This window comes from Streptomyces sp. NPDC031554 (assembly GCF_055580685.1).
Genome location: NZ_JBVIKX010000017.1, coordinates 57,672 through 115,342, shown reverse-complemented (window position 1 = coordinate 115,342; position 57,671 = coordinate 57,672). Strand labels below are relative to the sequence as shown.

Below are 57,671 nucleotides of genomic sequence, written 5' to 3'. Positions count from 1 at the left end.
CGGCCCACGACTCCACCGGGGCGGCCGGCGCGTCCACCGTGTACATCCAGGAGATCTTGTGGCGCAGCTGGGTGAGCGTCGAGGTGAGGGCGTGGCTGCCGGAGGCCTGCGCGAGGGTCTCGTGGAACCAGCCCCCCAGGGAGCGCAGGTCCTCGCTGCTGCCGCGCCTGGCGCGCTCCTGCCCCAGCCGGACGAGGCCGCGCAGCACCTTGAGGTGCGCCTCGGTGCGCCGTTGGGCGGCCCGGGCGGCGCCGAGCGGCTCCAGGAGCATGCGCATCTCCAGCAGGTCGGCGGCCTCCTGCTCGGTCGGTTCGGCGACGCACGCGCCCGCGTGCCGCCGCGTCACGACGAAGCCCTCCGCCTCCAGCGTGCGCAGCGCCTCCCGGACGGGGACGCGCGAGACGCCGTAGCGGCGCGCGAGGAGTTCCTCGGTGAGGCGGCCGCCGCGCTCGTAGACACCCGCGACGATGTCGTCCCGGATGGCCGTGCACACCGAGTGCGCCGGAATACGCATGACCGACCTCCGCCTTAATCCCCGTGAAACGTCGACGATTGACGTGTGCTCCGTGACTCTATTGCAATCAGCGGGAATTTCCGATGGCGGGCCGGAATCCAGGGATATTTTTTGGACGGCGGGGGATCGGAAACGACGAAAGCCCCGGCCGTGCGGGCCGGGGCCGTACGATCTGTCGCCGTACGTCGTCAGATGTTCACGCCGTGCTTGCGGAGGTAGGCGGCCGGATCGATGTCCGAGCCGTACTCCACGCCGGTGCGGACCTCGAAGTGCAGGTGCGGGCCGGTGACGTTGCCGGTGGCGCCGGACAGGGCGATGCGCTGTCCCGGGACCACCTTCTGGCCCACCGAGACGGCGATGGACGACAGGTGGGCGTACTGGGTGTACGTGCCGTCGTGCATCCGGATCACGACCTGGTTGCCGTAGGCGCCGCCCCAGCCGGCCTCGACGACGGTGCCGAGGCCCACCGCGTGCACGGGGGTGCCACTGGCGGCGTGGAAGTCGATGCCGGTGTGGCTGCCGGAGGACCACAGCGAACCGCCGGACCGGTAGCCGGTGGAGACGTGGGAGGCGCTGATCGGCGGGACGAAGGCGTTCAGGCGCTCGCGCTCGGCCGCGCGGGCGGCGCGGACCCGGGCCTCGCGCTCCGCCTCGGCCTTCGCCGCGGCCCGGGCGGCGGCCTCCTTGCGCGCGGCCTCCGCCACGGCGGCCTGCTTCTGCGCGGCGGCCTGGTCGTCGATCCGCTCGGCGAGCGCGTCGCCGATGGTGACGACCGGGACGAGGCCGGTCTGCTCGACCGCCTTCTCCGCGGCGAGGGCGGGGCCGGAGGCGACGGTGCCGATGACACCGGTGGTGGTGAGCGCCGCGATGCCCGCCGCGCGGGCGGTGGTGCGCTTCATCCTGCTGGGACGACGGTGCTTCCCGGTGGCGCAAGTGGACGCCATGAAGTTGAGCGGTCCTTTCCTTCCCTCTCGCCTACCGGGTTAGCTGACGGGTTCGGAGCAGGAAGGTCTCCTACGGACCCCCTCGCGGCTCGCGCGGGCGTCCGATTCACCCCAGGGACTGTGTGGTTGGGTCCCCGGCTCCCCTGGCTCGCGCCGTACGGGGACTCGGCGATGACTGTCCGGTGCCGCGGACGCGGCGCACTGCCTGACGAACAGCCCGGTCGAAGCTAGACGCGGCGGCCGTCGATCCCCAAACAGGAAGCGGCTTTTGTAGCGCATGCCACAGGGCAGACGGGAAGCCTTCCCCCAATTCGGACATCGAGGAGCCCTGGTGACACACCCGTGCACCAGGGCTCCCGCGCGACCTCACCGGCCGCGGTTCCGCGTTCCTACTCCGCGGGGACGACCTTCACCTCACCGATGCCGAGGGCCTCGACCGGAGCCTTGATCGCGGCCGCGTCGCCGACGAGGACCGTCACCAGGCGGTCCACCGGGAAGGCGCTCACGACCGCCGCGGTGGCCTCCACGGTGCCGGTCGCGGCGAGCTGCCGGTACAGGGTGGCCTGGTAGTCGTCCGGCAGGTGCTGTTCGACCTGGTCGGCCAGCGTGCCCGCCACGGCGGCGGCCGTCTCGTACTTCAGGGGCGCCACTCCGACGAGGTTCTGCACGGCGACGTCGCGCTCGGCGTCGGTCAGACCGCCCTCGGCGAGCGTGCGCAGCACCTTCCACAGGTCCTCCAGCGCGGGACCGGTGTTGGGGGTGTCGACCGAGCCGCTGATGGCGAGCATCGCGGCACCCGAGCCGTCCGGCGCGGACCTGAGGACCTGCCCGAAGGAGCGCACGCCGTAGGTGTAGCCCTTCTCCTCGCGCAGGACGCGGTCCAGCCGGGAGGTGAGGGTGCCGCCCAGGCAGTACGTGCCGAGCACCTGCGCGGGCCACACGCGCGCGTGCCGGTCGGCACCGACGCGGCCGATCAGCAGCTGCGTCTGGACGGCGCCGGGGCGGTCCACGATGACGACCCGCCCGGTGTCGTCGGCGGTCACCGGCGGCACCGGACGCGGCTGGGCCGGGGAGCCCGTCCAGGCGCCCAGGGTGTCGCCCAGGAGCGCGTCGAGGTCGATCCCGGTGAGATCGCCGACGACCACGGCGGTGGCCGTCGCGGGACGGACGTGCTTCTCGTAGAAGGCGCGCACGGCAGCGGAGTCGATCTTCTCGACGGTCTCCGCGGTGCCCTGGCGCGGGCGCGACATGCGCGCGGTCGCCGGGAACAGCTCCTTGGAGAGCTCCTTGGCGGCGCGCCGGGAGGGGTTGGCCAGCTCGTGCGGGATCTCGTCCAGGCGGTTGCGGACGAGGCGTTCGACCTCGCTGTCGGCGAACGCGGGCGCCCGCAGGGCGTCGGCCACGAGACCGAGGGCCTTGGCCAGGCGGGAGGCCGGGACCTCCAGGCTGAGGCGGACGCCGGGGTGGTCGGCGTGCGCGTCGAGGGTGGCGCCGCAGCGCTCCAGCTCGGCGGCGAACTCCTCGGCGGAGTGCTTGTCGGTGCCCTCGGACAAGGCCCGCGCCATGATCGTGGCGACGCCGTCGAGGCCGGCCGGTTCGGCGTCCAGGGGCGCGTCGAGGATGACCTCGACCGCGACGACCTGCTGTCCGGGGCGGTGGCAGTGCAGGACGGTCAGGCCGTTGTCGAGCGTCCCGCGCTCGGGGGCGGGGAACGCCCAGGGCCTGGCCTCGCCCTCGCGGGGCTGGGGGTGGAAGTCCATCGCGGCGAGCTCGGTCACTGGGCCGCCTCCTCGTTCTCGTCCTCGTCGGCGGTGTTCTCGGCGGGCTCGGTGGGCTCGTAGACCAGTACGGCGCGGTTGTCCGGGCGCAGGCGGGCCCGGGCGATGTCCCGGACCTCTTCCGCCGTGACGTCCAGCACGCGCTGGACGCCGGTCAGGGCGAGCTGCGGGTCACCGAACAGCACCGCGTAACGGCACAGTTCGTCGGCGCGGCCGGCGACCGTGCCGAGACGGTCCAGCCACTCGCGCTCCAACTGGGCCTGGGCGCGCTCCATCTCCTCGTCCGTGGGGCCTTCCTCGGCGAACCGGGCGAGCTCCTCGTCGATGGCCGTCTCGATGACGGGCACCTCGACGTCACCGGACGTCTTGACGTCCAGCCAGCCCAGGGAGGGCGCCCCGGCCAGGCGCAGCAGGCCGAAGCCGGCGGCCACGGCCGTGCGGTCGCGGCGGACCAGACGGTTGTAGAGGCGGGAGGACTCGCCGCCGCCGAGCACGGTGAGCGCCAGGTCGACCGCGTCGCACGCGCGTGTGCCGTCCTGCGGCAGACGGTAGGCGGCCATCAGGGCGCGGGCCGGGACCTCCTCCTCGACGACCTCGCGCAGCTGCTCGCCGATGACGTCCGGCAGCGCGCCGTCACGCGGGGCGGGCTTGCCGTCGTGGGCGGGGATCGAGCCGAAGTACTTCTCGATCCAGGCGAGCGTCCGCTCCGGGTCGATGTCGCCGACGACCGACAGGACGGCGTTGTTGGGCGCGTAGTACGTGCGGAAGAACGCGCGCGCGTCCTCCAGGGTCGCCGCGTCCAGGTCGGCCATCGAGCCGATCGGCGTGTGGTGGTAGGGGTGGCCCTCGGGGTAGGCGAGGGCGGTCAGCTTCTCGAACGCCGTGCCGTAGGGGACGTTGTCGTAGCGCTGGCGGCGTTCGTTCTTGACGACGTCGCGCTGGTTCTCCATGGACTCGTCGTCCAGCGCGGTCAGCAGCGAGCCCATGCGGTCCGCCTCCAGCCAGAGGGCGAGCTCCAGCTGGTGGGTGGGCATGGTCTCGAAGTAGTTGGTGCGCTCGAAGCTGGTCGTGCCGTTGAGCGAGCCGCCCGCGCCCTGGACCAGCTCGAAGTGGCCGTTGCCCTTGACCTGGGCGGAGCCCTGGAACATCAGGTGCTCGAAGAGGTGAGCAAGGCCGGTGCGCCCCTTGACTTCGTGGCGCGAACCCACGTCGTACCAGAGGCACACCGCCGCCACGGGGGTCAGGTGGTCCTCGGAGAGCACCACGCGCAGGCCGTTGGCCAGGCGGTGCTCGGTCGCTGTCAGGCCCCCGGAGCCTGCCTGGGCTGTGGCCGTGTGACCCATGGGCATGTACGTCCTTCCGATCGCGGACGCGGTCGTCGAAACCGCGTTTTTCCTGCCGGTCCTGCCGATTTTTCCTGTCGGTCCTGCCACTGTATGCAAGCGTGCGGAGCGGCGGTGGAGTTCCCGGGCGGCGTACGCCGAGAGCGAGATCGCGTAGCCTGCGGACAGCCGTGGACGAGGTGCCTCTCCGGCCGGTCCGGTCACCGACGCCCGGGCCCCGGGACGCGCTGTCGGTGCCACGGTCCACAATGGTCCGCGGAGATCCCGTCACACGCCTCAGCAAGCAAGAGTGAGCCGAAGGACGCCGCGTCGACACCGACGTGAGCGCCCCGCAGGCGAGCGACCAGGAAACAGGAGGAGCCGGCAGCGATGGCCCGCCGCAGCACGAAGACCCCGCCGCCCGACGACTCGTACGAGGAGCGGATCCTCGACATCGACGTCGTCGACGAGATGCAGGGCTCCTTCCTCGAGTACGCGTACTCGGTCATCTACTCCCGCGCCCTGCCGGACGCCCGCGACGGCCTCAAGCCCGTCCACCGCCGCATCGTCTACCAGATGAACGAGATGGGCCTGCGCCCCGACCGCGGCTACGTGAAGTGCGCGCGGGTCGTCGGCGAGGTCATGGGCAAGCTGCACCCGCACGGCGACGCGTCGATCTACGACGCCCTCGTGCGCATGGCCCAGCCGTTCTCCATGCGCGTGCCCCTGGTCGACGGCCACGGCAACTTCGGCTCGCTGGGCAACGACGACCCGCCGGCCGCCATGCGGTACACCGAGTGCCGTCAGACCGCGGCGACGAGCCTGATGACCGAGTCCATCGACGAGGACACGGTCGACTTCAACCCGAACTACGACGGTCAGGAGCGGGAGCCGGCGGCGCTGCCCGCCGCCTTCCCGAACCTCCTGGTCAACGGCTCCTCGGGCATCGCGGTCGGCATGGCCACGAACATGCCGCCGCACAACCTGGGCGAGGTCGTCGCGGCCGCCCGCCACCTGATCCGGTTCCCGAACGCGGACCTGGACACGCTGATGAAGCACGTCCCGGGCCCGGACCTGCCCACCGGTGGGCGGATCGTCGGCCTCTCGGGGATCCGGGACGCCTACGAGACGGGCCGCGGCACCTTCAAGATCCGCGCCACGGTGTCGGTGGAGACCGTGACGGCCCGCCGCAAGGGCCTGGTCGTCACCGAGCTGCCCTTCGCCGTCGGTCCCGAGAAGGTCATCGCCAAGATCAAGGACCTGGTCGGCTCGAAGAAGATCCAGGGCATCGCCGACGTCAAGGACCTCACCGACCGTGAGCACGGACTGCGCCTGGTCATCGAGATCAAGAACGGCTTCGTGCCGGAGGCGGTCCTGGAGCAGCTGTACAAGCTGACGCCCATGGAGGAGTCCTTCGGCATCAACAACGTGGCGCTGGTGGACGGCCAGCCGCTCACGCTGGGGCTGAAGGAGCTGCTCGAGGTCTATCTCGACCACCGCTTCGAGGTCGTCCGGCGGCGCAGCGAGTTCCGCCGGACCAAGCGCCTCGACCGCCTGCACCTGGTCGAGGGCCTGCTCACGGCACTCGTCGACATCGACGAGGTCATCCGGCTGATCCGCTCCAGCGACAACAGCGCGCAGGCCAAGGAGCGCCTGATCGAGCGTTTCTCCCTGTCGGAGATCCAGACGCAGTACATCCTCGACACGCCGCTGCGCCGGCTGACCCGGTTCGACCGCATCGAGCTGGAGGCGGAGCAGGAGAAGCTCAACGAGGAGATCGCCGAGCTGACCCGGATCCTGGAGTCGGACGCGGAGCTGCGCAAGCTGGTCTCGGCCGAACTGGCCGTGGTGTCCAAGAAGTTCGGCACCGAGCGCCGTACGGTCCTGCTGGAGTCGGCGGGCACGCCGGCCTCCGCCGTGCCGCTCCAGGTCGCCGACGACCCGTGCCGCGTGCTGCTCTCCTCGACGGGCCTGCTGGCCCGTACGGCGAACGCCGAGCCCTTCGGGCAGGACACCGACGCCCGGCGGACCAAGCACGACGTGATCGTGTCGGCCGTGCCGGCCACCGCGCGCGGGGAGATCGGCACGGTCACCTCGACGGGACGGCTGCTGCGCATCAACGTCGTCGACCTGCCGCAGCTGCCGGACACGGCGTCCGCGCCGAACCTCTCGGGTGGCGCGCCGCTGGCGGAGTTCGTCTCGCTGGAGGCCGACGAGACGGTGGTCTGCCTGACCACGCTCGACGAGTCCTCCCCCGGTATCGCGCTCGGCACGGAGCAGGGCGTCGTCAAGCGCGTGGTGCCCGACTACCCGGGCAACAAGGACGAGCTGGAGGTCATCACCCTCAAGGAGGGCGACCGGATCGTCGGTGCGGTGGAGCTGCGCACCGGGGAGGAGGACCTGGTCTTCATCACGGACGACGCCCAGTTGCTGCGCTACCAGGCCTCGCAGGTCCGCCCGCAGGGCCGGCCGGCCGGTGGGATGGCGGGCATCAAGCTCACGGACGGCGCGAAGGTGATCGCCTTCGCGGCCGTGGACCCGGCGGCCGACGCGATGGTCTTCACGGTCGCGGGTTCGCGCGGCACCCTGGACGACTCCGTCCAGACGACGGCCAAGCTGACCCCGTTCGACCAGTACCCGCGCAAGGGGCGGGCGACCGGAGGCGTCCGCTGCCAGCGGTTCCTGAAGGGCGAGGACTGCCTGTCCCTGGCCTGGGCGGGCACCGTCCCGGCACGGGCCGCCCAGAAGAACGGCACACCGGTCGACCTGCCGGAGATCGACCCGCGCCGGGACGGCTCGGGCGTGTCGCTGGGCAAGCCGGTGTCGGTCGTGGCGGGCCCCGTCTAGGGTCCTCCGTTCGGATCGTGCCGGTCCCCGGCACGATCCCTATGGGAGGCCCTGAGCCTCCTCGGCCGCTTCGTCGTCGGGGTCCCGGACGTAGCGGAGGACGCCCCACATGCCGCGTTCGTCGGCGTGCGGGGCGTCGTTCTCACAGGCCCGCAGTTCCTTGGCGAGGGTGGCGGCGTCGATGCCGGAACCGATGAGGACGAGCTGGGTGCGGCGTTCCTCGGCGGGGCCCCAGGGCTCCGGGTAGAAGCGCAGGAAGCGCCCGACGGCGTGTACGGCATAGCGGTTGGCGGGGTCGTGCGGCCCGAAGTCGACGTACCCCTTGATGCGGTACAGCCCTTCGGGACGGCTGTCGAGGAACGGCATCAGCCGGCGCGGGTCCAACGGGACCTCGGAGGCGAAGGACACGCTGTCGTAGGCGGCGTGCGGGTGGCCGGTGTGATCGCCGTGGCCTTCCGGCCCGTCGGAGCCGTCCTGCCGGTCGTGGGCGTCGCCGTCCCGCCGGGGCAGGTCGTCGAAGGAGAGCTGCCCCACCCGCTCCTCGTTCGGCCGGCAGTCGAAGAGGAACTCGGGGTCGACACGGCCGTAGGTCGCGGGGACGACGGCGGTCCGGCCGGCGAGGGAGCGGACGAGGTCCAGGACGCGGGCGGCGTCGGGCGCCCGGTCGAGCTTGTTGACCACGACGAGGTCGGCGAGGGCGAGGTGGCGGTCGATCTCCGGATGCCGGGTGCGGGTCTCGTCGAACTCGGCGGCGTCGACGACCTCGACGAGGCCGCCGTACACGATTCCCGGATGCTCGCTGGCGAGGACCATCCGGACCAGTTCCCCCGGCTCGGCGAGCCCGCTGGCCTCGATGACGATGACGTCGATGCCGGTCGAGGGGTGCGCGAGGCGTTCGAGGTAGCCGTCCAGCTCACCGGCGTCGACGGCACAGCACAGGCAGCCGTTGCCGAGGGAGACGGTCGAGTCGCCGAGGGCGCCCGCCACGGCCATGGCGTCGATCTCGATGGAACCGAAGTCGTTCACGATCGCGCCGATACGGCTGCCTCCGCCGCGGTGGAGGAGGTGGTTGAGCAGTGTCGTCTTGCCCGAACCCAGGAATCCGGCGAGTACGACGACCGGGATCTGCTGCGGAGTGCGGCTCTGCGTCAACGTGCGACCTCTCTGACACCTACGCGTGCACCGGCTCACGGCCCGGCGCACGGTCGGGGATGGAATGCGCAGCCAGGATACGAGCCGGAAGAATCACCGCGAAGTGAACGATGGTCGGCAGTGGCCGCGAGGCAGACGTTGGGCAAGGCGCCGGAGTGTGCGACCCTCGCTTCCCTCCGTGCGCCTCCTCTCCGCCTCCCCCGCCGGTCAGAGCCGCTCGGCACCCTGGAGATGGCAAGCGCCGCCCATCGCTCGCCGGTCCCCGTCAGCCGGCCCGCACCCGACGACCGGCGGGCGGCCGCCTGATTCGGGGGTTGACATGGTCACACGAAAGAAGATCGCGGGGAGGTTCGCCTCCGCGGCGACAGGGGTTGTGGTCGCCACGGCCGGGCTGACGTTGGCCGTACGCCGGCGGCGCGCGGAGAAGGCCCGTCTGCACACGCGCCGGCTGGAGCTGGAGGAACTGGCGATCCGGCGCGAGTCCCTGGCGCACCAGCAGCGCATGCACTGGGAGTTGCTGACCAGGGCGATCGACGACCCGTCCCTGGCCGAGGTCATCGACACGTACGACAAGGACATCCCGGCGGAGAGGCGCCGCCAGTTCTTCTACGCCAACGCCTGGTACGTCAACCTCTACCACGTCTACCGGGCGGGGCTGGTGGACCGCGACGAGCTCTACGCGGCCCTGCGGGAGTTCTTCCAGAGTCCGGTCTTCCGCGAGTACTGGGAGGCGGCGAGGCACATGCGCGCCTCCCTCAGCGAGACGTCGGAGGAGGCGCGCGTGGGCCGCATGGTCGACCGCCTCGTCCAAGACCTCGACGAAGCCGACACGGACGAATGGTGGGTCGTCGGCACCCCTCCCGCCGACTGACGTCGAGCGCCCTGCCGGTCAACGCAGGGGAACCGGTGACACGACAGGAGTGTTTTTCGGCCATGCGGCGCAGGAGCCTCTCCGGCACCAGTAGCGTGTGGCGTCCACCACTCCGTCGAGTTGATCGTTCATAAGGACCGGTAGCTTTGAAGATCGTGCGCCGCATCGGTGTGCCCCCCAGCGCCCGTGGCAGTTCCTCCGGATCGACCTGCCCCGACGTGTTCGAACTCAGTGACGGAAACTTCGCCGTCATCGGCACCGAGGCCACCGAGGCGCTGGACGGTGAACTGCCCGCGGACGCCGCACGCGCCGACTACGAACGCATCGTCGTCGTGAGCAGGGAGACCCTGATCCGCGCCAAGGCGGACATCCCCGACGCCTGACCCCACCGCCCGGGCACGCGTCCACCCGAAGACCCCTCCCGTCGCCCGCACCCCGGCCGCGCGCCACCGATCGGCGAGCCGGCGGTCACCCCACGAGCAGCCCGGCACCCCGTGCCTGCTCGATCACCACCGATGAGGCCTGGCGCCGGAACGGCACCAGGCCACACGCGTTCCCCGGCCGCCTCGAGGGCGGTCGCCCGCGGACCGGTCGCCCGCGGGGGCGGCCGCGCTCCGGCTCAGGCCGCCGACACCGGGACGGGCGCCCGAGGTCCCACGTACCGGGCGGCGGGCCGGATGATCTTCTTGTCCTCCGCCTGTTCCAGGATGTTGGCGCTCCAGCCCACGACACGGGCCGCCGCGAAGGTGGGGGTGAACATCTCGCGGGGCACGCCGCACAGCTCCATGACCACGCCCGCGTAGAACTCCACGTTCGTGTGCAGTTCCCGGCCCGGCTTCAGCTCGGCGAGGATCGCCTCGACCTGGCGCTCGACCCGCAGGGCGAAGTCCACGCGCGGCCCTCCGAAGCCCTGGGCGATCTCGCGGAGCATGCGCGACCGCGGGTCCTCGGTCCGGTAGACGGCGTGTCCGAAACCCATGATGCGATCACCGGCGAGAACCCGCTCGCGGATCCACGGGTCGATGCGGTCGGGAGTGCCGATCGCGTCCAGGGTGTCCAGCGCGCGGCTGGGGGCGCCGCCGTGCAGGGGGCCCGACAGCGCGCCCACGGCGGCGACCAGGCAGGCGGCCACGTCCGCGCCCGTCGAGGCGACGACCCGGGCGGTGAAGGTGGACGCGTTGAAACCGTGGTCGACGGTGGAGATCAAGTACTGCTCGACGGCACGCGTCCGTTCCGGCTCCGGCTCGGCACCCGTCAGCATGTACAGGTAGTTCGCCGCGTACGAGAGGTCGTCGCGCGGCTCGACGGGCTCGAGGCCCTTTCCCAGCCGGTGAAGCGCGGTGAGCAGGGTGGGCACGGCGGCCGCCGCGGCGAGGGTGTCCTCCCTGCGCAGGCCGGCGTCGATGTCGTACACCGGCCGGAAACCCTTCGCGGCGCCCAGCAGCGACAGGGCCGTCCGCAGGCCGGCGAGCGGGCCGCCGCCCACCGCCGCGACGGCCGGCAGGGCGGCCGCCACCCGGTCGGGGAGCCTGCGCAGAGCGGCGGTCCGCGCGGCGAAGGCCGCCGCGCCGTCCGCGTCCGGCAGGTGGCCGTGGACGAGGAGGTGCCAGACGTCCTCGAACGGGCGACTGCGGGCGAGGTCGACGGCCGAGTACTGCCGGTAGTGGTAGAAGCCCTCACGCCCTCGGACGTCACCGACCTCGGTGTCGGCGACGACGACCCCGGCGAGTCCCCGCGGCACCTCGACGGACGGGGCTGCGTACCTGTTGACGGACATGGTCTCCTCCTTGAACTTGATTCGACTGTCCATGATTGATTAGTAGAGTGTCAATATTGATTTAATCAACCTATGCTTCCTGTCGATACGGTGCTCTCATGCACGATCAGGAACCCGGCCCCGGCCGTCCGGAACGACGGCTGACCACCAAGGAGACCGCCGAGCTGCTCGGCGTGAAGCCCGAGACCGTGTACGCCTACGTCAGCCGCGGCCAGCTGGACAGCCGGCGCGCGCCCGGCGGCCGGGGCAGCACCTTCGACGCCCGGGAGGTCGAGGCGCTCGCGCGGCGCAACAGGCGGGAGAGCGACGGGAGTCCGGGCGCGGGCGCCGAACAGCCCGTACGCACCCACCTCACCCTCATCCGCGAGGACCGGTACTACTACCGAGGCGTCGACGCGACCGAGCTGGCCACCCGGCACTCGTACGAAGAGGTCGCCGAATGGCTCTGGACCGGCCGCATGCGGCACGGCGCCGCCTTCACCGCGTCCCGGGCCTCCGTTGAGGCCGCCCGCCGCGCGGTCGGCGCCCTGCCCGAACACGCCGGCCCCACCGACCGCCTGCGCGTCGCGGCGATCGCGGCCTCGGTGGCGGACCCGCTCCGCTTCGACCTGTCCGAGGACGCGGTGCTCGGCGCCGCCCGCGGTCTCATCCCGACCCTCGTGGCCGCCCTGCCGCCGAGAACGACCACTCACCGGGACGGCGGTCCGCTGGCCCAGCGGCTGTGGGGGCGGCTCAGCCGGCGGCCCGCGACGGAGGCGGCCCTGCACGTCCTGGACACCGCGCTCGCCCTGCTCGTCGACCACGACCTGGCCGCGTCGACGCTCGCGGTGCGGGTCGCGGCCGGCGCCCGCGCGCACGCGTACGCGGCCGTCACCGCGGGGCTCGGAGTGATCGAGGGCCCTCTGCACGGCGCGGCGAGCGGACTCGCGCACCGGCTGGTGCTCGATGTGCTCGACCGGGGAGCGGCGGGCCCCGTGATCGCGGAGGAGCTGCGGGCCGGCCGCCGCATCCCCGGCCTGGGACACCGGCTGTACGCACGGGAGGACCCCCGCGCGCGCGTCCTCTTCGGCCTGCTGGCAGAGATCCCCGAGGCGGCGCCGGCCCTGGCCGCCGCCCGCGACATCGTGGACACGACCGCCCGTCACACACCGCTGCACGCCAACGTCGACCTCGCGCTGGCGGTCCTGACGGCCTCCTGCGGCATGGAGGCGTCGGCCGGCGAGACCGTCTTCGCCGTCGCCCGGACGGCGGGCTGGATCGCGCACGCCCTGGAGGAGTACGGCGAACGCCCCCTGCGCATGCGTCCGAGCGGTCTCTACGTGGGCCCGGAGCCTCCCCGACCGCTCCCCGCGTAGGCCGGTCCGCGACGTCCCGTCGTCCGCCCGGAGGGCGGGCCCCGCTACGTCCGGTGCGTGCTCTGCGCGTGCCGGGCGAAGGCCCTCGTACGGGACACACCGGGGACTCCGCCCGGTGCGGCGGGAAGGCGCGCCAGGCGTCACGGGGCTGGGGTGGCCCCTCCGAGGAAGGGACTCCGCGGACACGGCCCGGGCCCGCCGCCGCGCCGAGCGGCCACGACGCGGCGGCGGAACCCGTGCGGCACGCGCGTGTCCGGTGCCGCGGCCCGTGCGCGCGTGCCGCGGCCCGTGCGCGCGTGCCGCGTCACCGGACACGCGCCCCACCGGAGGTCACCGGACACCAAGTCAGGTTAGGCTCACCTCTGTGAGTACGTGCACGACCGTCTCGCGGGACCTCGACGAGCCCATGCCGGGGACCGCGGCCACGGCGACGACCTGGCTGCTGCTGGAACAGCCCGGCCCCTGGGGTGCCGAGGCGCTCACGTCGAGCCACCTGGACCCCGCGCTGGGCCGTGCCCTGGAGGACGCCGCGCAGGGCACCGGCGTACGCGTCGCGCTCATCCGCCGCCCCGGACCCCACGCCGATCTCGGCACTCCTCCCCCGCGCCGGGTGTACGCGGCCCACACCGTGCCCGGCGGGGTGTGGCTGCACGGGGCCACCACCGACGACCCGGGCCGCCTGCTGGACCTCGACCTCGGCGCGCTCGGCCGGGGCGACCACCGGACCTTCGGCACCGCGCTCGGCGGCACCCCGCACACCGGCGCCCCCCTCGCCCTCGTCTGCACCAACGGCAAGCGCGACCGCTGCTGTGCCCTGCTCGGCCGCCCCCTCGCCGCCGAACTCGCCGCGTCGGGCGTGGACGGCGTCTGGGAGGTCACCCATCTGGGCGGTCACCGGTTCTCGCCGACCGTGCTCGTCCTGCCGTACGGCTACGCCTACGGTCGCGCTCGGGCCCACTCCGTCCAAGAGGTGCTGCGGGGCGTCCGGGAGGGCCGCGTCGTCACGGACGGCTGCCGCGGGAGCTCCGCCTGGGAACGGCCCGCCCAGGCGGCGGAGCTGGCCGTGCGGAGGGCGACCGGCGAGGACGCGTCCGAGGCCCTTACCGTCGTGCGCACGCAGGGCGAGGCACCGCGCTGGGAGGTGACCGTCGCCCACGTCGACGGGCGGCGCTGGCGGGTCGTCGTGGCCCAGGGCGCGTCCCTGCCGCCCCGTCCGGAGAGCTGCGGGGCGGCGGTCCTGGGGTCACCCGCGCGGATGGACGTGGTGGCGGTGCGCGAACTGAGGCCCGCGGCGCTGGTCGGCTGAGCGACCCGGTCCGGACCGGGTCGGCCGCTCACCGCGCGAGCCGACCGCCGAACCGTTTCCTCTTGAGTCGATCAAGAGATCCACACCACACACCCCTACGGCTCCGCGGGGCCGCCCGCGTACCGTCGTGGGCATGAGCTCCGCTCCTCCCGTCCGTCGCCTGCGCCTCGGCATGCCCCGGCGCGTCTTCTCGCAGATCCTGCTCATGCAACTGGCGATCGCCGCGGGAGTCGCCGTGCTCGCGACCGGCCTGTTCCTGGCACCGCTCGGCCAGCAGCTGGACGACCAGGCCATGCGCCGCGCGCTCGCCATCGCGCAGACCACCGCGGCCGCGCCCCGGATCGCCGAGGACCTGCGGCGCACACGGCCGTCGGCCGACGGCCCGGTGCAGCGTGAGGCGGAGCGGATCCGCGCGGCGAGCGGAGCCGAGTACGTGGTGGTGATGGACCCGCGGGGCGTCCGCTGGTCCCACCCCGAGCCACGGGAGGTCGGCGGCCACGTCTCGACGGACCCCGGCGAGGCCCTGGCCGGCCGGGAGGTCATGGAGATCGACGACGGCACCCTGGGCCGCTCGGCCCGCGGCAAGGTACCCCTGCGCGACAGCACGGGCCGGATCGTCGGGGCGGTCTCGGTCGGCATCGAGTACGACAGCGTGCGCGCCCGGCTGATCCACGCCATCCCGGGGCTGTTCGCCTACGCGGGAGGCGCGCTCGCCGTGGGGGCGCTGGCCGCCTGGCTGATCTCACGGCGGGTCCAGCGACAGACCCGGGACCTGGCGTTCTCCGACATCTCGGCGCTGCTCGCGGAACGCGAGGCGATGCTGCACGGCATCCGGGAGGGCGTCGTGGCGCTGGACCGGGCCGGCCGCGTCCGCCTGCTGAACGACGAGGCGCAGCGTCTCCTGGGCATCGGGGACGAGGCGGTGGGCCGGTCACCGGACGAAGCGCTGGGCGGGGGCCGTACGTCCGACGTGCTGGCCGGCCGGGTGACCGGCACGGATCTGATCGCCGTCCGCGGGCAGCGCGTGCTGGTCGTCAACCGGATGCCCACCGACGACGGCGGCGCCGTGGCCACCCTGCGCGACCGCACCGAGCTGGAGCAGCTGGGCCGGGAACTCGACTCCACGCACGGGCTGATCGACGCCCTGCGGGCCCAGGACCACGAGCACGCCAATCGCATGCACACGCTCCTGGGACTGCTCGAACTGGAGATGTACGACGACGCCGTGGACTTCGTCGGCGAAGTGGTGGGAGACCACCGGGCGACGGCCGAGCAGGTGACGGAGAGGATCGAGGACCCGCTGCTCGCCGCCCTGCTGGTCGGCAAGGCGGCCGTCGCGGCCGAACGCGGCGTGGCGCTGCGGCTCTCGGACGACACCCGGCTGCCCGACCGGCTGGTCGACCCGCGCGGGCTGGTGACGGTCATGGGCAATCTGGTGGACAACGCCCTGGACGCCGTGGCGGGCGCCCCTCACGCGCGCGTGGAGGTCGAGTTGCGCGCCGAGGGCCGCACCGCCGTTCTGCGCGTACGGGACACGGGACCGGGGGTACCGGCCGAACAACACGAGGTGATCTTCACGGAGGGCTGGTCCACGAAGGAGCCGCCGGCCCACGGCAAGCGCGGCATCGGTCTCCCCCTGGTGCGCAGGCTCGCCGAACGGCAGGGCGGGCGCGCGTCCGTGAGCGACGCGCACGGCGGGGGCGCCGAGTTCACCGTCGTGCTGCCCGAGGCGCTGACCGGGGCCGACCCGGAACCCACCCCGACCGCGTCCGCGCGGAGCACCGCCGAGAAGGAGGCACGATGATCGAGGTCCTGGTCGTGGACGACGACACCGGGGTCGCCCGGGTCAACGCGGCCTACGTCGAGAAGGTGCCGGGCTTCCGCGTCGCCGGCGTGGCGCACAGCGCGGCCGAAGCGCTCCGCCTGGTGGAACGGTTGCCGCGTCTCGACCTGATCCTGCTCGACCACCACCTCCCCGACGGGACGGGTCTGGAGGTCGTCCGGAACATACGCGGGCAGGGCCACCAGACCGACGTGATCATGGTCACGGCCGCTCGGGACGTCACGACGGTGCAGGCGGCGATGCGGCAAGGCGCCCTGCAGTACCTGGTCAAGCCGTTCAACTTCGCGGGTCTGCGCGGCAAGCTGGAGGCGTACGCGGAGCTGCGCCGCACGCTCGACAGCCGTGTCGAGGCCGAACAGGCCGACGTCGACCGCATCTTCGGCGCCCTGTCCGCGCCCTCGGAACCGGGGCTGCCGAAGGGACACTCCCCCACCACGGCGGAACTCGTGCGCCAGTCCCTGATGAACGCCGAGGGCCCCCTGTCCGCCCTGGAGATCGCCGAGCGCACCGGGGTGAGCCGCCAGACCGCCCAGCGTTACCTGAAGCTCCTGGAGCGCACCGGAAGGGCCCGGCTCACCCTGAAATACGGCGACGCGGGCCGTCCGGAACACCGTTACGTGTGGGCGACCCGCGCCTGAGGAAGCGGTCCGCGGAGCACGGACGAGTCCCTGAGGTTCCTCTCCTCCAGGACGGCGGCGGTCGGGACACGACCTCAGACGGCCCCCGCGCCCGTCAGCGACCGGACCTCGGTCTCCGCGTGCTTGGCCTCGTCCGGCGCCTCGGCCGAGGTGGCCGTGCCGAGCCAGCCGGCGAGGAAGCCCAGCGGGATCGAGACCAGCCCGGGGTTCTCCAGCGGGAAGACCTGGAAGTCGACGTCCGGGAAGAGCGCCTGGGGGCTGCCCGAGACCACGGGCGACAGCACGACTAGCACCAGGGACGGAACCAGCCCGCCGTAGACCGCCCAGACGGCACCGCGGGTGGTGAAGCCCCGCCAGAACAGCGAGTACAGCAGGACCGGCAGATTGGCCGACGCCGCGACGGCGAAGGCGAGTCCCACCAGGAACGCGACGTTGAGATCGCGGACCAGCAGACCGAGGCCGATCGCGATCGCACCGATGCCGACGGCGGCGATCCGGGCCACCGTCACCTCGCTGCGCGGTGCGACGTGCCTGCGTCGCAGGGAGGCGTACAGGTCGTGGGCCACCGACGCCGAGGAGGCGAGCGTGATCCCCGCGACCACGGCGAGGATCGTGGCGAAGGCGACGGCCGCCACGATCGCGAACAGCACCGTCCCGCCCGTGGAACCGGCTCCGCCGCCCAGGTCGAGGGCGAGGAGCGGTACCGCGGTGTTGCCGGAGGCGTGGGAGCCGCGTACGGCGTCCGGACCGACGATCGCCGCCGCGCCGAAGCCGAGGACGATCGTCATCAGGTAGAAGCCGCCGATGAGCCCGATCGACCAGACGACGGAACGCCGGGCGGCCCGCGCCGTCGGCACGGTGTAGAAGCGGGACAGGATGTGCGGCAGGCCCGCCGTCCCCAGTACCAGGGCGAGCCCGAGGCTCATGAAGTCGAAGCGTGCGATCCAGTCCCCGCCGTACTTCAGGCCGGGCGCCAGGAACGCGGCCCCGTGCCCGCTGCGCTCGGCCGCCGTGCGCAGCAGCCGGTCGAAATCGCCGTGGAAGCGCACCAGGACGAGCACGGTGAGCACGATCGTGCCGCCGAGCAGCAGGACCGCCTTCACGATCTGGATCCATGTGGTGGCCCGCATCCCTCCCAGCGACACGTAGATCACCATGAGCGCGCCGACCCCGATCACCGCCCACGCCCGGGCGGCCTCGCCCGTGCCGCCGAGCAGGAGCGCCACCAGGCTGCCCGCACCCACCATCTGCGCCACCAGGTAGAGGACCGACACGGTGACCGAGGCCGTCCCCGACGCGATCCGCACCGGGCGTTCGCTCATCCGCGCGGCGATGACGTCGGCGAGCGTGAAGCGCCCGCAGTTGCGCACCAGTTCGGCCACGAGGAACAGCACGACGAGCCAGGCCACGAGGAAGCCCACCGAGTACAGCAGTCCGTCGTAGCCGAAGAGGGAGATGAGCCCCGAGATGCCCAGGAAGGACGCCGCCGACATGTAGTCGCCCGCGATGGCAAAGCCGTTCTCCATGGGCGAGAACAGCCGCCCGCCCGCGTAGAACTCCTCCGCCGAGCCGTGCCGGCTGCGGCTCACCCACGTCGTGATGCCCAGGGTGATCGCGACGAAGACACTGAACAGCAGCAACGCCAGCGTCTGGTGGTCACCGGTCACGCCGCACCACCTCGCGCCTCACGCGTCAGTTGCTGGGTGTCCCAGCGCAGTTCGAGAGCCGCACGGTCCCTGCGCAGCCGCGCGTGCCGGGAGTAGGCCCAGGTGAGCAGGAACGTGCTGAGGAACTGTCCGAGGCCCGCCACCAGTGCCACGTTCACCGCGCCCCACACGGGACGGGCCATGATTTCGGGCACGGTCGTCGCCGCCACGACATAGGCGACGTACCAGAGGAAGAATCCGATGACCGCGGGGACCACGAACCGCCGGTACCGGCTGCGGACCTGCTGGAACGCGTCGCTGCGCTGCACCTCGACGTACACGAGCGCCGCCGCGGCGGCCCCGTCCGTACGCTGTCGACGGGCTGCCGGAATCTCGACCGCGGGCGGGCTCATGGTGCCCGACTCACCCCAGCCGGAGGCCAGCGCGTCGTACCAGGGGTCGCCGTACCGCACGTCCTCGGGTGCCTCGGCGGATGCCAGACCCGCGCCTTGCCATCGGTCGCCCGAACTCTCGGAACCCTGCTCGCCGCCGCGGGCACGGCCATCGCTTGACTGCATGCCCAAGGATGGACAGAACGGGAAGATCCCCGACTCTTCTTCCCTTCCCACTTCACCCCATCAGGTGACGAAAAGCCCCGTTTACCCCGTCGGTGGTCGCACCAGGCCCTTCCTGAACGCGTAACGCACCGCTTGCGCACGGTCCTTGAGCCCGGTCTTGGTGAACATGTTGTTGATGTGGGTCTTCACGGTCGCCGTGGACACGTGCAGCCGGCGGGCGATCTCCTGGTTGCTGAGCCCTTCCGCGATCAGGACGAGCACCTCGGTCTCCCGCGCGGTCAGCCCGTCGGGCGGTCCGACGGACGGCCTCGGTTCCGGCTCGGGTGCCGAGAGATGCTCCAGCAGCCGCAGTTGGACACTCGGCGACAGTCCCGCGTCCCCGGACAGTACGCTCCGCACGGCCCGCAGGATCTCGTCGCCGCCCGCGTCCTTGGTCAGGTAACCCCGTGCGCCCGCTCTGAGTGCGGGGAACAAGGACTCGTCGTCGCCGAAGGTCGTGAGCACCACGACCTGGGTGCCGGGATGCTCGGCACGGATGCGCCGGGTCGCCTCGGCTCCGTCGCAGCGGGGCATCCGCAGGTCCATGAGCACCACGTCCGGGGCGAGTTCGGCGACGAGCCGCACCGCCTCCTCGCCGTCCCGGGCGGCGCCCACGACCTCGATCCCCGGCAGCAGTCCGAGCAGCATCACGATGTCTTCCCGCACGACGGTCTGGTCGTCCGCCACCACGACCCGGGCGGGCTCCGTCCCCGACTCCCCGGTCATACCGGCACCTTCAGCGTCACCACGAACCCCTCCTCACCCGGCCCGGCCTCGAGCGAACCTCCCAACAGCTCGGCGCGCTCCCGCATCCCCGGCAGACCGTACCCGCCTCCCGCTCCGGCGAGTTCGCCCGGCGCGCCCCCCGAGTCCTGGACGTGCAGGGCCACGTGGTCCGGCCCGTAGTCGAGGCGCAGGCGCACTCCGGCCCCGGGCGCGTGCTTGAGCACGTTGGTCAGGGCCTCCTGGGCGACCCTACGCACGGCCTGTGACGCTTCGGCCGGCAGCGGTCTGCGCTCCCCCGCCACGGTGATCTCCGCACCGGCGGTCGCCCGCACCAGCCCGGTCAGGAACTCCTCCAGGGGAGTCAGCTCACCCCGCAAGGCGGAGAGCGCCTGCCGTGTCTCGTCGAGGCCGTCGCGGGCCATCCCGCGCGCCGCGACCACCCGCTCGAGGATCCGGTCGCGGTCCGCGCCGCGCTCGATCAGCAGACGGGCCGCCTCCAGGTGCACGAGTTGCGCCGAGAGGCTGTGCGCCAGGACGTCGTGGATCTCCCGGGCGATGCGGGCCCGTTCGGCCAGCGCGGCCGACTCCGCCTCCGCGGCCCGCGCGGCTCTCTCCTGGGCCAACAGCCGCTGGGCACCGCCCCGGGCCTCCGCGTCCAGGCGGAGGACGTACCCGGCGAGGGCCAGGCCCCCGGTCGTGGCGGCTGCGCTCCGCCATCCGCCGTCGCCGGCCAGGGCGAACGCGGTGAAGCCCGCACCCGCCGCCGGAAGGGCGGCCGCCAGGGGCAGCCGCTCCAGAGCCGCGACGGCGGACCCGCACCACACGACGGCGGCCGGCGTCTCGAAACCCAGGGCATGGGCGCAGGCGGCCAGTCCCAGCAGCAGAAGCAAGAGGCTCACGGACGGCCACAGCCGGTGCTCGACGGTCAGACGGCAGAACGCCCAAGCCAGCACGGCGGCCAGGAGGACCCCGCCGGCCCCGGCCACCACCGTCCAGCCATGGACACGATCATCGTGGAAAGCGCTCCAGAGCAGGACACCCGCCGCCAGAAGTCGTACGGCCCAGGCGAGCAGACGCCTCGGCCTCGGGATCCCCTCATGGCCGAGCGCCTCCCGGGAGGGCCAGCGCAGAAAGGCTTCCCGCATCACACGCGCTCCTTCGACCGGGGCCGGGACGCGATGTCGCCGTACGCCGGGGCCGGGACGGGGACCGGCTCCAGGGGCCGCGCCCACCACATCAGGACGGCTGAGCGAACGGGCGGGGTGGTGGAGCGGCCGGGCCGGGGGGCGGCGAGAGCGATCAGCGAAGCGTTGACGAGCCCGGGCATCTCAGCCTCCGTGAGCGGGAAGGGGCCGCCGACAGCGGATGCCGCCGACGCCTTCGACGCTACGGAAAGGCGCGGGTCCGCAGATCGGACTCCGGGTGGATCACGGGTGGATCTCTGCGAACCGTGCTCTCCACCCACGGGTGGAACCCCTGCCCCCTTGCGGCCGGGGGCGACCGGGGGCGACCGGAACGCCGGGCGGGGTCGGCCCCGCCCGGCGTTCCGCCCCGCCCGGCGTTCCGCCCGGCCCGGCGCCGGCCGCTACGCGTCGATCCGCGAGCGGTCCAGCGTCGCCGCCGAGCTGGAGATGAACTCCTTGCGGGGCGCCACGTCGTTCCCCATGAGCAGGTCGAACACCCGCTCGGCCGCTTCGAGGTCGGAGAGGTTGATCCGCCGCAGGGTGCGGTGACGCGGGTCCATCGTGGTCTCGGCCAGCTGGTCGGCGTCCATCTCGCCGAGGCCCTTGTAGCGCTGGATGGAGTCCTTGTACCGGACCCCCTTGCTCTGGAACTCCATGAGCTTGTCCCGCAGCTCGCGGTCCGAGTACGTGTACACGTACTTGTCCTGCCCCTTCTTGGGCTGGACGAGCTCGATACGGTGCAGCGGCGGCACCGCCGCGAAGACCCGGCCCGCTTCCACCATGGGCCGCATGTACCGCTGGAAGAGCGTCAGCAGCAGGCACCGGATGTGGGAGCCGTCCACATCGGCGTCGGTCATCATGATGATCTTGCCGTAGCGGGCCGCGTCGATGTCGAAGGTCCGCCCGGAGCCCGCTCCTATGACCTGGATGATCGCACCGCACTCGGCGTTCTTGAGCATGTCGGTCACGGACGACTTCTGGACGTTGAGGATCTTGCCCCGGATCGGCAGAAGCGCCTGGAACTCGGAGTTCCGCGCGAGCTTCGCCGTACCGAGCGCCGAGTCGCCCTCGACGATGAACAGCTCGCTGCGGTCGACGTCGTCGCTGCGGCAGTCCGCGAGCTTGGCGGGCAGGGAGGAGGACTCCAGAGCCGTCTTGCGGCGCTGGGCGTCCTTGTGCTGCCGGGCCGCGATGCGCGTGCGCGCGGCGGCGACCGCCTTCTCCATGACGACCCGCGCCTGGGCCGCCGCGTCCCGCTTGGTGGACGTCAGGAACGCCTTCAGTTCCCGGGAGACCACGGTGTTCACGATGCGGCGGGCCGCCGAGGTGCCGAGGACCTCCTTGGTCTGACCCTCGAACTGGGGCTCGGCGAGCCGGACCGTGACCACGGCGGTCAGGCCCTCCAGGGCGTCGTCCTTGACGATGTCGTCCTCGGCGACGCGCAGCAGCTTCTTGGCGCGCAGCACCTCGTTCATCGTCTTGGCGACGGCCTGCTCGAAGCCCGCCACGTGGGTGCCGCCCTTGGGGGTGGCGATGATGTTGACGAAGGACCGGAGGGTGGTGTCGTACCCGGTGCCCCAGCGCAGCGCGACATCGACGCCCAGCTCGCGGGTGACCTCGGTCGGCGTCATCTGACCGTGGTCGTCGAGGACGGGCACCGTCTCCTTGAAGGAGCCCTGCCCGGTGAAGCGCAGGACGTCGCAGACGGGCCGGTCGGCGGCGAGGTACTCGCAGAACTCGCTGATGCCGCCGTCGAAGCGGAAGGACTCCTCGCCCTTGCTGCCGCCGTCCCCCAGGCCGTACTCGTCGCGCACGACGATGGTCAGGCCGGGCACCAGGAAGGCCGTCTGGCGGGCGCGCTGGTGGAGGTGCTCCAGGGAGAGCTTGGCGTCCTTGAGGAAGATCTGCCGGTCGGCCCAGTAGCGCACGCGCGTGCCGCTGCGGGTCTTGGGGATGCGCTTGGTCTTGCGCAGACCGCTGGCGGGCTCGAACTTCGCGTCCGGCCCGGCGCCGGCGAACGCCCCGGGGACGCCGCGGCGGAAGCTGATCGCATGAGTGTGTCCACCGCGGTCGACCTCGACGTCGAGCCGGGCGGACAGGGCGTTCACCACCGAGGCGCCGACGCCGTGCAGACCACCGGAGGCGGCGTACGAGCCACCGCCGAACTTGCCGCCGGCGTGCAGTTTGGTCATGACGACCTCGACGCCGGACAGACCGGTCTTGGGCTCGACGTCGACGGGGATGCCCCGGCCGTTGTCCCGCACCTCGACGGAGCCGTCGTCGTGAAGGATCACCTCGATGTGATCGCCGTAACTGCCGAGGGCTTCGTCGACGGAGTTGTCGATGATCTCCCAGAGGCAGTGCATGAGGCCACGGCTGTCGGTGGACCCGATGTACATACCCGGGCGCTTGCGCACGGCCTCGAGGCCTTCGAGGACGAGCAGGTGCCGCGCGGTGTAGTTGGAACCGTCCCGGTCTGCTCCTGCCAGCAGCGCTGTGGACGGCACGGACGTATCGGCGGTCACGCGGTTCGCTCCTCGCTGAATTTCAGATGGGCCCTCACGGGGTAAGGGCGCGGCTTCGGTCGCCGCAAAGAGGGTACCGAGGCCTGGTAGAGCCGTTGTCACGCCACCCTCCCCCGATCTCACACTAGTCCAGAGTCGCATACGTGTTCGATGACTCGATGGAGTGAAGTACATATCACGTTCCCTTCGAGGCATGAACCATTTAGGCTCCGGGCACGTCCTCATGAACAAACCGGCAATCCAGCCGGGAGGACCGGACCATGACCGACAGCGCGAAACCGTACGACACGACAGACACGTAATACGGCACATTCGCCGCCAAACCGGCAGCAGACGGCCGCCTCGAAAGATTTTTTCGAGGAGAAGCCACGAGCGGGAACGTTTGGGGCTGGTTGGATGTTGACCCTGGTACGACAGCTCGTCGAGCTAGAGAAGAGGCGACGTGACTACTGTTCTGACCCCCGCGAGCCCGATGACGGCCGCTGACCGCTGCGACCGCTGCGGCGCCCAGGCGTACGTGCGCGTCGTCCTGCTCAGCGGCGGAGAACTGCTCTTCTGCGCCCACCACGGTCGCAAGTTCGAGCCGGAACTCAAGAAGATCGCCGCTGAGATACAGGACGAGACGGAGCGACTGACCGCCGTTCCCGCCTCGGAAGAAGAGCGCTGACCGTTCGCGTTCGACGACGAGCCACGACCGGCACAGGCCGGTGGCGGGCGGCCGCCCCTGCGTCCCAGGGGCGGCCGCCCGCACTTGTTCGTGGTTCCCTCCCGGCCTCGCCCCTATCCCGGTCCGGTCGCGTGTGACGTCCGGGCCGCCCCCGGCAGTGCCGCCTCCCAGCGCAGCGTGCTGACGATGTCGGACACGCGCGTGTAGACGCCGGGGCTGCCGGCCCGCCCGCATCCGTCCCCCCAGGAGACGAGGCCGATCAGTCGGCCACGCGCGACCAGCGGCCCTCCGCTGTCGCCCTGACAGGAGTCGCGGCCCCCCCGGGCCTCTCCCGCGCACACCATCGTCCGCGCCCGGTAGGCGCCGTCGGCCGGCCCGGGGTAGGCGTTCGCGCAGACACTGTCTCTCAGTACGTGCACACGGGCGGCCCGCAGACCGCGGGCGTAGGAACCGCTCCCCGTGGTGTCCCCCCAGCCGTAGACCATGGCCTCGGTCCCCGGCTCGTAGGCCGCGTCGCCGACGCCGGTCATCGCGACGACCGAGGTCATCGGCAGCGGATCGGCCAGTCTGAGCACGGCGAAGTCGCCCGAGTTGCTGTAGGCGTCATAGGCCGGGTTCACCCAGATCTCGTTCACGGCGATCTCCCGGCCCGCGTCCGAGTAGAGGTCCGTGCGGTCCGCGACGACCTTGAGGTCGTGCGCCCGGTCCGGGGGAGCCCCCAGGACGTCCTCCCCCATGCAGTGGGCCGCGGTGAGCACCGTGGTCGGGCCGACGGCCACTCCCCCGCAGAACTGCCCGGACCGCATACCTCCGAACCGGTCACGGCTGGACAGGGCGACGGTCCAGGGACTCTCCGACACATCGACCGCGAAGCCGCCCACCACGCCGCCGGCGGGGACCGCGGAGGCGGTGTGGGCGGTGGAGACCAGCGGTATGGCCATGGCCGCGGCCGCCAGGACCAACGGCCGGGTCAGCACCCGGACGAAAGGACGACGCATGTGCGCTCCTCACTCTGGAGTGATCAACGAACACCCAGAGTGATCCAGCTCCCGGTACCGCGCACCCGGGCGGCAGGCCGAAGGCCCGGCTCCCCGTGGGGGACCCGGGCCTTCGGCGTCGTGCGGAGTCGACTCAGTCGAGGTAGTCGCGCAGCACCTGGGAACGCGACGGGTGGCGCAGCTTCGACATCGTCTTGGACTCGATCTGGCGGATGCGCTCGCGCGTCACGCCGTACACCTTGCCGATCTCGTCGAGGGTCTTCGGCTGACCGTCGGTGAGACCGAAGCGCATGGAGACCACGCCGGCCTCGCGCTCGGACAGAGTGTCGAGGACGGAGTGCAGCTGCTCCTGGAGGAGCGTGAAGCTGACCGCATCGGCCGGGACGACGGCCTCGGAGTCCTCGATGAGGTCACCGAACTCGCTGTCGCCGTCCTCGCCCAGCGGGGTGTGCAGCGAGATGGGCTCGCGGCCGTACTTCTGGACCTCGATGACCTTCTCCGGGGTCATGTCGAGTTCCTTGGCCAGCTCCTCCGGAGTGGGCTCGCGGCCCAGGTCCTGGAGCATCTGGCGCTGCACGCGCGCGAGCTTGTTGATGACCTCGACCATGTGCACCGGGATGCGGATGGTGCGGGCCTGGTCGGCCATGGCGCGGGTGATCGCCTGACGGATCCACCAGGTGGCGTACGTGGAGAACTTGTAGCCCTTGGTGTAGTCGAACTTCTCGACCGCGCGGATCAGACCGAGGTTGCCCTCCTGGATGAGGTCCAGGAAGAGCATGCCGCGGCCGGTGTAACGCTTGGCGAGGGAGACCACCAGACGGAGGTTGGCCTCCAGGAGGTGGTTCTTGGCGCGGCGCCCGTCCTCGGCGATGATCTCCAGCTCGCGCTTGAGCTTGGGGGCGAGCTTGTCGGCGTTGGCCAGCTTGTCCTCGGCGAACAGGCCGGCCTCGATGCGCTTGGCGAGCTCGACCTCCTGCTCGGCGTTGAGCAGCGGGACCTTGCCGATCTGCTTGAGGTAGTCCTTGACCGGGTCGGCGGTGGCACCGGCGGCGGCGACCTGCTGGGCCGGCGCGTCGTCCTCGTCCTCGTCGGAGAGGACGAACCCGGCGCTCTCGGTGCCCTCGGGCTCGTCGCCCGTCTTGGGGGTCTCCTCGAGCGCCTCGTCCTCGACCAGCTCGGCGTCGTCCTTCTTGCCCGCGGTCTTCTTCGCCGCCGTCTTCTTGGCGGGGGCGGCCTTCTTCGCGGTTGCCTTCTTGGCGGCGGTCTTCTTGGCGGCCGCCTTCTTCTCGGTGGTGGCTTCGCCCGTGGGGTCGTCCACCGTGGGGGTGGCCGGAGCGGCGGGGGAAGTGGCGGTGGCCTTCCTGGTGGTCACCGTCTTCGCCGCGACCGTCTTGGTGGCGGTGCGCTTGGCCGGGCTCTTCGCTGCGACGCTCTTTCGGGTGCGCTTGGGTTCCGCGGCACTGACCATCAGCGTCACACCCTCTTCCTCGAGGATCTGGTTGAGGCTGCGCAGTACGTTCTTCCACTGAGTGGCCGGAATCTGGTCAGCTTCGAAGGCCCGACGCACATCGTCGCCGGCGATCTGCCCCTCAGCCTTTCCCCGCTCAATGAGCGCCATGACAGAGACGGACTCGGCGATCTCCGGCGGGAGCGTACGGGATGTGCTGGCCGACACGAACAACCTCTCGGAACGTTGGAAAACGGCTTCCGGCCCCGTCCACGACGGACAGGAGCCGACCACCGGCCTTGGGGGTGGGCCGACGGTGCGGGCGGGGGCCGGGAAGTTGCACAGCGCCTTCTGTGGCGTCCGTATTCCCTCCGCGGCTGTCACCTCTTAGGTCATCGCGTTGCTTCCATGAGCGTTACGCCCAATCTTCGTGGCCCGAGTCACACCCCGTAAGTGCTCAAAGGCGGTCAGACGCGGGCAGATGAGGTCACTCGCAGTGTCTACCCACACCATTGCGAGCCAATCGACCTCGACGCGCGGCAGGACCCCGCAGACCCGGGGCGGGGTCCTGCGGGGTCCGGCGGGAGATCGGGGAGGCGGGGCGTGACGCGGGAGCGGGAAGAGGCGGTGGGCGCCCCCGGCCACACCGACCGGGACTGCCGGTCAGTGCTCGCGGGGCGCCGGGACGACCCGCTCCACCTCGGGGTGGACGGCGAGCAGCTGACGCATGGCCGCTTCGGCGCCGGCGCCGTCACCGGCGGCGAGGGCGTCGGCGATCCTGTTGTGGTGGCCCAGGGAGGTCTCGGTCGGCCGGTCACAGCCGGTGACCGGACCGCCGGAGACCTGGAGCGCGGAGGACACGATGCCGGAGAGGTGCTCCAGCATGCGGTTGCCCGCGACCTGGATGAGCAGCGAGTGGAACTCGGCGTCGGCCCGGGAGTAGGTGAGCGCGTCACCCTGCCCCATGGCGTGCCCCATGATCTCGACCATGTCCGACAGGCGCTGCTGGACGTCCTCGCGCCCGTGCCCGGCCGCGAGGCGGGCGGCGAGCGGCTCGATCGTCCAGCGCAGCTCGCTCAGCTCGCGTCGCTGGTTGTCGCGCTGCGGACCGAAGGCCCGCCACTCGATGATGTCCGGATCGAGGAGATTCCAGTCGCTCACGGGACGCACGCGCGTACCGACGTTCGGACGGGCGCTGACGAGTCCCTTGGCCTCCAGGACCCGGAGCGACTCACGGACGACGGTGCGGGAGACCTCGAAGCGCTGACCGATCTCCTCCGGCACGAGCGGACGATCCGCACCCAGGTCACCGGAAACGATCATCTGGCCGAGCTGCTGGACGAGTTGGCCGTGCAGGCCGCGCCCGCGGCTGCCCGCGCCACGTCGGCCCACACGGCCCAGATCGGGATCCGCGCCCTCCCAGGCAGGGGTGCCGACGCGGTCGGTGGCGGGGCCCTCCCCGAAGGGGTAGCGGTCGAGTTCTCCCGGACCGGGCAGACCGGAGTCGGCGGAGCGGGCGGTCATCATGGCGTGCGCAAGGGTAGTCACGGATGTTTTGTCGGCGCCGTCTCCAACTGCCTTGAGGGCTTTGGTGAAAAGCACACGAAAGGGTGATCGCTCACCCCGTCGCAATTGACGCCTTATCGGAAAGAAATGGGCGTCCTGCGGGAAGTTGCGCACAATTCGCATCCATACGAGCACAGACGGCCATCATCGCGTGCGGCTGCGCATGGTGGTGAGCAGATACGCGCAGAGCAGGCCGCTCAGCGACAACGTCAGCGCGCCGCCGACGGGTTGTGCGATCACACGCAGTGCGGCCGCCACATAGCGGTCTCCGCCGAAGGGCCACTGCGAGAGCAGCACTTCGCGCAGGCGCACCGAGAATCCCGCGGCGGTCCGCACGGATGCGCTCTCCACGGCCCTCTGTACGAGTGGTACGACGGCCACCGGTACGGCGACCACCGCCGCGAGTCCGGCCGTGGTGGACCGGAAGACACCCGCGGCCAGGACCCCGGCCCAGGCGCAGCCGACCGTGAGCGCGAGCCAACTCGCGCCCAGTTGCAACCAGTCCGCGGGAACCTGTGTGAACTCCCGTCCGTAGAGCAGGTAGAGCGCTTCGGCGTCGCAGCCCGCGGTGAGGAAGGCGAGCGCCACCGCGGTGAGGGCGGAGACGAGGAGCTTGGCGACGAGCAGCCCCAGTCGGCGCGGCACGCTCCCGCGATCCGCCGCCAGGGCGGGGTGGCGGAACTCGTCTCCGAAGGCGAGCGCGCCGAGCAGCCCCGCGCCGAGTGCCGCCGGGGGCAGCGGCATCTGCACGGGCCAGGCGGCCAGCAGCCGCGCCTGCGAGGTGTGTCCGACACCGGCCAGGACGAGCGAGGTGAGGGCGGAGACGAGCAGGACGACGGCACCGGTGAGGAAGCCGGTGCCGATACCGGCGGCGCGGCGCAGTTCGTAGCGGAGAGGGCGCAGCGGGCTGGGGGCGGAGCGGACGGCGATGGGGGGCGGCAGAGCGGGCAGGGCACCCTCGGGAGTGCGAGAAGGGCCCGGGAGGTCCCCGGCCGGGACACGGGTGGGTCGGACGGCGGCCATGGGGTCGGGGACGGCCGCAAGGTCGTCGGGGACGGCTTCCGGCGGGGCCGGCTCGGCGGGGGGCACCGTCGCGGCCGGTCCCGATCCCACGGATCCCGGCGCGTCCGGCCCCTCGACCGGAGCCGCCGTCGCGGCTGCCGCGGCCGGTCCCGGTGCGGCGGGGGTCGGCCGGGGTCCGGCTCCGGTGGAGGCCGACGCGGAGGGGGCGGGCGGGTCCGGGGGCGAGTGTTCTGGTTCCGGGGAGGTGGCGAACGGGTCGGGGGGCGAGCCGTCCGGTTCCGGGAAGGGGGCGTCGACGGCCGTGGGGGGCCGTTCCTCTAGGGGCGCGTCGCCCAAGGGTCGGTCGTCGCGGGTATCGGCCGGGCCGGATGCGCCGCCCCGGTCGCCGGTCTCCCGCCCGGCGTGCGTCGGGTCCGTGGTGCCGTCGTCGGCTCCGGGCCCCATGTCGCCCACCTCGTCGGCGAGTTGGTGGACGAGGATGCGGTGCCGGAACGCGGCCTCCCCGATGACGGCACAGGTACTGCCGTACACGGAGAGCCGGTTGCCGTCCTCCTGCACGACCTCGACGGAGCGGCGAGCGGCGCGGGCCTCCTGGGCGAGCACAGCCGCCAGGCGCGCGGCGTGCGGGCTGCGGACGGCGACACGGGGCCGCAGCCGGGTGCGGGCGAAGTGCGCGGCCTCCTGGTCGGCGACGAGTCTGCCCCGGTCCAGGGTGGCGACCCGGTCGGCCGTGCGGGCGGCCTCCTTGGGATCCGCGGTGGTGCAGAGCACGGTGCCGCCCTGGGCCGCGTGAGCGCGCAGCAGACCGTGCAGCCAACGGCCTTCACGCTCGGAGAGCCCGTCGGCAGGCTGGTCGAGCACGAGGGTGTGCGGATCGGCGAGGAGGGCGCAGGCGAGGCCGAGTCGGCGGTCCATGCCGCGCGAGAGGGTGCCCAGGCGCTCGTCGCGCAGACCGACCAGGCCGACCGCTTCGAGGACTTCGTCGGCCCGTCGGCCCGGGACACCGGCGGCCGCGCACAACATGCGCAGATGGCCGCGGACGGTGCGGGCGGGATGCCCCGGCACGTCCCCCAGGAGGACACCGACCTCGCGGGACGGGTGGGCGATGCGGTGCAGGGGACGGCCTCTGAAGTGGGTCAGGCCACGGCCCTGCTGGAGTTCGAGCATGAGTCTCAGCGCCGTGGTCTTACCCGCGCCCGGCGCTCCGAGCAGCACGGTCACGTGTCCCGCGCGCGCCTCGAAGGAAACGTCGTCGAGCGCGAGCGGGAGGCCCTTGCGGGGATTGCTGGTCAGTCCGAAGGCCTGGATCATCCGCAGCAAGATAGCGCGCTATGTCCCGTTTTGTGGGGTAGCGCGGCTGGCAGCGGGATCTTGATCGTCGCAGGGCGCCAACCCTCCCGTCCGGAGCGGCAGTCGGTACGGACGCCCGATCCGCGGCGGGCGGGAGACCGACGTCGAGCGGACGGCCGGTGGCCCGGGACGGCCACGACGGCCCGGCCGGTCGCGCCCCGGGGGGCCTGTTTCGTCGCGCACCTCCCCTGCCGGTCGAGGCCCCCTCACACCCGTTCCGCTACGTGTGCCGGGGTCACACCTCGGGACGCAGCATCGGCGGGTTGAGCAGGGTCGCGCCACCGGCGCGGAAGAGTTGCGCGGGACGGCCGCCCTGGCGGGTGGTGGTGCCGCCCGTGGGGACCAGGAAGCCCGGTGTGCCCGTCACCTTGCGGTGGAAGTTCCGCGGGTCCAGCGTCACCCCCCACACCGCCTCGTACACACGGCGCAGCTCGCCGACGGTGAACTCGGTGGGGCAGAAAGCGGTCGCCAGCGACGAGTACTCGATCTTGGAGCGGGCCCGCTCGACCCCGTCGGCGAGGATCTGCGCGTGATCGAAGGCGAGGGGCGCCACCGGTTCACCGTCGCGGCCGTAACCGCCCTGCTGCAGCAGTTCCTCGACCGGGGCCCAGCGCGCGTTGCTCGCGTCGCCGCCGGCGCGCGGTGCCGGCAGATCGGGGGCGAGGGCGAGATGGGCGACGCTGACCACACGCATCCGGGGGTCGCGCTCGGGATCGCCGTAGGTGGCGAGCTGTTCCAGGTGGGCGCCGTTGTCCTGGTCGGGGGCGGCGGGACCGTGGGCGCGCAGCCCGGTCTCCTCGGCCAGTTCGCGTGCCGCGGCCTGGGAAAGGTCCTCGTCGTCCCGCACGAAGCCGCCCGGAAGAGCCCACCACCCCTGGAACGGCGGCTCCCCCCGGCGCACCGCCAGCGCGCACAGGGCGTGGCGGCGCACGGTCAGCACGACCAGGTCCACAGTGACGGCGAAGGGCGGGAATGCTGACGGGTCGTAGGGCATGCGGCGATCATAGTCGTCTTCCTGACGATAAAAACGTCCTTCCCCCGCCGCATCGGCGGCCGGCCCGCCACTGTCCGGAGCGGCCGTCCCCGGACGCCCCGGGCTGTCGGCCCCTCCCGTCTCCCCCCAGGTCACATGCCCCGTCGCAGCCCGTCGGCCGCCTCCTCGACCAGGGCCGGCGCGAGTCGGCTGACTCGTACGGAGAAGGCGGCACCGCAGAGCCGCAGACCTGCCGGACCGACCTCGCCCAGGGGTGCGCCGCACAGCGGACGCAGGGTCACCGCCCTGGCCGGGGCGTCGGGGCGGATGCCCGCCATCGTGGCCAGGAAGAGGACCCCGGCGGCCGCGGTGGCGGCGGGGCGGCAGACCGCCGGGTGGGGCGGCGGAGCGCTTCCCCCGGTTCGCTGTTCCCCGCCGTACATCTCGGGGGCCCGGTGGCCGAAGGCCTCGGCAGCCACCGGCACACTCCGCAGCGGCGACCCCGCCTCCTTCTCGTGTCCAGCCGCCGCCGGCCTTGAGAATCCGATCGCCGTCTCGTGGACCCGCACGACACCACCGCGACGGCCGAAGGGGATGTGATGCCCCGCATCCCTCACTCCGAGTCCGCGCAGCCCCCAGCCGGAATCCGTGCCCGGGCCGCCGAGAAGCCGGGCTCCGCCAGGTCACGCCCGCGCGGGCGGCGGCCCGCCGAACGGCGCTGGTGCGGCGGGCGGCCGGCGGCCGGCGGCTCCCACGGCTGCCCCACCGGCGGTCAGGCGGTCAGGCGGTCAGCGGTCAGGCGGCGAACGGTCTTCCGGCCGGGTCTTCCGGCCGGTCCGGCGGCGAACGGCCGGGCACCTCCCGTCTTCCTGTTCCGAGTGGACACCGGCTTACCCCCGCCCGTTGCTCTCGTCACCGTCGACGGGGCCGCTCCGCCGCAGCGCGGCGGCCCCGTCGGAGGCACGGGGGCGCGAACGCGTCCCGGCGCGGCCGGGAGCGGTGGGGCGCGTGGAGCCGACCGCACGGGCATCGCGGGCCTTCGCCCCCCGTTCCCGCGCCACCCCCGCTGCCGTCCGCGCCGGGGAGCCGACGGCACCGACGGAACGCGGACGGAGTCGGCGACGACCGACGGTCGGTGAGGGGGACCGCTCCGGAGCGGAGGCGGAGCCGGTCGCACCGCCGGCGTCCGATACCGCACCGGGCCGGGCATCACCCCGGCCGTCGGCCCGGCCGGCGCCGCTCTCGTGGCCCTCGGCACCGACTCGGGCGGCCCGTGTGTCCGCTCGGGCCCGATTCCTCCCTCGGAGCTGAGCGGTGGCCCGGCCCTGCCCACCGGTCCCGGACACGGCCCCGGTGCGGGCCTCGGTCCCGGCTCCGACTCCGGTCTCTCCCCGACGGTCGCCCTCTCCTCCAACCCGCGCCTCACGCGCCTCACGCGCCTCACGCTCGGAGCGCAGGCAGCGTCGGACCGATTCGGGGTCCAGACCTTCGTTGCAGGCGTGGTGCAGGAGGCGGGCGAAGAGGTAGCCCGGGTCGGCGCCCAGGGCCATGGCGAGGGCTTCCCGGGCCTCGAGTCCGTCACCGCTGGACCAGGCGACCCAGCCGGCGAGGGTGAGCGGGGCCGCCGCGTGCTCGCCGTAGGAGCCGACGCAGCGGCGGGCCAACGCCCGCCAGAGCCGCAGGGCGGGGGCTGCTTCGTCGCCCTCCATCCACTCGGCGGCACGGTCGCGGGTCGCCCGGTCCTGAAGGCCCAGAATGAGGGCGGCGGCTTCGCCGGAGGTCACGAGCTCGTCGTCACGACGGTCCGCGGGAAGGGCGCCGGCCCCCGTGGGCGCCTCGGAGAGCCTGCGCATCACGCGTGCGGCCAGTGCCACGGTCTCCTCCGCGACGGCCGCACGGCCCATGTCGTGGATCATCCGGGGAAGCAGCTCCGTGCTCGCCGTGTCGAGGGCCGACTCCTGCTCCACGGCGACGCCCGTTTCCAGCGGAAGCAGCCGGGCCCTCAACTCCCTCAGCGTGCCGCGGACCTGGATGCCGGCGTAGGTGGCCGCCGCGGCCAGCACGGACGTGCCCGGCAGACCCATCGGCACCCCCTCGACCGGGCAGCAGTCCTCACCGGAGCAGCAGTACGACCAGAAGCGGCCGTCCGAGATGCACAGCGCCTCGATCACCGGGATGTCGAGCCGACCGCATTCGACACGGAGCGCGTGCGCGAGCGGCTGGAGGCGTTCCCTGACCCGGCCGCCCGTCTCGTCCTCGGCCGGTTCCTGGCAGAGGTAGGCGACGATCTGTGCGGGGCGGACCCCCCTGCGTTCGCCGCCGGTGACGAGCCCCTGCGCCAGTTGCCGGGCCACCGCGGGCCAGTCCTCCGGGTTGGCCGGGATGCCGAGGCGGGCCCGGCCGCCGAACCTGCCCCGGCCGCCCCGGTCGTGGAGGGCGACGAGGACGATGCTGTCCTCGGGCCGGTACCCGAGCAGGTAGGGCAGGGCGTCGGCCAGCTCGGCCGGGGTGCGCAGGGTGACCTGGTGAGCGGCGGGACCTCCGTCGTGGGCCGGGCGCCCGTCGTGCGGGACGTGATCCTCGTAGGCGGCCCCACGGTCGTGGGCGGCCTCGGTTCCGTGGTCGTACACGGCCTCACGGCCGCAGGCGGTCTCGTGGTCGTATCCGGCATGGTGGTCGTACCCGGTCCGGCCCTCGCGCGCTCCGGGGCCGGTACGTCCCTCACGTCCGGTGATGTCGCCGTTTCCGGACGATCCGGTCGTTTCGCTGTGATTCGTCATGTGTCGACGATCTCGCGGACCGCGGGCTTCCGGTTGAGCCTGTGGATAAGTCCGGTCAGGGACACCTCATCACTGCGAGGCCCGGCCGTCCGTCGTCCTCCTCCTGCGTGCGGGCCGGAGCCGTTCGCGGGGGACGCTCAGCCCGCCGCAGCGAGGACCAGCGGAAGGACCGCCTCGCCGCCCGCCCGGCGAAGGAGGCGGGCGGCGACCGCGAGGGTCCAGCCGGAGTCGGTGTAGTCGTCCACGAGCAACACGGGCCCCGGAGAGGCCGCGAGGGCGGCGGCCAGCTCGCCGGAGACCGTGAAGGCCTCGGAGAGCGCCCGAAGACGCTGGGCGGAGTTGCTGCGCCGGACCGCGTGGGCACCGCCCTGGCCGGTGTACGTCAGGGCCCCCAGGTAGGGGAGGCGACCGACGGCCGCGATGCCCTGGGCGAGGGAGCCGACCAGCTGCGGGCGGGCCAGGGACGGGACCGCGACGACGCCCACGGGCCGGGCCGAGGCGTCGGGGACGCCGGCCGCCCAGCCGCCCGGGGAGCGCGCCCAGTCGGCGAGGACGGCCACCGCGGCTTTCAGCACCTCGTCGGGGACGGGTCCGTCGGGGGCGTTCTCGGCCAGCAGGGGACGCAACCGGTTGCCCCAGCCGATGTCCGAGAGACGGCCCAGGGCACGCCCGGTGGAGCACTGCTCGCCGGCGGGGATGCGCCCCTTGAGGTCGATCCCGAGGGCGGCCATGCCCGTGGGCCACATGCGGCGCGGCTCGACCTCCACCCCCGGGCGATCCAGCTCCTTCGCCGCCCCGGTGAGGGTCTCGGCCGAGACCGAGGAAGCGATCCAGGCACCGGCGCAGTTGTCGCAACGGCCGCACGGGACCGCGCCCTCGTCGTCCAGCTGCCGGCGCAGGAACTCCATCCGGCACGCGGTCGTGCTCACGTAGTCACGCATGGCCTGCTGCTCGGCGGCCCGCTGCCGGGCCACCCAGGAGTACCGCTCGGTGTCGTACGACCAGGGGCGTCCCGTGCTCTCCCAGCCGCCCTTGACCCGCTTGACGGCCCCGTCCACGTCGAGGACCTTCAGCATCGTCTCCAGCCGGGTGCGCCGCAGGTCCACCACCGCCTCCAGGGCGGGCACGGACAGCGGCCGTCCCGCGTCGGCGAGGGCCGAGAGGGTCTGGCGCACCTGCGTCTCGGGCGGGAAGGCGGTGTCGGCGAAGTAGCGCCAGATGGCTTCGTCCTCCTTGCCGGGCAGCAACAGCACCTCGGCGTGCTCCACGCCCCGGCCCGCGCGGCCGACCTGCTGGTAGTAGGCGATCGGCGAGGAGGGCGAGCCGAGGTGGACGACGAACCCCAGGTCCGGCTTGTCGAACCCCATGCCCAGTGCGGAGGTGGCCACGAGGGCCTTGACCCTGTTCTCCTGGAGGTCGGTCTCGGCCTGGAGCCGGTCGGCGTTCTCCGTGCGGCCCGTGTACGAGTCCACCGTGTAGCCGCGCTGCCGCAGGAAGGCGGTGGCCTCCTCGGCCGCGGCGACCGTCAGCGCGTAGATGATCCCGGAACCCGGCAGTTCGTCCAGGTGCTCGGCGAGCCAGGCCAGGCGGTGCGCGGCGTCCGGCAGCCGGACGACTCCGAGCCGGAGGCTCTCCCTCTCCAGTGAGCCGCGCAGCACCAGTGCCTCGCCCGCGCCGGTACCGAGCTGTTCGGCCACGTCGGCCGTGACGCGCGCGTTGGCGGTCGCGGTGGTGGCGAGGACCGGCACGCCGGGGGCGAGGTCTCCGAGCATGGCCCGCAGCCGGCGGTAGTCGGGGCGGAAGTCGTGGCCCCAGTCGGAGATGCAGTGCGCCTCGTCGACCACCAGGAGACCGGTCGTGGCCGCCAGCTTGGGAAGCACCTGGTCCCGGAAGTCGACGGAGTTGAGGCGTTCCGGACTGACGAGGAGGACGTCGGTCTCGCCGCGCTCGACCTCCTGGTAGATCGCGGCCCACTCCTCCGGGTTGGCCGAGTTGATGGTGCGCGCCTGGATGCCGGCCCGCTCCGCGGCCTCGACCTGGTTGCGCATCAGCGCCAGCAGCGGCGAGACGATCACCGTCGGCCCGGAACCGCGCCGGCGCAGCAGCGCGGTGGCGACGAAGTACACCGCCGACTTGCCCCAGCCGGTGCGCTGCACCACCAGGGCCCGCCGGCGCTCCTCGACCAGGGCGGCCACCGCCTGCCACTGGTCCTCCCGCAGCCGCGCCCCCGGCACACCCACGAGCTCGGCGAGGATGGCGTCTGCTTCGGTGCGGAGCTCCAGGTTGTCCATGCCCCCATGCAACCCGATGGCACTGACAATCGGCCACCTCACCCTGTGTGAGCGGACGTGGCGCTTCCGTGTGTCCGGAACGAAGGACGACACCGCGCGCGTCGGCCGGCACCGCCCGCGCGTCGGCCGGGGAGGAGCCGCGCGCCGACCGGGAAACGTCACGCTCCGGACGGATGAACGAAGGGTGTACGGCCGGCACACGCGTCACCCTGCGTTCATGGGGTAAGGATATAAGACACTCTCCGCCACATAAGGGTCGGTGGCCCCAATTGCTCGTTGCCGCATCCAAGTTCGACAGGAAGAATTGAGTTCCGCTCCCCGCACGGCTCGACCGTGGTCCGGCAGGGCTCTCCTGCGGTGTGCGTGCCCCCGAATCCGACCCGCCCGCAGGTGTGGGCCGTAGCCGAAGGGAGGCCCGTGACCCTCGGATTCGCTCCGTCGTCGGCACCGCTGTCGACGTCCACGTCCGCCGCTTCCGCCAACCGCTTGCTCGAACCCACGGAATGGGCTTCGGCCGGCATTCCGCTGCTGCGCAACCCGCGGGAGGTCGTCAGCGGCCTGCACGCGCGCCATCTGCCGAAGCCGGCCACCGCGGTCGTGGCGGTGCTCGACCCGGACGAACGGCTGCTGGCCAGCGCCTCGTTCACCCGGCGCCAGGCGCAGGCCGACGGCTGGATGTTCCGCAACGCGCTGCTCGCCCAGCTGCGCCGGGTCATTCCGCACGATCTGCGCCGCCGTACGCCGGTGCGCACCGCCGTGCTGCTCTACTGCCGCGAGGGCGACGCACGCTGGACGGAGGAGGACGGCGCCTGGATGTGGGGCCTGCGGGACGCCTGCACCCTGCACGGGCTGCGCTGCGGGGCGTACATCACGCTGACCCGGGACGGCTGGCAGGTCCTCGGTGAGGGCCGTGGAGGCCGTCGCCCCCACGCGGATTCACCGCCGGAGCCCTTCGCGCTGTCCGAGGCGCCGCCGCCATTGCCGCGGACCGGCGGCGCAGCCTCGGAGGTGCTGCGCCGCGCGGCCGCGCGCTGAGAGGCCGCCGACTCCCCCGCCGAGCCGGCAGAAACGATCCGCCTTCACCCGACGGCGATCCCGGGGAACCGACCGTGCGGTGCCGCGTCGCGCCGCGCGGCACCGGCCGCCGGCACCGCGCATCGGCACCGCCCGCCACACGTCGACACGGCGCATCACGATGTCGCGCGTGACGCATCATGACGTCCGCGAACGACGCCGTCTCCCGGCTCGTCCCCGCCGTGCGAGGTCGGATCGCCACGAGCCCGCGGCGGCGCGCACGCCGAGGCGGCGCACCCGGACTTCCGGGTCCGCACGTCCGGAGACCGGCGTGGAGGTGCCGCGAGGGCGGCTCCTCCCCCGCTCCGGGCGTTCCCCCGGACGACCGGGAGAGGACCTGGAGCGGGTTCAGACTCCCGTACCGAGCACCGAGTCGATCTGCTGCGGGTCACCGCAGACGATCAGCAGGGCACCGGCCCGGGCACGGGCCGCCGGGAGGGCGGTGGCGGCGACGGTGGCGGAACCCTCGTTGACCGCGACGACGACCACGGGTCGCACCGCCGCACGGTCCAACGCGGAGGCGTCGGCGTAGAAGACGTCGTCCCCGGAGTCGTGCTGCGCCCAGTAGGACGCCTCACCGAAGGACAGTTCGTGGGCCGCCCACGGGTGCTGTTCGCCGGTGGTGACCACCAGCACCTCACCCGGGGAGCGGCCCGACTCGAGCAGCAGGTCGACGGCCTCCTCGGCGGCGTCCAGCGCGCCCGCGGCCGAGGCCGGGATCAGCTGGATCTGAGGGGTCGCCGAAGCGGGCGCGGAAGGGGAAGCGGCAGGGGTGGCCCGGGCCGAAGGGCCGGGCACGGCGGCCACATCGCGCGGCGTGCGCTGCACGGGCGGCGTGGGCCGGACAGGACCAGGCCGACCGGGACGCGGCGGGGCCGCGGGACGGGGACCGGGTACGGGTCGAGGGGTCGGCGCGGTGCGGCCACTGGCCGGAGTGGCGCGGGGACCCTGGGCACTCTCGTGAATCTGAGGCTCCTCGGGAGGGAGAGGCATGGGCTGATGTCTATCAAACGGTGGTGCGACTGGCGCCAGCGGGTGGCACATCAGTGCGAGCGGAATCGTCAGAAGTCGAAGCCGAGCTGGCCCTCGATCTCCGGCGCGCTTCCGTTCGCCCAGCCGCGGGCCTTCTTGAGGTGCCGCCACTGGGGCAGCGCATCAAGATACGCCCACGACAACCGGTGGTACGGGGTGGGGCCCCGCTCCTCCAGTGCGGCCTTGTGGACGGGTGACGGATACCCGGCGTTGTCCGCAAAGCCGAAGTCTGCATGGTCGATACCCAGTTCGGCCATCATTTTGTCGCGCTGCACCTTGGCGAGCACCGAGGCCGCCGCGACGGCCACGCACGACTGATCGCCTTTGATCACCGTGCGGACCCTCCAGGGGGCGCCGAGGTAGTCGTGCTTGCCGTCGAGGATCACCGCCTCGGGTCGCACCGGCAGGGCGTCCAGGGCACGCACCGCGGCGAGCCGCAGAGCGGCGGTCATCCCCAGCTCGTCGATCTCCTCCGGCGAGGCGTGCCCGAGGGCGTACGAGGTCACCCACTTCTCCAGTTCCACGGCAAGCTCGTTGCGACGCTTGACGGAGAGGAGCTTGGAGTCGGTGAGGCCGACGGGAGGCCGGCGCAGTCCGGTGACCGCCGCGCAGACGGTGACGGGACCGGCCCACGCACCGCGGCCCACTTCGTCGACACCGGCGATGATCTTGGCTCCGGTCGTGGCGCGCAGAGAGCGCTCGACGGTGTGAGTGGGGGGTTCGTACGGCATGGCGGCCTTAGCCTACGCCGCCCGGATCCCCTCGCGACACCCCGGTCGGCAGGACCCCGCGCGCGATCGCCGAAGGACTCGCCGGCGGCCCGTTCGGCCAGCGGCCGGAAGCGGCGGCGACCGCGTGAACGGGTCGGCCGTCTCCTCGACCTCCCGGTTGCCTGATTCGCTTCCGCACATCCTCGATCGGCATATCGCCACGGCCGGTGCGGCGTCCGGCGCACGGCCGCCCGCTACACCGGAACGCACCTCACGCCTATGATCCCCGCACCGAAGGCCTCTCCCAGAAGCCGGCCGGCCGGCTCGACACCTCGCGAGGATCAGCACACAGAAGCATTCCGTCCAATTCGGGTCGCATTCGCGAATGATCGAGAACAGCGCGAGACCCGGTCGGGAGTGCCCGACTTCGCACGCCTGGCTCGCCGGGGCCGCCAGGTCCTCGCACACGCTTCCCGGATCGGTCACCGCGTCCTGTCCCGGCCGCCCGGCCGCCCGGCGCGCAGAGTGTCGGCGACGAGGTCCTCCCCGGGCCGCCGACGGCAGTGGACGGCCTCCTTGCCGGTCCGGGCGCCGGCCGCCGCCCTTCCCTCGTGAGGCTGTTTCCCCCGGTCGCGCCCGGTCGGTCCCGGCGAGCGACGCATGGCGAACGGCGGCAGAAACCGCTCAGCGGTACGGGGGGCGGCGTTCAGGAAGCGGAGGGGACCCAATCCGGCAGGGCCTCCACCTGCTCGGTCCAGGCGGCGGGAGGAGTCCCCGCTCTTCCGGAGGCGATGACGCCGCCGACGATGGCGCAGGTCGTGTCCACGTCCCCGCCGACCTGCGCGGTGGTCCAGAAGGCCTCCTCGTAGTCGCCGAGGGAGCGGGCGGCGGACCAGAGCGCGAACGGCACGGTGTCATGGGCCGTCGTGCGCCGTCCGCAGCCCAGGACCGCCGCGACGGTGCCGGCGTCGTCGTAGTCGAGCATGTCCCGGGCGCGGCGCAGACCCGCGGTCACGGCGCTTCTGGGGATGAGGCCGATGACGCCCTCCAGGAGGGCGTCGGCGCCGGGCGGACCTCCCGGCGCACCGGCCAGCGCGGCGGCCGCGGCGACGGCCATGGCGCCGACCACGGCCTCCCGGTGCTGGTGCGTGGGGTAGGCCGAGATCTCCGCCTGGTGGGTGGCCTGCTCGGGGTCGTCGGCGTACCAGGCGCCCAGGGGGGCGATCCGCATGGCGGCGCCGTTGCCCCACGAGCCCTGGCCGTTGAACAGGGCGGATGCGAGTTCGCGCCAGTCGCCGCCTTCCCTGACTAGTCTCAGCAGCCGGTTGACGGCGGGGCCGTAACCGCGGTCGAAGTCGTGGTGCACGGCGAAGGAGCGGGCCAGGGCGTCCTGGTCGACGCGCCGGTGGGCGGCCAGGACGGCGACGACGGAACAGGCCATCTCGGTGTCGTCCGTCCACTGCCAGGGTCCCGGCGGCAGCTCGCGGTGCTTCAGCAGCGGGTAGTTGGCCGGCACGAAGAACTGCGAGCCCAGCGCGTCGCCCACGGCGAGTCCGCGCAGCGCTGCCAGGGCACGCCCCAGCCGTTCCTCGGGGGAGGAGTCAACGGTCATCGCTCTGCCACTCTCCAGTGATCCCGTACGGCTCCGGATTCCGCCACCGGGCGAACGGCCGGTCGAGGGTGTACTTGCCGTCGTCCCCGAGAACGAGCATCCGCATCTCGGCGTTCCCCGGATTCGACAAGGACTCGAATTCGGCGACCGTCCAGTGGAACCAGCGCATGCAGAACAGCCGCATGGCCAGGCCGTGCGTCACGATCAGCACGTTCGGCGGGTGGTCGGGGGCCTCGAAACTGCGGAACAGGCTCTCCAGGAAGCCGCCGACCCGGTCGTACACGTCGGCCCCGCTCTCCCCCTGGGCGAAGCGGTAGAAGAAGTGCCCGTAGGCGTCGCGGTAGGCCTTCTGGAGGCGGACGTCGTCGCGGTCCTGCCAGTTCCCCCAGTCCTGCTCGCGCAGCCGGGGTTCCTCCCGCACGCGTATGAGGTCGGGGGCGAGGTGGAAGGCGCGGAGGGTCTCGTGGGTGCGTCGGTAGGGGGAGACGTACACACTGACCTGCTCGTCGCCGAACACCTCCCGCAGGGTCTTGCCCGTCTCCTCCGCCTGGTGCCGGCCCCGCTCGGTCAGGGCCAGCGCGTGGTCGGGTTCCCGCTCGTAGACGGTGTCATCAACATTGCCCGTTGACTCCCCGTGCCGGACAAGGACGATGCGCCGTGGTCGTGCCATGCGAAGACACTAGATCGAGTGGCGGCCGATCGAGCACTCGTACGGCCTCCATACGGCGTAGGTCACACGAAACCCGCACGCGAAAGGCGCGTCGGCGCGCGCGGGGCGGGAATCCGGGTCTCACACCGTCCAGGTGGGCTCCAGTTCCACGATGTCGCCGGTCATGGCCGAGACGTCGGCTTCCGTCTGGGCGCGCAGGGCTAGCCGTTCGATCCGCTCGGTGCGGTACTTGCCGTGCTCGGCCTGCGAGCGCCACATCGACAGGACCAGGAACTCGTGTCCCGGCGCCTCCGCGAACAGGCCGCGGACCATGCCGGGTGATCCCGCCATGGCCGGGTTCCACACCTTCTCCTGCATCAGGGTGAAGTGTTCGGCGCGCTCCTCGTGGACCCGGCACAGGGCCGCCCGTACCAGGTCGCAGTCGGTGAAGCGGGGTTCGAAGCCGGTCTTCACGTCGAAGCGGTGGTCGAACAGGCGGACCCGGGCGTCCTTGAAGGTGCCCGCCTGGGTGGTCGCCAGCCGGTCGTGGGAGCGCGCCATGAAGGAGTCGTAGAAGGCGCGGCTCTCCCAGAAGGCGAAGACATGCGCGACCGAGGGCCGTGTCCTGCTCCAGCCCCCGCCCTGTCCCCGGAATCCCGGCTCTCCCAGAAGCCCCGCCCACTTCCGCTGTCCCCGCTCGAACCCGCGACGGTCCACCACGGTGCAGCGAATCCACTTGACCAGCACCGCGCCATGGTACGGCCGACGGGCGTGACGGCGGTCCGTCTTGGGCATCCGGCATTCGTGCGGGCTGCCACGCGTGCATGGCAGGATGGACAACCGGCCCTGACGAGCGGCCAGTTCGGCGGGACAGCAGACGGGGACGGGGAGGAAAAGACCGGTGAACGGCCTCAACAAGGGGATCCGCAAGGTCGAGATGTCGCTGAAGTGGGACCCGAGTCCGGCGGGTGAACCACCCACCGACCTGGACATCGTGGCCGGCGCCTACCTCGGGGACGACCCGCGGGGCGAGCCCGTCTACGTGGTGCACTTCGACAGCCGCTCCCCCGACGGCACCATCACGCTCCACCGCGACAGCACGGACGGCAAGGGCTTCGGCTGGGACGAGGTCATGACACTCGAACTCGACCGGCTGGACGCCCGGTACGGGCGCGTGGTGGTCGGCGTCGTCGTCCAGCAGCGCCACGGCGAGCGGACCTTCGTCGGCGTGCGCAATCCGGCCTTCCGGATACGCGAGGGTTACACCGTGCTGACCGAGGGCGACTTCGGCGGCGTGCTCGGGGCGACGGCCGCCACGGTCGCGGAGTTCGTGCGCGACCCGGCCGACGGCTGGACGCTCCGCGACGGCGTGCAGGGCTACGAGGACGACCCCGCGGCCTTCACCCGGATCATGGGCGGACTGCGCCGGCCCTGACCGCGGGCGGGACACGTGAGGGCGGGTGGAGCCGGGGTCCGGCTCCACCCGCCCTCACGTCTCGGCCCCGCCCTCCGGGAGGTCCGCGGCCCGGACCGCGCACCGCGCAACACCGAGAGCGGTGGGGCCGGCAACCGGCTCCACCGCTCTCGTCAGGTCGTCCTCCCCCAGCGGGTGCTACCGCCCGGGGCCGCCCGGGGTCAGCTGCACCCGCTGGTCGAGCCGCAGCCCTCGCAGATGTAGCAGGAACCGGCGCGCTGCATCTTCGTGCCGCAGGAGAAGCACAGCGGGGCGTCGGCGTGGATGCCCAGCTGCATCTCCACCAGCTCGGCGCTGGTGTGGGCCTGCTTCGGGGCCGGCTTGGCGGCCTCCACCTCGGCCTTCGGCGTGCCCACGGCCTTCAGGTCCTGGGCGCGCGGGGCCGACTGGGCCAGACCCTCGACGTCGACGTCCTCCTCGGACGGCTCGTACGAGCCGGTCTCCAGGTGGCGCTGACGCTCCTCGGCGGAGTGGATGCCGAGCGCGGAGCGCGTCTCGAAGGGCAGGAAGTCGAGCGCCAGGCGGCGGAAGATGTAGTCGACGATCGACTGGGCCATCCGCACGTCGGGGTCGTCGGTCATACCGGCCGGCTCGAAGCGCATGTTGGTGAACTTCGAGACGTACGTCTCCAGCGGCACGCCGTACTGGAGGCCGACGGAGACCGCGATGGAGAAGGCGTCCATCATGCCGGCGAGCGTGGAGCCCTGCTTGGACATCTTCAGGAAGACCTCGCCGAGACCGTCGTCCGGGTAGGAGTTGGCGGTCATGTAGCCCTCGGCGCCGCCGACCGTGAACGACGTCGTGATGCCGGGACGGCCCTTGGGCAGACGCTTGCGGACCGGGCGGTACTCGACCACCTTCTCGACCGCGGTGCGGATGGTGTCCTCGGCCTTCTCGGTGATCTCGGCCTTCTCCTTCTCCTTGGTCTTCGCGGAGAGGGGCTGGCCGACCTTGCAGTTGTCGCGGTAGATCGCGAGCGCCTTGACGCCGAGCTTCCAGGCCTCGTAGTAGATCTCCTCGACCTCCTCGACGGTCGCCGTCTCCGGCATGTTGACCGTCTTGGAGATGGCGCCGGAGATCCACGGCTGGATCGCGGCCATCATGCGGACGTGGCCCATCGGGGAGATGGCGCGCTCGCCCATGGCGCAGTCGAACACCTCGTAGTGCTCGGGCTTGAGGCCGGGGGCGTCGATCACATTGCCGTGGTCGGCGATGTGGGCGACGATCGCCTCGATCTGCTCCTCCTGGTAGCCCAGGCGGCGCAGGGCCTGCGGCACGGTGCCGTTGACGATCTGCATCGAGCCGCCGCCGACCAGCTTCTTGAACTTGACCAGGGCGAGGTCGGGCTCGACGCCGGTGGTGTCGCAGGACATCGCCAGACCGATGGTGCCGGTCGGGGCGAGCACGGACGCCTGGGAGTTGCGGAAGCCGTTCTTCTCGCCGAGGTGCAGCACGTCCTGCCAGGCCTCGGTGGCGGCGGCCCAGACGGGGCTGTCCAGGTCGTCGATGCCGACGGCCTTCTGGTTGGCGTCGGAGTGCTGCTTCATGACGCGGTTGTGCGCGGTGGCGTTGCGGGCGTAGCCGTCGTAGGGACCGACGACCGCGGCCAGTTCGGAGGAGCGGCGGTAGGCCGTGCCCGTCATCAGGGAGGTGATGGCGCCGGCCAGGGAGCGGCCGCCGTCCGAGTCGTAGGCGTGGCCGGTCGCCATCAGCAGGGCGCCGAGGTTGGCGTAGCCGATGCCGAGCTGGCGGAACGCGCGCGTGTTCTCGCCGATCTTCTGGGTCGGGAAGTCCGCGAAGCAGATGGAGATGTCCATCGCGGTGATGACCAGCTCGACGACCTTCTGGAAGCGGTCGGCCTCGAAGGACTGGTGGCCCTGGCCGTCGTCCTTCAGGAACTTCATCAGGTTCAGCGAGGCGAGGTTGCAGGACGTGTTGTCCAGGTGCATGTACTCGCTGCACGGGTTCGACGCGGTGATCCGGCCGGACTCGGGGCAGGTGTGCCAGGTGTTGATGGTGTCGTCGTACTGGATGCCCGGGTCGGCGCAGGCCCAGGCGGCCTCGGCGATCTTGCGGAAGAGCGACTTGGCGTCGACCTCCTCGATCACGTCGCCGGTCATCCGCGCGCGCAGGCCGAACTTGCCGCCCTGCTCGACGGCCTTCATGAACTCGTCGTTGACGCGGACGGAGTTGTTGGCGTTCTGGTACTGGACGGACGTGATGTCGTCGCCGCCCAGGTCCATGTCGAAGCCCGCGTCGCGCAGGACGCGGATCTTCTCCTCCTCGCTGACCTTCGTCTGGATGAAGTCCTCGATGTCGGGGTGGTCGACGTCGAGCACCACCATCTTGGCGGCGCGGCGGGTGGCGCCACCGGACTTGATGGTGCCGGCGGAGGCGTCGGCGCCGCGCATGAAGGAGACCGGGCCGGAGGCGTTGCCGCCGGAGGAGAGCAGTTCCTTGGAGGAGCGGATGCGGGAGAGGTTCAGGCCGGCTCCGGAGCCGCCCTTGAAGATCATGCCCTCTTCCTTGTACCAGTCGAGGATCGACTCCATGGAGTCGTCGACGGACAGGATGAAGCAGGCGGAGACCTGCTGGGGCTGCGGCGTGCCGACGTTGAACCAGACGGGGCTGTTGAAGCTGAAGATCTGGTGCAGCAGGGCGTACGCCAGCTCGTGCTCGAAGACCTCGGCGTCGGCGGGCGACGTGAAGTACTTGTGGTCCTCGCCGGCCTTCCGGTAGGTCTTCACGATGCGGTCGATCAGCTGCCTGAGGCTGACCTCGCGCTGCGGGGTGCCGACGGCCCCCCGGAAGTACTTGCTGGTGACGATGTTGACCGCGTTCACCGACCAGAAGTCGGGGAACTCGACGCCACGCTGCTCGAAGTTGACCGAGCCGTCGCGCCAGTTGGTCATGACGACGTCACGGCGCTCCCAGGCCACCTCGTCATACGGGTGCACGCCGGGGGTCGTGTGGATGCGCTCGATACGCAGGCCCTTGGTCGCCTTGGCGCCCTTGGCTCGGGAACCCCGTGCCGGACCGCTCGCCGTCTCTGTCATGCCGCCTCCCTGGTACGGGCGAAAACGCCCTGAAATGCCACGTTGTTCCCGTGACACGGTGTTCTGTCTTGTGCTGCGGGCACCACCACTCGCCACACCCGCAGCAGGTCTCGTCCGCCGCCGCCCGGCCCGGTCCGGAGCCTGCGTCCCGGTTCCGGCCCGCGGTCAGTCGGCGGAGTGGGCGGGCTCGGGGACCTGCACGGTCCCTCCGCGCCCGCCGTCGTCCTCCCGGCCCCCCGCGACGACGCCTGCCGCGTCCTCGCGGCCGCCGTCGTCAGCGTCGGGGTGCCGCGTCCGCCTGAGTTCCGCGATCGCGGCCTCGAAGTCGTCGAGCGAGTCGAACGCCCGGTAGACGGAGGCGAATCGCAGATAGGCGACGAGGTCCAGCTCCTGCAACGGGCCGAGGATGGCCAGCCCCACGTCGTGGGTGGTCAGCTCGGCGCTCCCGGTGGCCCGCACCGCCTCCTCGACCCGCTGGCCGAGCTGGGCGAGGGCGTCCTCCGTGACGGGCCGTCCCTGGCAGGCCTTGCGCACGCCGTTGATGACCTTGGTGCGGCTGAAGGGCTCGGTGACCCCGGACCGCTTGACCACCATGAGCGAGCACGTCTCCACGGTCGTGAAACGACGGGAGCAGTCGGGGCACTGGCGGCGCCTGCGGATCGACGTGCCGTCGTCGGTCGTACGGCTGTCGACGACACGGCTGTCGGGGTGCCTGCAGAAGGGGCAGTGCATGATCCATCCCTCCTCACGGCAGTCTCCATGGCCCCGCGGGCCTCACGGGCCACTCGAAGCAGCCCTCAGCATAGGCGATCCCGGAGGGTGCGAAGTCCCGGGGGAACACAACTTGTGGGCTGCTGGGGATATCCAACCACTAGATGTAGGGATCGGCTTATTCACCCAGGCTGTGTCGCGTGTCGCACCGACGGCCCTCACGGGGCGCTTTCCGGCGGTCACAGCGAGCATCCGGAACCGGCCGTGCGGGGCTCGCGGCACGCGCGCGTGCGGGCCCCGCCGGCGCACCCGCGCGCCGTGCGGTCACCCGCGCGCGGGCATGCCGCCGGGCCGCCCGCGGGGATACCGTGAGCGCCGGGAGGAGGAGCGGTGGGACTCTCGTACGCAGCCGGGCCCGACTCCCGGCCCGCGGCGGTGCGGGTGGCAGACTGGGATCACGGCCCACGAGGCGATCGGCTCCGGCGGCGAAGAGTACAGCAAGCGACCCTTGCACCCGGCGGGCAGCGCGTCAGCCATACACCCCGAAACATGATCAAGTCAGGCTATCCACGCTTTTTCACTCGAACGTGTGTTTGGCGCAACCTTTCGAAAGCAACTACCGTTGTCCAGCAGGGAGACAACCGAGAGGGGCCGACGTGACCACCACCGCAGACAGTGCCACCATCACTGCCCAGGACCGCTCCCAGGGCCGACTCGAGCCGGTACACGCGATGAACGAACCCATGAACCCGGAGGCGCACAAGCGCTCCCTGCCGGGCCGACCTCCAGGCATCCGGGCGGACAGCTCGGGGCTCACCGACCGTCAGCGGCGGGTGATCGAGGTCATCCGGGATTCCGTGCAGCGGCGCGGGTACCCGCCGTCGATGCGGGAGATCGGCCAGGCGGTCGGCCTGTCCAGCACCTCGTCGGTCGCCCACCAGCTGATGGCACTGGAGCGCAAGGGCTTCCTGCGCCGCGACCCGCACCGTCCGCGCGCGTACGAGGTGCGCGGTTCCGACCAGGCCGCGGCGGTGCAGCCCACGGACACCGCCGGCAAGCCCGCCGCGTCGTACGTCCCGCTGGTCGGCCGGATCGCCGCCGGCGGCCCGATCCTCGCCGAGGAGTCGGTGGAGGACGTCTTCCCGCTCCCCCGGCAGCTCGTCGGCGACGGCGAGCTGTTCGTGCTCAAGGTCGTCGGTGACTCGATGATCGAGGCCGCGATCTGCGACGGCGACTGGGTCACCGTCCGCCGCCAGCCGGTCGCGGAGAACGGCGACATCGTGGCCGCCATGCTGGAGGGCGAGGCCACCGTGAAGCGCTTCAAGCGTGAGGACGGCCATGTGTGGCTGCTCCCGCACAACGCGGCGTACGAGCCGATCCCCGGCGACGACGCGACCATCCTCGGCAAGGTGGTGGCCGTTCTGCGCCGCGTCTGAGCGCGGCGGCGGACGGGCCTCCTCGACCGCCCCCCTGACTGGGCCCCGGGATCCCTGCGCCGGTTCCGGGGCCCTGTGCTGTCCGGGCACCGGCCGGTCCTTGCCGTCGGGGGGTCCGTCCGGTCCGTCCAGGGCCCGTTCGGTGCCGCGCCGCGGAGGCGGCCCGGTCGACGGCCGGGCCCGGACGGGGGTGAGGGGCCCGCCCTCGAGGGCACGGGCTCCTTCCGCACGGGGCCGTGCGGAAAGGGCCCGTACGGTCCCACGCCCTATGCGTCGGCCTGCTTCGCGGCCGCGTCGATCGCCGCCAGCGACCTGCGGACCTGGTGGGGGTCCGTCGTGAACCAGAAGTCGGGCATCGAGGCCTTCAGATAGCTGCCGTAGCGCGCCGTGGCGAGCCGCTGGTCCAGCACGGCGACGACGCCGCGGTCGCCCGACGCGCGGACGAGCCGGCCCGCGCCCTGGGCCATCAGCAGCGCGGCGTGAGTGGCGGCGACCGCCATGAAGCCGTTGCCGCCGGCCTCCTCGACCGCCTTCTGGCGAGCGCTCATCAAGGGGTCGTCCGGACGCGGGAACGGGATCTTGTCCATCACCACCAGCTGACAGCTCGGGCCGGGCACGTCGACACCCTGCCAGAGGGACAGCGTGCCGAAGAGGCAGGTCTCCGGGTCCGCCGCGAAGTTCTTGATCAGCTCCCCGAGCGTCTCCTCCCCCTGCAGCAGGATCGGGAACTCGGGGATGCGGGCGCGCAGCTCCTCCGCGGCCAGCTGGGCGGCGCGCATCGAGGAGAAGAGACCGAGGGTGCGTCCGCCGGCCGCCCGGATCAGCTCCGTCAGCTCGTCCAGCATGTCCGCGCGGTCGCCGTCGCGCGCGGGGCGGGCCAGGTGCTTGGCGACGTACAAGATGCCCTGCCTGGGGTAGTCGAAGGGGGAGCCGACGTCGACGCCCTTCCACTGGGGGACGTCCTCGCCCTGGGTGCCCTCCGGGGCGAGCCCCATGGAGGCGCCCACGCCGTTGAAGTCGCCGCCCAGTTTCAGGGTCGCCGAGGCCAGGACCACGGAGCGGTCCGCGAAGAGCTTCTCGCGCAGGAGGCCCGAGACGTTCATGGGGGCGACGCGCAGGGAGGCGCCGAAGCGGTCGTGCCGCTCGTACCAGACGACGTCGTACTCCGAGCCGTTCACGAGGCGCTCCGCCACGTCGTGGACGCTCTCCACCGACGCCAGCGCCTGCTTGCGGACCGAGTCCTCGTCCTGGACGGACTTGTCGCGGGTGGCGCCGATGGCGGAGATCACCGTGCGGGCGGCGTCGCGCAGCGCCATGAGGGCGTAGGCGAGGTCCTCCGGGATCTCCTCCAGGCGGCCCGGAAGGGCCAGCTCCATCAGCCGCTCGAAGCCCTCGGCGGCGGTCTGGAGCTGATCGGCCGCCTTCTCGTTGACGAGCTTCGCGGCGCGGCGCACGGCCCTGTTGACCTGGCCCGCGGTCAGCTCGCCGGTGGCGACGCCGGTGACCCGCGAGACCAGTTCGTGGGCCTCGTCGACGATGAGCACCTCGTGCTGGGGAAGGACGGGGGCGCCCTCGATGGCGTCGATGGCCAGCAGGGCGTGGTTGGTGACGACGACCTCGGCCAGTTTGGCCTGCTCGCGGGCCATCTCCGCGAAGCATTCGGCGCCGTACGCGCACTTCGTGGCGCCGAGGCACTCGCGGGACGAGACCGAGACCTGGCCCCAGGCGCGGTCGGAGACGCCGGGGGTCAGGTCGTCCCGGTCGCCGTTCTCCGTCTCGTCGGCCCAGTCGCGCAGCCGCAGCAGGTCCTGGCCCAGCTTGCTGGTGGGCGCGGCGGCCTCGAACTGGTCGAAGAGGCCCTCCTCCTCGTCCTGGGGCATGCCCTCGTGCAGCCGATGCAGGCACAGGTAGTTCGACCGGCCCTTGAGCATCGCGAACTCCGGGCGGCGGCGCAGCAGCGGGTGCAGCGCGTCGACCGTGCGCGGCAGGTCGCGCTCCACGAGCTGGCGTTGCAGCGCCAGGGTGGCGGTCGCCACGACGACCCGCTCCCCGTGGGCGAGCGCGGGCACGAGGTACCCCAGCGACTTGCCGGTGCCGGTGCCGGCCTGGACCAGCAGATGGGATCCGTCGTCGATCGCCTCCGCGACGGCTTCGGCCATGGCCACCTGGCCGGGGCGCTCCGTGCCGCCGACGGCGGCGACGGCGGCGTGCAGGAGTTCGGGGAGTGAGGGCTTCGTCATAGCGCGACCACCCTACGGGGCGGCACTGACAAAGGTGTGGTCACGGGGGACGGGAGTGACGCGATCAAGACGGTGGGCCTCACGGTGGGCGGGACGGGATGCCGGTTCGGGCACGCGGGCGACCGGTCGGGACCGGACACGGCCGACGGTGGGCTGTCGGCTGCCGGCTGTCGGCTGTCGGCTGTCGGCGACCGACCGCCGACCGCCGACCGCCGACCGGGCAGCTCGACACGGTGTCAGAGGAGATGCCGCGAGGCCCGGTCCCGGACCAGGAGAGCGGCTCGCTTGGCGGGCAGGCCGATCTCCGCGGAGAACCGGAAGCCGGCGGTCAGGAAGGCCGCGACGGACGGCGTGTTGCGGATGTCGGGTTCGGCGACGACCCGCGCGCAGCCGGGTCTCCTGTCGAGGACGAGATCCGCGACCGCCCTGAGCAGTACGGCGCCGAGTCCGCGGCCCCGGTCGCCGGCTCCGCCGAGGAGGACGTGGAGACCCGTGTCGTGCGGCCGGGCCGGATAGAAGCCGGCCAGGGGATCGAGGTCCGCCCGGTAGACCTCCCAGTAGCTCATCGGGGTGCCCTCCAGCACGCCGAGGCACGGGACGCTGCGGCCGTCGCCGGCCAGTTGCCCGCGCAGGTGCGCCGCGGTCACGGTGTCCGGACCGGCGAGTTCCCAGAAGGCCGCCACCTCGGGGTCGTTCATCCACCGGGCGATGCGGGGCAGGTCCCTGTCGAGCCGGACGGGGACGAGCCGGAAGGTCCCGACGGGGGTGGCCGTCCGGCCCCAGCCGGCGACGTGGTCGAGCGGGTCCTCCGGGGCCATGCGGTGGGCCCCGCCGCCCCGGCCGGCGACGTCGTGGAACGGGTCCCCCAGGACGGCGGGGCCTGGCCGGGGGCGTGGGGCGTCCGGGCAGGACGCGGAAGGCCCGGGTGGCGTCCGGACCGTGCCCGGTCCCGGCGGGGCGGGCGAGGAGCGGGAGCCGTCGGGCGGACGGGGCTCGGGGGCGTCCTCGGCACGGGTGGCGGGCACGGCTCCACTCCTCTCGGGAAGCGGGGTTCAACGGTGCAGGGGATTGGCGATGGTGACGTAGACGGACTGGGTGTCGACCGGGCCGACGAGTTCGTCCAGGCCGTGGAGGCGGGTGAGGAGGTTGGCCTTGCAGCGCAGGTGCGGTGAGTCGAGCAGCCGGGCGGGCAGCGGACTCCGCGTCCGGACGGGAGCGGTGCGTGAGCCGGCGCCGGCGTCCGCACGGGTTTCGGCGTCGGCGTCGGCGTCGGCAGCCGTGAGGAAGCGCCGGAAGGCGGCGAGCAGCATGCGTTCGTCGGCGAGCCGCTGGGAGCCGAAGGCGCCGACGAGTCCCAGTACGTTGTTGACGCCGAGATAGTAGGCGAAGCGCTCGTCGGCGACCTCGTCCGGGACGAAGGTGTCGCCGGCCTCGCCGACGCCGGGCAACCGGGCGTCCAGGTCCGCGCGGCGGGACTCGCGGAAGTAGTAGCCCTGGTTGTCGCGGTAGCGTCCGCCGGTCGGCCAGCCGTCGGGATCCAGCAGCACCAGGGTGTTCTGCTGGTGCGCCTCCAGCGCGATCCCCGCCTCGCCGTCGAGCCACAGCACGGGGCGGACGACCCGCTCCAGGTAGCGCAGGAACCACTCGGCGGCCACGGTCTCGCGCGGCCGGCCCGTCGCGGCGGCGAGCCGCCCGACGAGCGCCGCGAGCCGGGAGGACGCGGGACCGCCGTCCTCCGCCCGACGCGGGTCGGGGCGGGGCGCGACGAGTCCGGCGAGGCAGGAGACGTCGTCGGCCGGGGCGAACGGATTGTGCCGGATCACCACGTCGAGCCCGGTCACCGCACGCCCCCGCGCCCCGTCCACGCCGAGCCAGGCCGGGTCCCGGACGATGTCGAAGCCCGGGTGGGCCGCCCGCCACCGCTCGCCCAGGCCGGTGCGCAGCAGGCGGTGGACCTCGACCCCGCGGTGCAGTTCCTTGCGGAGGTTCTCACGGCGGGAGTTGGTGATGCGCAGGCCCAGGGAGAGCTTGAGCATCGCCGGTGCGCCGGAGCGGTGAACGGTGCGCACGGAGGAGGTCGGGTGCCACGGGGGGCCGTGGGCGCCGAGGTCCCGGAGCAGACCGGCGTCGAGCAGGGCGGCGACCTCGGGACGGTGGCGGGCCTCGCGAAGCTGCCAGGGGTGCACGGGCAGGGCGGCGTACCCGTCGGGCAGCGGCAGGAGGGTTCCGGCGAGCCGCGCCGCCAGCTCCGGTGCGGGGACGGGGCGGCCGCGCTCGGTCCAGGCGGAGTCGGCGGCCAGCAGGCGGGGGGCGACGGCCAGCCAGCGCAGGGGGAAGGAACCGTGCGCCTCGGGTGAGTACAGCCGGGTCTCCGCGTCGGAGAGGCCCTCACGGCTCTTGGGGGCCGGATGCAGCGGGTGACCGAGCGTCAGGGCCTGCTCGGCCGAGAGGAAGAGGTCGGCCCGCTCCGCGGGGCGCCGCGGAGCCGCGGGGCCTTCCTCCCGCGCGCGGTGTTCCCGGTGCGTGCCGATGAAGGTGGCCGTGCGGCGGACGGAGTCGGCGACCCGGGCGACGAGGTCGTCGTCCCCCGCCGCGCCCCCGGGCACCGTGTCCTCCGCGCGGAGGGCTCCGCCGGGCGCGGCCCCGGGCACCGGACCGGGATCACGCCCGGTCCCTCCACCGGGCACGGCCCCGGGCGCCGCACCGGGCCCGGTGGGCACCTCGCGGCCGAGCAGGGCCGCGAGCACGACCGCGTCCACGGGCGCGGAGTGCTCGGGGGCGCCGGCCGGCCGCGGAGGCCCGAACCGGTGCCAGCCGGTGGGCGACCAGTAGCGCACGGGGACGAGGAGCGCGGTGCCGGTGGCGGGCAGCGGGATCCGCAGGACACCGTCCTCGGGGGCGGGCAGGCCGGTCTCGCGCACCCAGCAGCGCAGCAGGTTCTCCACCGCCGCCGCCTGGGCGGCCCGACGGGGGTCGGGGTGGTGCAGCGGGTCGGCCGCGGTGCCGTGCTGCCCGCGGGGGGCCGGGATGACCGATGTGGGCGACGGGGGCGGGGTGTTCACGGTCGTTCCTTCGCTCGTGTGCGGGCCACGGCGTGCACCGCGTCCGAGAATCGGTCGATCACGGCCGCCGCCTGTTCGTCGGTGATCGTGAGGGGCGGCAGCAGGCGTACGACGCTCGCGCGGCATCCGGCCAGTCCGACGATCAGGCCGCGGCTCAGGCACTCCCGCCGGACGGCGGCGGCCAGTCCGGGCGACGCGGGAGGAGTCCCGCGGGCGGCGGCGCCGTGTCCCCGCGGGTTCCCCTCCGGGTCGACCATCTCCACCCCGATCATCAGGCCCCGCCCGTGGACGTCCCCGACGCACGGGAAGTCGTCCGCCAGGCGACGGAGCCGGCGCAGGAGGCGGTCGCCCAGGACGGCCGCGCGCCCGGCGAGGCCGTGGGCGCGGACATGGGCGAGGGCGGCCGTGCCGGCGGCCAGGGCGAGCCGGTTGCCGCGGAACGCGTCCGCGCGGGTACCGGGTTCCCGGACGTCGAGGTCGTCCCGGTGCACGATCACGGCCAGGGGCAGACCGCCGCCGACGGCCTTGGACAGGACCATCACATCGGGGGTGACGCCACTGTGTCCGACGGCCCAGAAGGCACCGGTCCGTCCGACGCCCGTCCGGGTCTCGTCGGCGATCAGGGGGATCGACCGGTCGGCCGTGACACGGCGCACGCGGCGCATCCAGGCGTCCGGCACGGGGCTCACGCCTCCCTCTCCCTGGACGGGTTCGAGGATCAGCGCCGCCGGCGGGGGCGCGCCCGGCTCGGGGCCGTCGAGGACCGACTCGGCGCGGCGGCCGGCGAGTTCGGCGCCGGCTTCGTCCCCGGCGCCGGAGGGACAGCGGTGATCCCGGGGAAGGGACAGCCGCCTCACCCGTACGGCCGGGTCGCCGCCGAAGGCCTGGAGGGAGCCCGCGGTCGTCGCGTGGTGGGCGCCGGTGAACGCCAGGACTCCGGTACGGCCCGTGGCGGCCCGGACCAGTTCGAGCGCGGCCGCCACGGCGTCCGAGCGGGCCGGCCCGCAGAACCGCACGCGCGCGCGGCCGGCCAGTCCCGGCGGCAGGGTGGGGAACAGTTCGGTGACGAAGGCGTCCTCGAGCGACGTGGCGAGATCGGGGACGCGCGGCGGGGCGCCCGGGTCGGGGACCTTGCGGACCGCCTCCAGGACGACGGGGTGGTTGTGGCCGAGCGCGAGGGCGCCGGCGCCCGAGACGCAGTCGAGGTAGCGGCGGCCGTCGGCGCCCTCGACGGTCAGCCCCCGGGCCCGGACCGGCACGACCGGCAGCAGGGCCCGGACGTGGGTCCACACCGCCGATTCGCGTGCCGGCCGCCCGCGCGGGGCGCTCTCCCGGACGGGGCCTCCACGCACGGGGCCGCCGAGCGCGGGGGTGCCGCACGGGGGGATGTCGCGCACGGGGGCCTCCTCGCCGGCCGGGCTCCCGCGCACCGAGGCCCCCACGGCGGTCCCCCCGTCGGCATCACGTCCCGCGGACGTCTCCACCGGCACTGGCTGCGTCACGGCCACGCTTTCCTGTCCTCCCGCTGTCCACAGGCGAGTCGGTGCGCGCGGGACTCCCCCCGCCGGGTCCCGGCCGGTGCGCCGGGGCGGCGCCGCCGCGTCCTCGGGGGATTCCCGCCGGGAGGGCCGCGCACGGACCGCCGCCCCACGGCTACCAACCGCCGACGGTCCTCCGGGTTACGGGTTGCCTCAAGATCCTTGCCGTGACGGAACCGTTGCTGTTCCGTCGGCAGTCCCCCACAGCGAACGCATATCGTGTGGTGCCGTCCCACCCGGCCGTGGGACCCGCCCCGAACCAGGCACGAGAGAAAGCCGAGTTCAGCGGTGCGCACGGCCACCGCGCCACGTTCCTTGACACCACGGGGAGTCACACCATGCGATCCATACGGCCGTCCTTCATCGCCCGGCGGGGGAGGAACGCCTCGCGCGGAGTCTCCCCCGCGCTGGGTGCCGTCGCCCTGGCCTCGGTGCTCGCCCTCACCGCGACCGCCTGCGACTCGGGCGGCACCGACGCCCAGGCCGGCGCCTCCGCCTCGGCGGCGGGCGACGGGAAGATCACGATCCCGGACGACATCAAGGACCGGCTCAAGGAACACGGGATCGATCTGGACAAGTGGAAGAACGGCGCCTGGAAGAACTGGGACAGGGACGACTGGCTGCGCGAGGCGCAGGACTACATCAACCCGGTCATCAAGGGCCTGTGGGACCCGGACCGGATGCGTGAGGCGGAGGACCCGGACCGCGGCGTCGACGAGAACGACCTCTCCGACGACCAGGGGGTGACCGACCCCGAGCCGGCGGCGGTGGACGCGGCGGCCGTGCCGACCGCCTACCACGCCAACGCCCCCGAGGCGGGCAAGGTGTTCTTCGACTCCCCCGAGGGCACGATGGTCTGCTCGGCCACGGTCGTGCAGGACCCGGCCCACCCGGGCAAGTCCAACCTGGTGTGGACGGCGGGCCACTGCGTGCACGCCGGCAAGAAGGGCGGCTGGTACCGCAACATCGCCTTCGTGCCGTCGTACAACGACTCGGGCATGTCGGCCGCGAAGCTGCGGACGGCGACCAAGGAGGAGGTGGCGCCGTACGGGGTCTGGTGGGGCGACTGGGCGCAGACGTCCGACCAGTGGATCGGGCAGGGCGGGCAGACCGGCGGTGACGGCGCCTCGTACGACTTCGCCGTCATCCATGTGACGCCCGAGGAGGGCGGCTCCGGCAAGTCGCTGGAGGAGACGGTCGGTTCGGCGCTGCCGGTGGACTTCGCGGCCCCGGCGGTGGCCGAGGTGAAGAGCGTCACCGCGACCGGCTACCCGGCGGCGGCGCCGTACGACGGGCAGGCGCTGTACGAGTGCCAGGACAAGCCCGGGCGGCTGTCGCTCAACGGCACCGACCCGACGATGTACCGCATCGGGTGCACGATGACCGGTGGTTCGTCCGGCGGCGGGTGGGTGGCCGCGGGCTCGGACGGCAAGCCCGCGCTGGTGTCCAACACCTCGATCGGCCCGGTGGACGCCGGCTGGCTCGCGGGGCCGCGGCTGGGTGAGGTGGCCAAGAGCGTGTACGACTCGGTGAGCAAGAAGTTCGCCGGCCGGTAGGCCGGCGCACGACGAAGGCCCGCCCCCCGCGACGAGCGGGAGGCGGGCCTTCGTGCGGACCGACGCGTCAGAGAAGCGACGCGGGGACGTACGGCGCGAGATCCGCCGCCAGTTCCTCGTGCACCCGCGCCTTCAGCAGGGTGCCCTCCGCCGTGTGCTCCTCGGAGATCACCTCGCCCTCGGCGTGGGCGCGCGCGACCAGCTTGCCGTGGGTGTACGGCACGAGGGCCTCGACCTCGACGGACGGCCTGGGCAGCTCGTCGTCGATGAGCGCCAGGAGTTCGTCGATGCCCTGGCCGGTGCGGGCCGAGACGGCGATGGAGTGCTTCTCGTTGCGCATGAGCCGCTGGAGCGTGAGCGGGTCGGCCGCGTCGGCCTTGTTGATCACGACGATCTCGGGCACGTCGGTGGCGCCGACGTCCCTGATCACCTCGCGCACGGCGGCGAGCTGCTCCTCCGGGGCCGGGTGCGAGCCGTCCACCACGTGCAGGATCAGGTCGGACTCGCCGACCTCCTCCATGGTGGAGCGGAACGCCTCGACCAGGTGGTGCGGAAGGTGGCGGACGAATCCGACGGTGTCCGCCAGCGTGTAGAGCCGGCCGCTCGGGGTCTCGGCCCGGCGCACGGTCGGGTCGAGGGTCGCGAACAGGGCGTTCTCGACCAGTACGCCCGCGCCCGTGAGCCGGTTGAGCAGCGAGGACTTGCCGGCGTTGGTGTAGCCGGCGATGGCGACCGAGGGCACCTTGTGGCGCTTGCGCTCCTGGCGCTTGATCTCGCGCCCGGTCTTCATCTCCGCGATCTCCCGGCGCATCTTCGCCATCTTCTCGCGGATCCGGCGCCGGTCCGTCTCGATCTTGGTCTCACCGGGACCACGGGTGGCGAGACCGCCGCCCTTGCCGCCGCCCATCTGACGGGACAGCGACTGGCCCCAGCCGCGCAGCCTCGGCAGCATGTACTGCATCTGCGCGAGGGCGACCTGTGCCTTGCCCTCTCGGGACTTGGCGTGCTGGGCGAAGATGTCGAGGATCAGGGCCGTGCGGTCGATGACCTTGACCTTGACGACGTCCTCGAGGTGGATCAGCTGGCCCGGGCTCAGCTCACCGTCGCAGATGACGGTGTCCGCGCCGGTCTCGAGGACGATGTCGCGCAGTTCCTCGGCCTTGCCGGAACCGATGTAGGTGGCGGCGTCGGGCTTGTCGCGGCGCTGGATCACGCCGTCGAGCACGAGCGCGCCCGCGGTCTCCGCGAGGGCGGCCAGCTCGGCGAGGGAGTTGTCCGCGTCCTGTGCGGTCCCCGAGGTCCAGACGCCGACGAGCACGACCCGCTCCAGGCGGAGCTGACGGTACTCGACCTCGGTGACGTCCTCGAGTTCGGTGGAGAG

The 57,671-nt window shown here is 72.6% G+C and carries 43 protein-coding genes, 1 pseudogene and 1 riboswitch (2 of these 45 cut by a window edge); of the genes and pseudogenes, 12 read left to right on the top strand and 32 right to left on the bottom strand.

What is annotated here, in order from left to right; genetic code table 11:
- The 4 genes from ACZ5FU_RS32110 to ACZ5FU_RS32095 all read right to left on the bottom strand — a co-directional run.
- Positions 1-514, bottom strand: the 5' portion of a protein-coding gene (locus ACZ5FU_RS32110) for a GntR family transcriptional regulator (RefSeq protein ID WP_451527166.1). The gene continues 179 nt to the left of window position 1, outside the view; 514 of the gene's 693 nt are visible here — the first part of the coding sequence; it begins with the start codon at positions 512-514; the stop codon falls past the left edge of the window.
- 188 nt (positions 515-702) lie between these two features.
- Positions 703-1,458, bottom strand: coding sequence for a M23 family metallopeptidase (locus ACZ5FU_RS32105; RefSeq protein WP_451779771.1), 756 nt, complete (start codon positions 1,456-1,458; stop codon positions 703-705).
- Between the two features lie 13 nt (positions 1,459-1,471).
- A riboswitch (cyclic di-AMP (ydaO/yuaA leader) is annotated at positions 1,472-1,639 on the bottom strand.
- Between the two features lie 208 nt (positions 1,640-1,847).
- Positions 1,848-3,236, bottom strand: a complete 1,389-nt coding sequence (locus tag ACZ5FU_RS32100; protein WP_451527164.1) for a M16 family metallopeptidase — start codon at positions 3,234-3,236, stop codon at positions 1,848-1,850.
- The gene (locus ACZ5FU_RS32095; protein ID WP_451527163.1) at positions 3,233-4,585 is read right to left on the bottom strand and encodes a M16 family metallopeptidase; all 1,353 of its coding nucleotides are present in this window, start codon (positions 4,583-4,585) and stop codon (positions 3,233-3,235) included. Before ACZ5FU_RS32095 ends, ACZ5FU_RS32100 begins: the two co-directional genes overlap by 4 nt.
- A gap of 363 nt (positions 4,586-4,948) precedes the next feature.
- Between ACZ5FU_RS32095 and ACZ5FU_RS32090 the strand changes: the two genes are divergently transcribed.
- Positions 4,949-7,405 (top strand): DNA gyrase/topoisomerase IV subunit A, encoded by a 2,457-nt coding sequence (locus ACZ5FU_RS32090; RefSeq protein WP_451527162.1) that lies wholly within the window; start codon positions 4,949-4,951, stop codon positions 7,403-7,405.
- A 39-nt stretch (positions 7,406-7,444) separates the two neighbouring features.
- On the opposite strand, the gene ACZ5FU_RS32085 is transcribed toward ACZ5FU_RS32090, so the two are convergent.
- Positions 7,445-8,557, bottom strand: a complete 1,113-nt coding sequence (locus ACZ5FU_RS32085) for a CobW family GTP-binding protein (protein ID WP_451527161.1) — start codon at positions 8,555-8,557, stop codon at positions 7,445-7,447.
- 319 nt (positions 8,558-8,876) lie between these two features.
- Between ACZ5FU_RS32085 and ACZ5FU_RS32080 the strand changes: the two genes are divergently transcribed.
- The gene (locus ACZ5FU_RS32080; protein WP_451527160.1) at positions 8,877-9,428 is read left to right on the top strand and encodes a DUF6082 family protein; all 552 of its coding nucleotides are present in this window, start codon (positions 8,877-8,879) and stop codon (positions 9,426-9,428) included.
- 146 nt (positions 9,429-9,574) lie between these two features.
- Positions 9,575-9,811: a hypothetical protein gene (locus tag ACZ5FU_RS32075; protein WP_398100153.1), complete on the top strand. Its 237-nt coding sequence runs from the start codon at positions 9,575-9,577 to the stop codon at positions 9,809-9,811.
- A 236-nt stretch (positions 9,812-10,047) separates the two neighbouring features.
- On the opposite strand, the gene ACZ5FU_RS32070 is transcribed toward ACZ5FU_RS32075, so the two are convergent.
- Positions 10,048-11,205 carry a citrate synthase/methylcitrate synthase gene (locus ACZ5FU_RS32070; protein WP_468644237.1) on the bottom strand — a complete coding sequence of 386 codons (1,158 nt, stop codon included), beginning with the start codon at positions 11,203-11,205 and terminating at the stop codon, positions 10,048-10,050.
- 98 nt (positions 11,206-11,303) lie between these two features.
- Between ACZ5FU_RS32070 and ACZ5FU_RS32065 the strand changes: the two genes are divergently transcribed.
- The 4 genes from ACZ5FU_RS32065 (at position 11,304) to ACZ5FU_RS32050 (ending at position 16,347) form a co-directional block, all read left to right on the top strand.
- On the top strand, positions 11,304-12,560 hold the full coding sequence (locus ACZ5FU_RS32065; RefSeq protein WP_451527159.1) for a citrate/2-methylcitrate synthase: 1,257 nt from the start codon (positions 11,304-11,306) through the stop codon (positions 12,558-12,560).
- 364 nt (positions 12,561-12,924) lie between these two features.
- The gene (locus ACZ5FU_RS32060) at positions 12,925-13,866 is read left to right on the top strand and encodes a sucrase ferredoxin (protein ID WP_451527158.1); all 942 of its coding nucleotides are present in this window, start codon (positions 12,925-12,927) and stop codon (positions 13,864-13,866) included.
- A 133-nt stretch (positions 13,867-13,999) separates the two neighbouring features.
- Complete coding sequence (locus tag ACZ5FU_RS32055) at positions 14,000-15,670, top strand: ATP-binding protein (protein ID WP_468644172.1); 1,671 nt, start codon at positions 14,000-14,002, stop codon at positions 15,668-15,670.
- Positions 15,667-16,347 carry a response regulator gene (locus ACZ5FU_RS32050; protein ID WP_451527156.1) on the top strand — a complete coding sequence of 227 codons (681 nt, stop codon included), beginning with the start codon at positions 15,667-15,669 and terminating at the stop codon, positions 16,345-16,347. Before ACZ5FU_RS32055 ends, ACZ5FU_RS32050 begins: the two co-directional genes overlap by 4 nt.
- A 74-nt stretch (positions 16,348-16,421) precedes the next feature.
- On the opposite strand, the gene ACZ5FU_RS32045 is transcribed toward ACZ5FU_RS32050, so the two are convergent.
- The 6 genes from ACZ5FU_RS32045 to ACZ5FU_RS32020 all read right to left on the bottom strand — a co-directional run bounded on the left by ACZ5FU_RS32045 (position 16,422) and on the right by ACZ5FU_RS32020 (position 23,045).
- A complete protein-coding gene (locus tag ACZ5FU_RS32045; protein ID WP_451527155.1) occupies positions 16,422-18,014 on the bottom strand; it encodes a solute symporter family protein in 1,593 nt (530 codons plus the stop codon).
- Positions 18,011-18,571: a DUF485 domain-containing protein gene (locus tag ACZ5FU_RS32040; protein ID WP_451527154.1), complete on the bottom strand. Its 561-nt coding sequence runs from the start codon at positions 18,569-18,571 to the stop codon at positions 18,011-18,013. The genes ACZ5FU_RS32045 and ACZ5FU_RS32040 overlap by 4 nt, the downstream gene beginning before the upstream one ends.
- Positions 18,572-18,652: 81 nt before the next feature.
- Positions 18,653-19,336 carry a response regulator transcription factor gene (locus tag ACZ5FU_RS32035; protein ID WP_469047621.1) on the bottom strand — a complete coding sequence of 228 codons (684 nt, stop codon included), beginning with the start codon at positions 19,334-19,336 and terminating at the stop codon, positions 18,653-18,655.
- Positions 19,333-20,484 carry a sensor histidine kinase gene (locus tag ACZ5FU_RS32030; protein WP_451527152.1) on the bottom strand — a complete coding sequence of 384 codons (1,152 nt, stop codon included), beginning with the start codon at positions 20,482-20,484 and terminating at the stop codon, positions 19,333-19,335. The genes ACZ5FU_RS32035 and ACZ5FU_RS32030 overlap by 4 nt, the downstream gene beginning before the upstream one ends.
- Entirely contained in the window at positions 20,481-20,663 is a 183-nt protein-coding gene (locus ACZ5FU_RS32025; RefSeq protein WP_451527151.1) for a hypothetical protein, read from the bottom strand. Before ACZ5FU_RS32025 ends, ACZ5FU_RS32030 begins: the two co-directional genes overlap by 4 nt.
- 258 nt (positions 20,664-20,921) lie before the next feature.
- A complete protein-coding gene (locus ACZ5FU_RS32020; RefSeq protein WP_451527150.1) occupies positions 20,922-23,045 on the bottom strand; it encodes a DNA gyrase/topoisomerase IV subunit B in 2,124 nt (707 codons plus the stop codon).
- Positions 23,046-23,487: 442 nt separating this feature from the next.
- On the opposite strand from ACZ5FU_RS32020, the gene ACZ5FU_RS32015 reads away from it, so the two are divergent.
- Positions 23,488-23,712, top strand: coding sequence for a DUF7455 domain-containing protein (locus ACZ5FU_RS32015; protein ID WP_073492764.1), 225 nt, complete (start codon positions 23,488-23,490; stop codon positions 23,710-23,712).
- 113 nt (positions 23,713-23,825) lie between these two features.
- Here ACZ5FU_RS32015 and ACZ5FU_RS32010 read toward each other — a convergent pair whose 3' ends face one another.
- The 8 genes and pseudogenes from ACZ5FU_RS32010 to ACZ5FU_RS31975 all read right to left on the bottom strand — a co-directional run bounded on the left by ACZ5FU_RS32010 (position 23,826) and on the right by ACZ5FU_RS31975 (position 36,140).
- The gene (locus tag ACZ5FU_RS32010) at positions 23,826-24,710 is read right to left on the bottom strand and encodes a S1 family peptidase (protein ID WP_451527149.1); all 885 of its coding nucleotides are present in this window, start codon (positions 24,708-24,710) and stop codon (positions 23,826-23,828) included.
- 133 nt (positions 24,711-24,843) lie between these two features.
- Positions 24,844-26,385, bottom strand: coding sequence for an RNA polymerase sigma factor (locus tag ACZ5FU_RS32005; protein WP_469047619.1), 1,542 nt, complete (start codon positions 26,383-26,385; stop codon positions 24,844-24,846).
- Positions 26,386-26,820: 435 nt separating this feature from the next.
- Positions 26,821-27,705 (bottom strand): FadR/GntR family transcriptional regulator, encoded by an 885-nt coding sequence (locus ACZ5FU_RS32000; RefSeq protein ID WP_451527147.1) that lies wholly within the window; start codon positions 27,703-27,705, stop codon positions 26,821-26,823.
- A gap of 162 nt (positions 27,706-27,867) precedes the next feature.
- Complete coding sequence (locus tag ACZ5FU_RS31995; protein WP_469047617.1) at positions 27,868-30,057, bottom strand: ABC transporter ATP-binding protein; 2,190 nt, start codon at positions 30,055-30,057, stop codon at positions 27,868-27,870.
- Between the two features lie 274 nt (positions 30,058-30,331).
- Positions 30,332-31,090: an NUDIX hydrolase gene (locus tag ACZ5FU_RS31990; RefSeq protein ID WP_451527145.1), complete on the bottom strand. Its 759-nt coding sequence runs from the start codon at positions 31,088-31,090 to the stop codon at positions 30,332-30,334.
- Positions 31,091-31,221: 131 nt separating this feature from the next.
- Positions 31,222-31,743 (bottom strand): annotated as a pseudogene (locus ACZ5FU_RS31985) (glycogen debranching N-terminal domain-containing protein); the annotation flags it as partial.
- A 216-nt stretch (positions 31,744-31,959) separates the two neighbouring features.
- A complete protein-coding gene (locus tag ACZ5FU_RS31980; RefSeq protein WP_469047615.1) occupies positions 31,960-33,849 on the bottom strand; it encodes a DUF4192 domain-containing protein in 1,890 nt (629 codons plus the stop codon).
- Between the two features lie 137 nt (positions 33,850-33,986).
- The gene (locus ACZ5FU_RS31975) at positions 33,987-36,140 is read right to left on the bottom strand and encodes a RecQ family ATP-dependent DNA helicase (RefSeq protein WP_451527143.1); all 2,154 of its coding nucleotides are present in this window, start codon (positions 36,138-36,140) and stop codon (positions 33,987-33,989) included.
- 417 nt (positions 36,141-36,557) lie between these two features.
- Between ACZ5FU_RS31975 and ACZ5FU_RS31970 the strand changes: the two genes are divergently transcribed.
- Positions 36,558-37,175, top strand: coding sequence for a hypothetical protein (locus ACZ5FU_RS31970; protein WP_451527142.1), 618 nt, complete (start codon positions 36,558-36,560; stop codon positions 37,173-37,175).
- Positions 37,176-37,562: 387 nt separating this feature from the next.
- Here the strand turns inward: ACZ5FU_RS31970 and ACZ5FU_RS31965 are convergent, their stop codons facing one another.
- The 5 genes from ACZ5FU_RS31965 to ACZ5FU_RS31945 all read right to left on the bottom strand — a co-directional run bounded on the left by ACZ5FU_RS31965 (position 37,563) and on the right by ACZ5FU_RS31945 (position 41,964).
- Positions 37,563-38,207 (bottom strand): hypothetical protein, encoded by a 645-nt coding sequence (locus tag ACZ5FU_RS31965; protein WP_451527141.1) that lies wholly within the window; start codon positions 38,205-38,207, stop codon positions 37,563-37,565.
- Between the two features lie 68 nt (positions 38,208-38,275).
- Positions 38,276-38,977 carry a ribonuclease HII gene (locus ACZ5FU_RS31960; protein ID WP_451527140.1) on the bottom strand — a complete coding sequence of 234 codons (702 nt, stop codon included), beginning with the start codon at positions 38,975-38,977 and terminating at the stop codon, positions 38,276-38,278.
- A gap of 685 nt (positions 38,978-39,662) precedes the next feature.
- On the bottom strand, positions 39,663-40,568 hold the full coding sequence (locus ACZ5FU_RS31955) for an ADP-ribosylglycohydrolase family protein (RefSeq protein ID WP_469047612.1): 906 nt from the start codon (positions 40,566-40,568) through the stop codon (positions 39,663-39,665).
- Entirely contained in the window at positions 40,558-41,238 is a 681-nt protein-coding gene (locus tag ACZ5FU_RS31950; RefSeq protein ID WP_451527138.1) for a histidine phosphatase family protein, read from the bottom strand. Before ACZ5FU_RS31950 ends, ACZ5FU_RS31955 begins: the two co-directional genes overlap by 11 nt.
- A gap of 120 nt (positions 41,239-41,358) precedes the next feature.
- Entirely contained in the window at positions 41,359-41,964 is a 606-nt protein-coding gene (locus ACZ5FU_RS31945; RefSeq protein WP_451527137.1) for a YdbC family protein, read from the bottom strand.
- Between the two features lie 154 nt (positions 41,965-42,118).
- Here ACZ5FU_RS31945 and ACZ5FU_RS31940 point away from each other — a divergent pair, with 154 nt between their 5' ends.
- Positions 42,119-42,652, top strand: a complete 534-nt coding sequence (locus ACZ5FU_RS31940; protein ID WP_451527136.1) for a TerD family protein — start codon at positions 42,119-42,121, stop codon at positions 42,650-42,652.
- Positions 42,653-42,852: 200 nt separating this feature from the next.
- On the opposite strand, the gene ACZ5FU_RS31935 is transcribed toward ACZ5FU_RS31940, so the two are convergent.
- On the bottom strand, positions 42,853-45,747 hold the full coding sequence (locus ACZ5FU_RS31935; protein ID WP_451527135.1) for a vitamin B12-dependent ribonucleotide reductase: 2,895 nt from the start codon (positions 45,745-45,747) through the stop codon (positions 42,853-42,855).
- 165 nt (positions 45,748-45,912) lie between these two features.
- The gene (gene nrdR, locus ACZ5FU_RS31930; RefSeq protein WP_451779741.1) at positions 45,913-46,479 is read right to left on the bottom strand and encodes a transcriptional regulator NrdR; all 567 of its coding nucleotides are present in this window, start codon (positions 46,477-46,479) and stop codon (positions 45,913-45,915) included.
- Positions 46,480-47,114: 635 nt separating this feature from the next.
- On the opposite strand from nrdR, the gene lexA reads away from it, so the two are divergent.
- Entirely contained in the window at positions 47,115-47,894 is a 780-nt protein-coding gene (gene lexA, locus ACZ5FU_RS31925) for a transcriptional repressor LexA (protein WP_451527133.1), read from the top strand.
- A gap of 266 nt (positions 47,895-48,160) precedes the next feature.
- On the opposite strand, the gene ACZ5FU_RS31920 is transcribed toward lexA, so the two are convergent.
- The 4 genes from ACZ5FU_RS31920 to ACZ5FU_RS31905 all read right to left on the bottom strand — a co-directional run bounded on the left by ACZ5FU_RS31920 (position 48,161) and on the right by ACZ5FU_RS31905 (position 54,593).
- A complete protein-coding gene (locus ACZ5FU_RS31920; protein ID WP_451527132.1) occupies positions 48,161-50,134 on the bottom strand; it encodes an ATP-dependent DNA helicase in 1,974 nt (657 codons plus the stop codon).
- Positions 50,135-50,370: 236 nt separating this feature from the next.
- Positions 50,371-51,159, bottom strand: a complete 789-nt coding sequence (locus ACZ5FU_RS31915) for a GNAT family N-acetyltransferase (RefSeq protein WP_469047610.1) — start codon at positions 51,157-51,159, stop codon at positions 50,371-50,373.
- A 27-nt stretch (positions 51,160-51,186) separates the two neighbouring features.
- Complete coding sequence (locus ACZ5FU_RS31910) at positions 51,187-53,196, bottom strand: IucA/IucC family protein (RefSeq protein WP_469047609.1); 2,010 nt, start codon at positions 53,194-53,196, stop codon at positions 51,187-51,189.
- On the bottom strand, positions 53,193-54,593 hold the full coding sequence (locus ACZ5FU_RS31905; RefSeq protein WP_451779731.1) for an aminotransferase class III-fold pyridoxal phosphate-dependent enzyme: 1,401 nt from the start codon (positions 54,591-54,593) through the stop codon (positions 53,193-53,195). Before ACZ5FU_RS31905 ends, ACZ5FU_RS31910 begins: the two co-directional genes overlap by 4 nt.
- 479 nt (positions 54,594-55,072) lie before the next feature.
- On the opposite strand from ACZ5FU_RS31905, the gene ACZ5FU_RS31900 reads away from it, so the two are divergent.
- Positions 55,073-56,290, top strand: a complete 1,218-nt coding sequence (locus ACZ5FU_RS31900) for a trypsin-like serine peptidase (RefSeq protein WP_451527129.1) — start codon at positions 55,073-55,075, stop codon at positions 56,288-56,290.
- 67 nt (positions 56,291-56,357) lie between these two features.
- On the opposite strand, the gene hflX is transcribed toward ACZ5FU_RS31900, so the two are convergent.
- Positions 56,358-57,671: the 3' portion of a GTPase HflX gene (gene hflX / locus ACZ5FU_RS31895; protein WP_451527128.1), read on the bottom strand. 180 nt of this gene lie beyond the right edge of the window; only the last 1,314 of its 1,494 coding nucleotides appear in the window; its start codon lies off the right edge, out of view; its stop codon occupies positions 56,358-56,360.

Bases quoted from the DNA above. Each gene is read 5' to 3' on its own strand.
- ACZ5FU_RS32055 (WP_468644172.1), top strand. From the start codon at position 14,000: ATGAGCTCCGCTCCTCCCGTCCGTCGCCTGCGCCTCGGCATGCCCCGG.
- nrdR (WP_451779741.1), bottom strand. From the start codon at position 46,479: ATGCACTGCCCCTTCTGCAGGCACCCCGACAGCCGTGTCGTCGACAGC.
- ACZ5FU_RS31960 (WP_451527140.1), bottom strand. From the start codon at position 38,977: ATGCCGTACGAACCCCCCACTCACACCGTCGAGCGCTCTCTGCGCGCC.
- ACZ5FU_RS31900 (WP_451527129.1), top strand. From the start codon at position 55,073: ATGCGATCCATACGGCCGTCCTTCATCGCCCGGCGGGGGAGGAACGCC.
- ACZ5FU_RS31980 (WP_469047615.1), bottom strand. From the start codon at position 33,849: ATGACGAATCACAGCGAAACGACCGGATCGTCCGGAAACGGCGACATC.
- ACZ5FU_RS31990 (WP_451527145.1), bottom strand. From the start codon at position 31,090: ATGCCCTACGACCCGTCAGCATTCCCGCCCTTCGCCGTCACTGTGGAC.
- ACZ5FU_RS32080 (WP_451527160.1), top strand. From the start codon at position 8,877: ATGGTCACACGAAAGAAGATCGCGGGGAGGTTCGCCTCCGCGGCGACA.
- ACZ5FU_RS32090 (WP_451527162.1), top strand. From the start codon at position 4,949: ATGGCCCGCCGCAGCACGAAGACCCCGCCGCCCGACGACTCGTACGAG.
- ACZ5FU_RS31965 (WP_451527141.1), bottom strand. From the start codon at position 38,207: ATGCCTCTCCCTCCCGAGGAGCCTCAGATTCACGAGAGTGCCCAGGGT.
- ACZ5FU_RS31935 (WP_451527135.1), bottom strand. From the start codon at position 45,747: ATGACAGAGACGGCGAGCGGTCCGGCACGGGGTTCCCGAGCCAAGGGC.
- ACZ5FU_RS31995 (WP_469047617.1), bottom strand. From the start codon at position 30,057: ATGATCCAGGCCTTCGGACTGACCAGCAATCCCCGCAAGGGCCTCCCG.
- ACZ5FU_RS32010 (WP_451527149.1), bottom strand. From the start codon at position 24,710: ATGCGTCGTCCTTTCGTCCGGGTGCTGACCCGGCCGTTGGTCCTGGCG.
- ACZ5FU_RS32025 (WP_451527151.1), bottom strand. From the start codon at position 20,663: ATGCCCGGGCTCGTCAACGCTTCGCTGATCGCTCTCGCCGCCCCCCGG.
- ACZ5FU_RS32065 (WP_451527159.1), top strand. From the start codon at position 11,304: ATGCACGATCAGGAACCCGGCCCCGGCCGTCCGGAACGACGGCTGACC.
- ACZ5FU_RS31950 (WP_451527138.1), bottom strand. From the start codon at position 41,238: ATGGCACGACCACGGCGCATCGTCCTTGTCCGGCACGGGGAGTCAACG.
- ACZ5FU_RS32040 (WP_451527154.1), bottom strand. From the start codon at position 18,571: ATGCAGTCAAGCGATGGCCGTGCCCGCGGCGGCGAGCAGGGTTCCGAG.
- ACZ5FU_RS32095 (WP_451527163.1), bottom strand. From the start codon at position 4,585: ATGCCCATGGGTCACACGGCCACAGCCCAGGCAGGCTCCGGGGGCCTG.
- ACZ5FU_RS32050 (WP_451527156.1), top strand. From the start codon at position 15,667: ATGATCGAGGTCCTGGTCGTGGACGACGACACCGGGGTCGCCCGGGTC.
- ACZ5FU_RS31955 (WP_469047612.1), bottom strand. From the start codon at position 40,568: ATGACCGTTGACTCCTCCCCCGAGGAACGGCTGGGGCGTGCCCTGGCA.
- ACZ5FU_RS31975 (WP_451527143.1), bottom strand. From the start codon at position 36,140: ATGGACAACCTGGAGCTCCGCACCGAAGCAGACGCCATCCTCGCCGAG.
- ACZ5FU_RS32105 (WP_451779771.1), bottom strand. From the start codon at position 1,458: ATGGCGTCCACTTGCGCCACCGGGAAGCACCGTCGTCCCAGCAGGATG.
- ACZ5FU_RS32070 (WP_468644237.1), bottom strand. From the start codon at position 11,205: ATGTCCGTCAACAGGTACGCAGCCCCGTCCGTCGAGGTGCCGCGGGGA.
- ACZ5FU_RS31920 (WP_451527132.1), bottom strand. From the start codon at position 50,134: ATGACGAAGCCCTCACTCCCCGAACTCCTGCACGCCGCCGTCGCCGCC.
- ACZ5FU_RS32035 (WP_469047621.1), bottom strand. From the start codon at position 19,336: ATGACCGGGGAGTCGGGGACGGAGCCCGCCCGGGTCGTGGTGGCGGAC.